The 56242-nt window shown below is 72.4% G+C and carries 52 protein-coding genes and 1 riboswitch (1 of these 53 cut by a window edge); of the genes, 34 read left to right on the forward strand and 18 right to left on the reverse strand.

Annotation, left to right across the window (positions count from 1 at the left end; translation table 11 throughout):
* Nucleotides 1-255: 255 nt before the first annotated feature.
* From ACFP3V_RS23435 to ACFP3V_RS23450, 4 genes are all read left to right on the forward strand, one after another.
* Nucleotides 256-741 carry an SRPBCC family protein gene (locus tag ACFP3V_RS23435; protein ID WP_380586816.1) on the forward strand — a complete coding sequence of 162 codons (486 nt, stop codon included), beginning with the start codon at nt 256-258 and terminating at the stop codon, nt 739-741.
* Nucleotides 738-1091 carry an ArsR/SmtB family transcription factor gene (locus tag ACFP3V_RS23440; protein WP_380586819.1) on the forward strand — a complete coding sequence of 118 codons (354 nt, stop codon included), beginning with the start codon at nt 738-740 and terminating at the stop codon, nt 1089-1091. The genes ACFP3V_RS23435 and ACFP3V_RS23440 overlap by 4 nt, the downstream gene beginning before the upstream one ends.
* 105 nt (nt 1092-1196) lie before the next feature.
* A complete protein-coding gene (locus ACFP3V_RS23445) occupies nt 1197-1637 on the forward strand; it encodes an SRPBCC family protein (RefSeq protein WP_380586822.1) in 441 nt (146 codons plus the stop codon).
* Nucleotides 1638-1687: 50 nt separating this feature from the next.
* Nucleotides 1688-2713, forward strand: a complete 1026-nt coding sequence (locus ACFP3V_RS23450) for an alpha/beta hydrolase fold domain-containing protein (RefSeq protein WP_380586824.1) — start codon at nt 1688-1690, stop codon at nt 2711-2713.
* A 62-nt stretch (nt 2714-2775) separates the two neighbouring features.
* On the opposite strand, the gene ACFP3V_RS23455 is transcribed toward ACFP3V_RS23450, so the two are convergent.
* Nucleotides 2776-3639 (reverse strand): bifunctional 5,10-methylenetetrahydrofolate dehydrogenase/5,10-methenyltetrahydrofolate cyclohydrolase, encoded by an 864-nt coding sequence (locus ACFP3V_RS23455; protein WP_380586827.1) that lies wholly within the window; start codon nt 3637-3639, stop codon nt 2776-2778.
* Nucleotides 3640-3662: 23 nt separating this feature from the next.
* A riboswitch (ZMP/ZTP riboswitch) is annotated at nt 3663-3750 on the reverse strand.
* A 5-nt stretch (nt 3751-3755) separates the two neighbouring features.
* Nucleotides 3756-4622: a hypothetical protein gene (locus ACFP3V_RS23460; RefSeq protein ID WP_380586830.1), complete on the reverse strand. Its 867-nt coding sequence runs from the start codon at nt 4620-4622 to the stop codon at nt 3756-3758.
* A 1013-nt stretch (nt 4623-5635) separates the two neighbouring features.
* Here ACFP3V_RS23460 and ACFP3V_RS23465 point away from each other — a divergent pair.
* The 7 genes from ACFP3V_RS23465 to ACFP3V_RS23495 all read left to right on the forward strand — a co-directional run bounded on the left by ACFP3V_RS23465 (nt 5636) and on the right by ACFP3V_RS23495 (nt 16761).
* Nucleotides 5636-8419, forward strand: coding sequence for an FAD-binding and (Fe-S)-binding domain-containing protein (locus ACFP3V_RS23465; protein ID WP_380586833.1), 2784 nt, complete (start codon nt 5636-5638; stop codon nt 8417-8419).
* A 33-nt stretch (nt 8420-8452) separates the two neighbouring features.
* Nucleotides 8453-9463: a LacI family DNA-binding transcriptional regulator gene (locus ACFP3V_RS23470; RefSeq protein WP_380586836.1), complete on the forward strand. Its 1011-nt coding sequence runs from the start codon at nt 8453-8455 to the stop codon at nt 9461-9463.
* A gap of 280 nt (nt 9464-9743) precedes the next feature.
* Nucleotides 9744-11114 carry an extracellular solute-binding protein gene (locus ACFP3V_RS23475; protein ID WP_380586839.1) on the forward strand — a complete coding sequence of 457 codons (1371 nt, stop codon included), beginning with the start codon at nt 9744-9746 and terminating at the stop codon, nt 11112-11114.
* A 54-nt stretch (nt 11115-11168) separates the two neighbouring features.
* Nucleotides 11169-12110, forward strand: coding sequence for a carbohydrate ABC transporter permease (locus ACFP3V_RS23480; RefSeq protein WP_380586842.1), 942 nt, complete (start codon nt 11169-11171; stop codon nt 12108-12110).
* On the forward strand, nt 12107-12973 hold the full coding sequence (locus ACFP3V_RS23485) for a carbohydrate ABC transporter permease (RefSeq protein ID WP_380586845.1): 867 nt from the start codon (nt 12107-12109) through the stop codon (nt 12971-12973). The genes ACFP3V_RS23480 and ACFP3V_RS23485 overlap by 4 nt, the downstream gene beginning before the upstream one ends.
* A gap of 62 nt (nt 12974-13035) precedes the next feature.
* Nucleotides 13036-14661: a glycoside hydrolase family 13 protein gene (locus ACFP3V_RS23490; protein WP_380586848.1), complete on the forward strand. Its 1626-nt coding sequence runs from the start codon at nt 13036-13038 to the stop codon at nt 14659-14661.
* A 108-nt stretch (nt 14662-14769) separates the two neighbouring features.
* Nucleotides 14770-16761: a glycosyl hydrolase family 28-related protein gene (locus tag ACFP3V_RS23495; protein ID WP_380586851.1), complete on the forward strand. Its 1992-nt coding sequence runs from the start codon at nt 14770-14772 to the stop codon at nt 16759-16761.
* Between the two features lie 21 nt (nt 16762-16782).
* On the opposite strand, the gene fahA is transcribed toward ACFP3V_RS23495, so the two are convergent.
* Both fahA and ACFP3V_RS23505 read right to left on the reverse strand, forming a co-directional pair.
* Complete coding sequence (gene fahA, locus ACFP3V_RS23500; protein WP_380586854.1) at nt 16783-17991, reverse strand: fumarylacetoacetase; 1209 nt, start codon at nt 17989-17991, stop codon at nt 16783-16785.
* Complete coding sequence (locus ACFP3V_RS23505) at nt 17988-19205, reverse strand: homogentisate 1,2-dioxygenase (RefSeq protein WP_380586857.1); 1218 nt, start codon at nt 19203-19205, stop codon at nt 17988-17990. Before ACFP3V_RS23505 ends, fahA begins: the two co-directional genes overlap by 4 nt.
* Nucleotides 19206-19444: 239 nt before the next feature.
* Here ACFP3V_RS23505 and ACFP3V_RS23510 point away from each other — a divergent pair, with 239 nt between their 5' ends.
* The 5 genes from ACFP3V_RS23510 (at nt 19445) to ACFP3V_RS23530 (ending at nt 25480) form a co-directional block, all read left to right on the forward strand.
* The gene (locus ACFP3V_RS23510; RefSeq protein ID WP_380586860.1) at nt 19445-20728 is read left to right on the forward strand and encodes an extracellular solute-binding protein; all 1284 of its coding nucleotides are present in this window, start codon (nt 19445-19447) and stop codon (nt 20726-20728) included.
* Between the two features lie 88 nt (nt 20729-20816).
* Entirely contained in the window at nt 20817-21791 is a 975-nt protein-coding gene (locus ACFP3V_RS23515) for a carbohydrate ABC transporter permease (RefSeq protein WP_380586863.1), read from the forward strand.
* Nucleotides 21788-22702, forward strand: a complete 915-nt coding sequence (locus tag ACFP3V_RS23520) for a sugar ABC transporter permease (RefSeq protein ID WP_380586866.1) — start codon at nt 21788-21790, stop codon at nt 22700-22702. The genes ACFP3V_RS23515 and ACFP3V_RS23520 overlap by 4 nt, the downstream gene beginning before the upstream one ends.
* A 49-nt stretch (nt 22703-22751) precedes the next feature.
* Nucleotides 22752-24446, forward strand: coding sequence for a glycoside hydrolase family 13 protein (locus tag ACFP3V_RS23525; RefSeq protein ID WP_380586869.1), 1695 nt, complete (start codon nt 22752-22754; stop codon nt 24444-24446).
* Nucleotides 24434-25480: a LacI family DNA-binding transcriptional regulator gene (locus ACFP3V_RS23530; RefSeq protein ID WP_380586872.1), complete on the forward strand. Its 1047-nt coding sequence runs from the start codon at nt 24434-24436 to the stop codon at nt 25478-25480. Before ACFP3V_RS23525 ends, ACFP3V_RS23530 begins: the two co-directional genes overlap by 13 nt.
* Before the next feature lie 118 nt (nt 25481-25598).
* On the opposite strand, the gene ACFP3V_RS23535 is transcribed toward ACFP3V_RS23530, so the two are convergent.
* Nucleotides 25599-26537 carry a LysR family transcriptional regulator gene (locus ACFP3V_RS23535; RefSeq protein ID WP_380586875.1) on the reverse strand — a complete coding sequence of 313 codons (939 nt, stop codon included), beginning with the start codon at nt 26535-26537 and terminating at the stop codon, nt 25599-25601.
* 108 nt (nt 26538-26645) lie between these two features.
* On the opposite strand from ACFP3V_RS23535, the gene ACFP3V_RS23540 reads away from it, so the two are divergent.
* Together ACFP3V_RS23540 and ACFP3V_RS23545 are read left to right on the forward strand one after the other, a co-directional pair.
* Nucleotides 26646-27854, forward strand: a complete 1209-nt coding sequence (locus ACFP3V_RS23540) for an MFS transporter (RefSeq protein ID WP_380586878.1) — start codon at nt 26646-26648, stop codon at nt 27852-27854.
* Entirely contained in the window at nt 27851-28870 is a 1020-nt protein-coding gene (locus tag ACFP3V_RS23545; RefSeq protein ID WP_380586881.1) for a LacI family DNA-binding transcriptional regulator, read from the forward strand. The genes ACFP3V_RS23540 and ACFP3V_RS23545 overlap by 4 nt, the downstream gene beginning before the upstream one ends.
* 165 nt (nt 28871-29035) lie before the next feature.
* Here the strand turns inward: ACFP3V_RS23545 and ACFP3V_RS23550 are convergent, their stop codons facing one another.
* Nucleotides 29036-29869 (reverse strand): sirohydrochlorin chelatase, encoded by an 834-nt coding sequence (locus tag ACFP3V_RS23550; protein WP_380586883.1) that lies wholly within the window; start codon nt 29867-29869, stop codon nt 29036-29038.
* A gap of 423 nt (nt 29870-30292) precedes the next feature.
* Here ACFP3V_RS23550 and ACFP3V_RS23555 point away from each other — a divergent pair, with 423 nt between their 5' ends.
* The gene (locus ACFP3V_RS23555) at nt 30293-30529 is read left to right on the forward strand and encodes a DUF397 domain-containing protein (protein ID WP_380586885.1); all 237 of its coding nucleotides are present in this window, start codon (nt 30293-30295) and stop codon (nt 30527-30529) included.
* Nucleotides 30530-30608: 79 nt separating this feature from the next.
* Here the strand turns inward: ACFP3V_RS23555 and ACFP3V_RS23560 are convergent, their stop codons facing one another.
* The gene (locus tag ACFP3V_RS23560) at nt 30609-31106 is read right to left on the reverse strand and encodes an ATP-binding protein (RefSeq protein WP_380586888.1); all 498 of its coding nucleotides are present in this window, start codon (nt 31104-31106) and stop codon (nt 30609-30611) included.
* Nucleotides 31107-31431: 325 nt separating this feature from the next.
* On the opposite strand from ACFP3V_RS23560, the gene ACFP3V_RS23565 reads away from it, so the two are divergent.
* Nucleotides 31432-32298 (forward strand): helix-turn-helix domain-containing protein, encoded by an 867-nt coding sequence (locus ACFP3V_RS23565; RefSeq protein ID WP_380586891.1) that lies wholly within the window; start codon nt 31432-31434, stop codon nt 32296-32298.
* A 23-nt stretch (nt 32299-32321) separates the two neighbouring features.
* Here ACFP3V_RS23565 and ACFP3V_RS23570 read toward each other — a convergent pair whose 3' ends face one another.
* On the reverse strand, nt 32322-32924 hold the full coding sequence (locus ACFP3V_RS23570) for a TetR/AcrR family transcriptional regulator (protein WP_380586894.1): 603 nt from the start codon (nt 32922-32924) through the stop codon (nt 32322-32324).
* 106 nt (nt 32925-33030) lie between these two features.
* On the opposite strand from ACFP3V_RS23570, the gene ACFP3V_RS23575 reads away from it, so the two are divergent.
* The 3 genes from ACFP3V_RS23575 to ACFP3V_RS23585 all read left to right on the forward strand — a co-directional run bounded on the left by ACFP3V_RS23575 (nt 33031) and on the right by ACFP3V_RS23585 (nt 35393).
* A complete protein-coding gene (locus tag ACFP3V_RS23575; RefSeq protein WP_380586897.1) occupies nt 33031-33432 on the forward strand; it encodes a MarR family winged helix-turn-helix transcriptional regulator in 402 nt (133 codons plus the stop codon).
* A gap of 130 nt (nt 33433-33562) precedes the next feature.
* Nucleotides 33563-34168 (forward strand): ArsR/SmtB family transcription factor, encoded by a 606-nt coding sequence (locus ACFP3V_RS23580; protein WP_380586900.1) that lies wholly within the window; start codon nt 33563-33565, stop codon nt 34166-34168.
* 4 nt (nt 34169-34172) lie between these two features.
* Complete coding sequence (locus ACFP3V_RS23585; RefSeq protein WP_380586903.1) at nt 34173-35393, forward strand: MFS transporter; 1221 nt, start codon at nt 34173-34175, stop codon at nt 35391-35393.
* Nucleotides 35394-35400: 7 nt separating this feature from the next.
* Here ACFP3V_RS23585 and ACFP3V_RS23590 read toward each other — a convergent pair whose 3' ends face one another.
* The 3 genes from ACFP3V_RS23590 to ACFP3V_RS23600 form a co-directional block, all read right to left on the reverse strand.
* Nucleotides 35401-36318: a DMT family transporter gene (locus ACFP3V_RS23590; protein ID WP_380586906.1), complete on the reverse strand. Its 918-nt coding sequence runs from the start codon at nt 36316-36318 to the stop codon at nt 35401-35403.
* A gap of 93 nt (nt 36319-36411) precedes the next feature.
* Nucleotides 36412-37353 (reverse strand): M56 family metallopeptidase, encoded by a 942-nt coding sequence (locus ACFP3V_RS23595; protein WP_380586909.1) that lies wholly within the window; start codon nt 37351-37353, stop codon nt 36412-36414.
* Nucleotides 37354-37717: 364 nt separating this feature from the next.
* Entirely contained in the window at nt 37718-38260 is a 543-nt protein-coding gene (locus ACFP3V_RS23600) for a DUF5134 domain-containing protein (RefSeq protein ID WP_380586912.1), read from the reverse strand.
* Between the two features lie 234 nt (nt 38261-38494).
* On the opposite strand from ACFP3V_RS23600, the gene ACFP3V_RS23605 reads away from it, so the two are divergent.
* Nucleotides 38495-39664 (forward strand): MGDG synthase family glycosyltransferase, encoded by a 1170-nt coding sequence (locus tag ACFP3V_RS23605; protein ID WP_380586914.1) that lies wholly within the window; start codon nt 38495-38497, stop codon nt 39662-39664.
* The gene (locus ACFP3V_RS23610; RefSeq protein WP_380586917.1) at nt 39661-40386 is read left to right on the forward strand and encodes a polysaccharide deacetylase family protein; all 726 of its coding nucleotides are present in this window, start codon (nt 39661-39663) and stop codon (nt 40384-40386) included. Before ACFP3V_RS23605 ends, ACFP3V_RS23610 begins: the two co-directional genes overlap by 4 nt.
* Nucleotides 40387-40402: 16 nt before the next feature.
* On the opposite strand, the gene ACFP3V_RS23615 is transcribed toward ACFP3V_RS23610, so the two are convergent.
* From ACFP3V_RS23615 to ACFP3V_RS23625, 3 genes are read right to left on the reverse strand one after another with little or no spacing between them, the layout of a single operon-like run.
* Complete coding sequence (locus ACFP3V_RS23615; RefSeq protein ID WP_380586920.1) at nt 40403-41161, reverse strand: amino acid ABC transporter ATP-binding protein; 759 nt, start codon at nt 41159-41161, stop codon at nt 40403-40405.
* Entirely contained in the window at nt 41158-42015 is an 858-nt protein-coding gene (locus tag ACFP3V_RS23620) for an amino acid ABC transporter permease (RefSeq protein ID WP_380586999.1), read from the reverse strand. The genes ACFP3V_RS23615 and ACFP3V_RS23620 overlap by 4 nt, the downstream gene beginning before the upstream one ends.
* Nucleotides 42016-42029: 14 nt before the next feature.
* Nucleotides 42030-42956, reverse strand: coding sequence for an ABC transporter substrate-binding protein (locus ACFP3V_RS23625; protein WP_380586923.1), 927 nt, complete (start codon nt 42954-42956; stop codon nt 42030-42032).
* Nucleotides 42957-43121: 165 nt separating this feature from the next.
* Between ACFP3V_RS23625 and ACFP3V_RS23630 the strand changes: the two genes are divergently transcribed.
* The 4 genes from ACFP3V_RS23630 (at nt 43122) to ACFP3V_RS23645 (ending at nt 47718) form a co-directional block, all read left to right on the forward strand.
* Nucleotides 43122-44543: a DUF6421 family protein gene (locus ACFP3V_RS23630; protein ID WP_380586926.1), complete on the forward strand. Its 1422-nt coding sequence runs from the start codon at nt 43122-43124 to the stop codon at nt 44541-44543.
* On the forward strand, nt 44540-45280 hold the full coding sequence (locus ACFP3V_RS23635) for an SDR family NAD(P)-dependent oxidoreductase (RefSeq protein WP_380586929.1): 741 nt from the start codon (nt 44540-44542) through the stop codon (nt 45278-45280). The genes ACFP3V_RS23630 and ACFP3V_RS23635 overlap by 4 nt, the downstream gene beginning before the upstream one ends.
* Nucleotides 45277-46335, forward strand: coding sequence for a threonine aldolase family protein (locus tag ACFP3V_RS23640; protein WP_380587002.1), 1059 nt, complete (start codon nt 45277-45279; stop codon nt 46333-46335). The genes ACFP3V_RS23635 and ACFP3V_RS23640 overlap by 4 nt, the downstream gene beginning before the upstream one ends.
* A 324-nt stretch (nt 46336-46659) precedes the next feature.
* Nucleotides 46660-47718: an aminotransferase class V-fold PLP-dependent enzyme gene (locus ACFP3V_RS23645; protein WP_380586932.1), complete on the forward strand. Its 1059-nt coding sequence runs from the start codon at nt 46660-46662 to the stop codon at nt 47716-47718.
* A 37-nt stretch (nt 47719-47755) separates the two neighbouring features.
* On the opposite strand, the gene ACFP3V_RS23650 is transcribed toward ACFP3V_RS23645, so the two are convergent.
* Nucleotides 47756-48373, reverse strand: a complete 618-nt coding sequence (locus tag ACFP3V_RS23650) for an alpha/beta fold hydrolase (protein ID WP_380586935.1) — start codon at nt 48371-48373, stop codon at nt 47756-47758.
* Between the two features lie 98 nt (nt 48374-48471).
* Here ACFP3V_RS23650 and ACFP3V_RS23655 point away from each other — a divergent pair, with 98 nt between their 5' ends.
* Nucleotides 48472-48690, forward strand: a complete 219-nt coding sequence (locus ACFP3V_RS23655; protein ID WP_380586938.1) for a toxin-antitoxin system HicB family antitoxin — start codon at nt 48472-48474, stop codon at nt 48688-48690.
* On the forward strand, nt 48687-49064 hold the full coding sequence (locus tag ACFP3V_RS23660) for a hypothetical protein (RefSeq protein ID WP_380586941.1): 378 nt from the start codon (nt 48687-48689) through the stop codon (nt 49062-49064). The genes ACFP3V_RS23655 and ACFP3V_RS23660 overlap by 4 nt, the downstream gene beginning before the upstream one ends.
* 34 nt (nt 49065-49098) lie before the next feature.
* Here ACFP3V_RS23660 and ACFP3V_RS23665 read toward each other — a convergent pair whose 3' ends face one another.
* A complete protein-coding gene (locus tag ACFP3V_RS23665) occupies nt 49099-49590 on the reverse strand; it encodes a VOC family protein (RefSeq protein ID WP_380586944.1) in 492 nt (163 codons plus the stop codon).
* A gap of 226 nt (nt 49591-49816) precedes the next feature.
* On the opposite strand from ACFP3V_RS23665, the gene ACFP3V_RS23670 reads away from it, so the two are divergent.
* Both ACFP3V_RS23670 and ACFP3V_RS23675 read left to right on the forward strand, forming a co-directional pair.
* Complete coding sequence (locus ACFP3V_RS23670) at nt 49817-51103, forward strand: polysaccharide deacetylase family protein (RefSeq protein ID WP_380586946.1); 1287 nt, start codon at nt 49817-49819, stop codon at nt 51101-51103.
* Nucleotides 51104-51255: 152 nt separating this feature from the next.
* Nucleotides 51256-53034, forward strand: a complete 1779-nt coding sequence (locus ACFP3V_RS23675) for a phosphatidylglycerol lysyltransferase domain-containing protein (protein ID WP_380586949.1) — start codon at nt 51256-51258, stop codon at nt 53032-53034.
* Between the two features lie 787 nt (nt 53035-53821).
* Here ACFP3V_RS23675 and ACFP3V_RS23680 read toward each other — a convergent pair.
* A complete protein-coding gene (locus tag ACFP3V_RS23680; RefSeq protein ID WP_380586952.1) occupies nt 53822-54943 on the reverse strand; it encodes a sensor histidine kinase in 1122 nt (373 codons plus the stop codon).
* A complete protein-coding gene (locus tag ACFP3V_RS23685; protein WP_380587005.1) occupies nt 54940-55608 on the reverse strand; it encodes a response regulator in 669 nt (222 codons plus the stop codon). Before ACFP3V_RS23685 ends, ACFP3V_RS23680 begins: the two co-directional genes overlap by 4 nt.
* Before the next feature lie 163 nt (nt 55609-55771).
* Between ACFP3V_RS23685 and ACFP3V_RS23690 the strand changes: the two genes are divergently transcribed.
* Nucleotides 55772-56242: the 5' end (the start) of a beta-galactosidase gene (locus ACFP3V_RS23690; RefSeq protein ID WP_380586955.1), read on the forward strand. 1521 nt of this gene lie beyond the right edge of the window; the window shows 471 of its 1992 coding nt (coding positions 1-471); the start codon lies at nt 55772-55774; its stop codon lies off the right edge, out of view.

Here is a 56242-nt window from a genome sequence, read left to right on the forward strand (position 1 = left end):
CGGCGCCCAACCCGCCCAACGGCCAATGCCGTTGCAAGCATGGAGCGACAACTGCAGTCAGCAACCCCCCTGTGGATGCCACCGCCAACACCACGGACGGCATCACGGCAACGCCACCGCCAACACCACGGCAACGCCACCGCCAACACCACCGCTAAGCAACCTATGGTTGCGCATCCTCGGGCCGGGGCGTAACGTCATATGCAACCAAACGTTGCACGAACCACATCGTCGACCGAGAAGCGAGTGACGGCCATGCAAGCCAGCAAGTCCGAGTACGGCAGCATCGAGCGGGAGATCCACATCGAGGCCTCGCCCGAGGTGGTGTACGAGGTCATCAGCACGCCCGAGCATCTGCGGGAGTGGTGGCCCGACGAGGCGGAGTTCGAGTCGGTGGTCGGCGGGACCGGGCAGGTGGTCTTCGGGGAGAAGGGCTCCGCCGACGCGCAGGTGTCCCCGCTCACCGTCGTGGAGGCCGATCCGCCCAAGCGGTTCGCCATCCGGTGGGTGTACGACGAGGACGAGGCGGCGTCGCCCACGAACTCGTTGCTCGTCACGTTCGACCTGGTGCCGACGGACACGGGCACCCTGCTGCGGTTCAGCGAGCAGGGGTTCCGGGAGCGGGGCTGGGAGGCCGCGCTGCTGGAGGAGCAGTACCGCGACCACGTCACGGGCTGGGACTACTTCCTGCCGCGCCTGGTCGCCTACGCAGCCGCACGCCAGGGCTCGGTGGCACGGTGAGCGTGGCGACGGACGACGAGCTGTGGTCCGCGGTGGGCGACCCCATCCGCAGGCGCATGCTCGACCTGCTGCTGGCGGGCAGCGGGGGCACGGCGACGTCACTCAGCGAGCAGCTGCCGGTCACCCGGCAGGCGGTCGCGAAGCACCTGGGCGTGCTCGGACGCGTCGGGCTGGTCCACGACACGCCTGTCGGGCGGGAGCGCCGGTACGAGGTGGACGAAGCGCAACTCGCCAGAGCCGTCGCCCAGTTGTCGGCCGTCGGGGCGGCCTGGGATGCCCGGCTGCAGCGCATCAAGCGGATGGCCGAGGCGATCGAGCGCGCCAAGCAGGAGGGCCGGCAGGCCCGATAGCCACGGCGGGATCCCCAAGGCGGCCTGCGGCAGAGGCGCAACAGGCCACGCACGACAACCCAGGTACCACGAGACAGATATAGGGACACGAGAGGTGTGTTCGCAATGGCGGAGATTCTGCACAGGATCGGCGTCCAGGCCCCGCCCGAGGCGGTGTACGACGCGTTGACGACGGTCGACGGGCTGGCCGGGTGGTGGACCGAGGACACGGACGGCGACGCCGGGGTCGGGGGCGTGGTCCGGTTCCGGTTCCTGCCGGGCGGGTTCGACATGAAGGTGCTGGACGCCCGGCCCGGGGAGGCGGTCCTCTGGGAGGTCGTGGACGGCCCCGAGGAGTGGCTCGGGACGCGGGTCGAGTTCACGCTCAAGCAGGAGGACGGCTTCACCATCGTCCTGTTCCGGCACGAGGGTTGGCGGGAGCCCGTGGAGTTCATGTACCACTGCAGCACCAAGTGGGCCTCCTACCTGCTCAGTCTGAAGAAGCTGCTGGAGACCGGCGCGGGCGACCCCTCGCCGAGGGACCTGCAGATCAGCAACTGGCACTAGGGTCGGGCGCGGCGGCGGTCGACGGTACTGCCCCGTGGGGAGGTCCGTGGGTGGCTGCCGGAGCGGCAGGGGACGGGTCGGTGCCGGCGGTGCGTCAGGCGCCCCCGCTCGACGCGGAGTTGGCCGCCGTGCTCGCGAAGGCCGACGCGGCGGCGAGGGAGCCGCTGACGTGGGAGAACCTCGCGTCCCGGCAGTCCCGCGATGCCGTCGCGCGGCCGCGGCCGGGTCTGGAGCGGCTGGCGGACGGCGGCCGCTTCGAGGTGGCCGAGCTGCGGGTGCCCCGGGATCCCGGAGGCCCGGACGCGGGGGAGGTCACCGTCGTCAGCGCCCGGCCCGCAGGGAGCGAGGGGACGCTGCCGTGGCTGTACTACCTGCACGGCGGCGGCATGGTGATGGGCAACGCCTGGTCGGTGCTCCCCCGGCTGCTGCGGGAGTGGGCGCTGCCGCTCGGAGTCGCCGTCCTCTCCGTGGACTACCGGCTGGCGCCGGGGACGCGCTACCCCGGGCCCTTGGCCGACTGCCGGGCCGGGCTGCTCTGGGCGCTCGCGCACGCGGACGGGCTCGGCCTCGATCCGGAGCGGGTCGTCATCGGGGGGAAGAGCGCGGGAGGGGGGCTGGCGGCGGCGTTGGCGCTGCTGCTGCGGGACCGGGGCGAGCCGTGCCCGCTGGGGCTGCTGATGCTGAGTCCGATGCTCGACGACCGCAACGACAGCTTCTCCAGCCACCAGATGGCCGGGCACGATCCGTGGGACCGGGTGTCGAACGCGACGGCGTGGCGGGCGGCGTTGGGGGACCGCTGGGGCGCACCGGACCTGCCGCCCTACGCGGCGCCGGGCCGCGCCGAGGATCTGTCCGGACTGCCCGCCGCCTATGTGGAGGTCGGCTCGGCCGAGACCTTCCGGGACGAGGCGGTCTCCTTCGCCGACCGTGTGTGGCGCGCCGGGGGCGAGGCCGAACTCCACGTCTGGCCGGGCGCGTTCCACGGCTTCGACACGCTCGCGCCGGAGGCCGCGCTCAGCCGCGACGCCCGCGAGGCGCGGCTGCGCTGGCTGCGGAGGGTGCTTCGGGGAGGGTAGGACCGGGCAGCGCCGGGCGAAGGGGCCGCGCTGCCCGGGAGGTTGACTGGGGGGCAGGGCGGTCAGGACACCAGTTGCCGCCAGGCGGCTTCGACGGTCTGCTCGAGGAGCACCGCGATCGTCATCGGGCCCACACCGCCGGGGACGGGGGTGATCAGGCTCGCGCGGGCCGCCGCGCTGTCGAAGTCGACGTCGCCGACGTTGCCCTCGTTGTAGCCCGCGTCCACGACCACCACGCCGGGCTTGAGGTCCTCGCCGCGGATGAAGCGGGGGCGGCCGACGGCGGCCACGACCAGGTCCGCCTCGCGCAGGTGGGCGCGCAGGTCGGCGGTGCGGGAGTGGCAGTAGGTGACGGTCGCGTCCCGGGCGAGCAGCAGCATGCCCGCGGGCTTGCCGAGGATCGGGCTGCGGCCCACCACGACGGCGTGACGGCCGCTCAACTCGACGTCGTAGGCGTCGAGCAGGCGCATGATGCCGCCGGGAGTGCAGGAGACGAAGCCCGGCAGGCCGAAGCTCATCGCGGCGAAGGAGGCCGTGGTCACGCCGTCGACGTCCTTGCCCGGCGCGATGGCCTCGAAGGCGGCGCGCTCGTCGATGTGGGCGCCGACCGGGTGCTGGAGCAGGATGCCGTGGACCGCCGGGTCCTCGGAGAGCGCGGTGACGGCGTCGACGAGCCCCGCCGTGCTGATCTCGGCGGGCAGGGCGACGTGGCGGGACTCGATGCCGGCCTTGGCGCAGCTGTTCTGCTTCATCCGGACGTAGGTCACGGACGCCGGATCCGCGCCGACGAGGACGGTGGCCAGACACGGGGCGGTGCCGGTGCGGCGGCGCAGTTCGGCGGCGGACTCGGCGGTGCGGGCGGTGAGTTCGCGGGCAAGCGCGGTGCCGTCCAGCAGGGCGGCGGTGGGCTGGGGGACGGCGGTCATCGGGGCCTCCTGGGCGGCTCGTGGCGGAGTGCCCAGGCGCGCGGCGGGGACGGGAACCGTCGGGCCGCTCCCCGGTGGTCGTCCACCTCAGCGCCAGTCACGGCCCGGGGCCGAGTCTAGCCTTTGGGGCGGCCTGCGAAGGGGATGTTGGTCAGGGTCATCGGGGCGTCCGAGAGGACGCGGAGGTAGCTGGCGCCGGAGGGGTTGAGCCGGAAGGCGCCGGTACCGGTGTGGCGCAGGCGGTAGTGGGCGGTCGCGTGCGGGGCCAGCACGGCGGGGCCGCTGACGATGCGCCAGTGGAAGTCGGCCCAGGCGTCGCTGCTGGTGCCGAACGCGGGCCGGAGCGCGGTGCCGGTGCGGTTCTGCAGGGTGACCGAGATGGTGGTGACGCCACGGCTGCCGCTGCTCGTGTAGGCGGTGGGCCGCAGCGTCAGCGGGGGCGGGCTGGCGATGGCGGTCAGCAGCAGGGCCGCTGCCGGGAGGCCGAGCACGGCCGGGAGCGCCAGGCGGACCTGACGGCGCCTCAGCAGCGGGGGCCGCCACTGGTACGCGCGGGCCAGGGCGTCCTGGTCGAGACAGGCGAAGCCGACCAGCCAGAGCGGGGCCAGCAGCATGAAGTAGGTCTCGGTGGAGCGGGCGCTGAGGAAGAAGGCCGGCCAGGGAAGGGCGGCCAGGGCCGGCCCGAGGCGGCGGGGGTGCAGACCGAGCAGGGCCAGGGTGGCCAGCAGCAGGGCGAGCGCGGCCGCGGAGTAGTAGCCGAGCGCGCCGGTGCCGTCCGTGAGGTAGTAGCTGATGTCGACCGGGCCCAGGCCCTGCGGGGCGACGTGCTGGGTGAGCACGGTGGAGACGCCGTCGGCCCAGCGGGAGGGGCCGTCGAGCAGCAGGGAGGGGAGGTTGACGAGCAGGAAGGCCGCCGCGGCGACGCCGGTCCAGCGGGCGGTGAGGGCGGCGGCCTGGCGCGGCGAGGTCTCCCCGGCCCGCACCAGCAGGATTCCGAGGACTGTGAACGGGGCCAGGAACCAGGCGAGTTGGTGGGCCGAGCAGGCGAGGCCGAGGCAGGCCGCGGTGCCCAGGTCGGCGCGGGAGAGGCGGGCGCCGNCGGGAGAGGCGGCCGCCGACGCCGACGCGGGTCCACCGGGCGACGACGACGGCGAGCGGGGCGAGGGTGAGGAAGACCGGGTAGCCCTCGCGGGCGTACGGGAACATCCAGCTGACGCCGAAGAGCAGCAGCGTGGCCCCTGGCCGGACCGCTTCGGGCAGCAGCCGGAACATGACGACGGCTGCCAGGACGAGGCCGCCGAGGGAGACCAGCCCGGCGACGGGGACCCAGGAGGGGAGCACGTGCACGAGGGGGGCGGTCAGCAGGACGCTGAGCGGCGGGTAGCCGAAGGTGTCCGCCCAGCCGCCGCCGACGAGCGGCGTCAGGTTGATCCCGAACACGGCCGTGGTCCGAACGAAGTGGACGCCGTAGACGTGTCCGCCGGCGGCCAGCGACCGGGCCGCCATGGTGACCAGCGCGCCCTCGTCGTCGTGGTAGACGTGCTTGCCGGGACCCGTGGAGGAGGCGAGCAGCAGGCCGAGCCGGACCACGGCCAGGGCGAGGACGAGGACGTCCAGCCGGGCCAGGCCGGCGCGGCGGCGGGCCAGCAGGACGGCGACAGCGGTGGCGAGCAGCAGGCCGTAGAGCACGCCGAAGCCGGCGGTGAGGTAGCCGCGGCCGAGCGCGGAGGCGCGCAACGCGGTCGGCAGGCCCTGGAACAGCACCAGCAGGGCGAGCAGGGAGACCGCCCGGCGGGCGACGCCGACGGGGGGTGCGGGCGTGGACACGCGGCTGACCGTAGCCGAGGCCGGTAAGGGACCGGGCGATTCCCACCCCAAAGGGTGAAGGTCCGTCAAAGGGCAGGTCGGAGTGGCATGAAGGAGCGCTGCGACGGTCGTCAGGACGCGCGGCTGCCGGGCGTGTGTGCGAGCGGTCCCAGGGTCCTACGGTGGGGGCATGGGTGACACGGCGGCACTGGAGCGGGAGCTGCGACGGCGGGTGCGCGGCCGGGTGGACTTCGGGGACGGTGCCCGGGGCGTCTACGCCTACGACGCCTCGAACTACCGGCAGGTGCCGCTCGGCGTGGTCGCCCCCGCCGGTGCGGACGACGTGCGGGCCGCGCTCGCACTGGCCCGGGAAGCGGGGGTGCCGGTGCTGGCGCGGGGCGCCGGGACCAGCATCGGCGGCCAGGCGGTGTCCCCGGGCGCGCTCGTGCTGGACTTCCGCCCCGGGATGCGCCGCATCGGCCCGGTGGACGCCGCGGCGCGGACGGTGCGGGTGGAACCGGGCGTCGTCCTCGACGACCTGCAACGGGCCGCTGCCGCACACGGGTTGGGCTTCGGGCCGGATCCGTCCACGCACAGCCGGGCCACGTTGGGCGGGATGATCGGCAACGACTCCTGCGGCGCGCACTCGGTCGCCTGGGGACGGACCGCGGACAACGTCCGGGAGCTGGAGCTGCTGCTGGCCGACGGCGCGGAGTTCGCGGTCGGCGGTCCGTCGACGGCCGAGGAGCGGCGGGTCGCGGGGGAGCGGGGCGGGCGGGAGGGGGAGGTCCGCCGGGAGCTGGAGCGGCTGGCGGCGGAGAACCTCGCGCTGCTGCGCACGGCGTTCCCCCGGCTGCCGCGCCGGGTCTCGGGTTTCGCGCTGGACGCGCTGCTGCCGGAACGCGGCTTCGACCTGGCCCGGGCGCTGACGGGCACGGAGGGCAGCTGCGCGCTGCTGCTCGGGGCGACGGTGGCGCTGCACCCGCTGCCGCGCGCCCGGATGCTGGTGGTCGCCGGGTACGCCGACGAGTCGGCGGCGGCCGAGGCCGTGGCCGAGCTGCTGCCGCTGCGCCCGCTGACGGCCGAGGGCATGGGCGCGGACCTGGTGCGGGACGAGCGGGCACGGGAGGCGCTGCCGGCCGGGCGCGGCTGGCTGTTCCTGGAGGCGGACGGCCGCGAGCACGCCGAGGCGATCGAGCGGGCGGTGCGCGGGCAGGGGGCGAGCGTGCGGCTGCTCACCGATCCCGGCGGGCAGCGCCGGCTCTGGCGGGTGCGGGAGGCCGCCGCCGGGACCGCGACGCGCGCCCCGGACGGCTCCGAGGCATGGCCCGGCTGGGAGGACTCCGCGGTGCCGCCGTGGCGCCTCGGCCCGTACCTGCGAGAGCTACGGCAACTGACGGCCCGTCATGGACTGCGCGGCGTTCCGTACGGCCACTTCGGCGAGGGATGCGTGCACCTGCGGCTGGACTTCCCGCTCGACACCCGCGACGGCCGCGGTGCCTTCCGCCGGTTCCTGGAGGAGGCGGCCGACCTGGTGGTGGCCCACGGCGGTTCGCTGTCCGGCGAGCACGGCGACGGGCAGGCGCGGGGCGAGCTGCTGGGGCGGATGTACCCGCCGGAGGTGCTGGAGCTGTTCGCGCGGTTCAAGCGGGTCTTCGACCCGGAGGGGCTGCTCAACCCGGGCAACGTCGTCGCGCCGCGCGCGCTCGACGCCGACCTGCGCGTGGCCCGGCTGCCCCGGGAGCTGCCGCTGGCGGACGGTGCTCGTCGCTGCGTCGGCGTGGGCGCCTGTGTGGCCGAGCGGCCGGTGGGCGTGATGTGCCCGAGCTACGCCGCGACCGGCGACGAGCGGCACTCGACACGAGGCCGGGCCCGGCTGCTGGGCGAGCTGGTGGACGGACGGCTGCTGACGGGCCGTCACGGTGCGGACGAGGTGCGGGAGGCACTCGACCTGTGCCTGTCCTGCAAGGGCTGCGCCGTGGACTGCCCGGTGCACGTGGACATGGCGACGTACAAGTCGCTGTTCCTGGACCGGTACTACGCGCGGCGGCTGCGGCCGCGGAGCCACTGGGCGCTGGGCGGGCTGCCCAGTCGGCTGCGGTGGCTGCACCGGGTGCCCGGCGCGGCCCGGTTGGTGAACCTGCCCGCCGTATCCGCGCTGGTGCGGAGGGCGGCGGGGACGGAGCGGGAGCGCCCGCTGCCCCGGGTGGCGCCGCGGCCGTTCACGCGCGGGTTCCGGCCGCGCCCGGGGGAGCGGAGGGTGTTGCTGTGGCCGGACACCTTCGGCAACCATCTGGAGCCGGAGGTCCTGGAGGCGGGGGTGGCCGTGCTGCGCTACGCGGGCTTCGAGCCGGTGCTCCCGGTGGGTCCGGTCTGCTGCGGGCTGACCTGGGTGACGACCGGTCAGCTGGCCGCCGCGCGGCGGGTGCTGCGCCGGACGCTGCGGGTGCTGGGGAGCAGCGACCCGGAGCTGCCGGTGGTGGTGCTGGAGCCCAGCTGCGCGGCGGCGCTGCGGGAGGAGCTGCCGCGGTACCTGCCCGATGACCCGGCGGCCCGTCAACTGGCCGACCGGGTGCGGACGCTGGAACAGTTCCTGGCGGAGTCCGTGCCGGCGGGCACGCTGCCGCTGCCGGAGGGGCCGGTGCTGACGCAGGTGCACTGCCATGAGCACGCGGTGCTGCGCGGGCAAGCCGCCGACCCGCGATCGGGTATGGCCGGGACGGAGATCGGGGGCTGCTGCGGCCTGGCGGGGAACTTCGCCTTCGAGCGCGGGCACCACGCGGTGTCGGTGGCGGTGGCCGAGCAGCGGCTGCTGCCCGCGCTGCGGGCGGCGGCTCCGGGGACGGCGGTGCGGGCGGACGGTTACAGCTGCCGGACGCAGATCAGGCAGCTGGGGCCGGCGGGCAGCGCCGCACCACTGCACCTGGCCCAGCTCTTGCAGCAAGGATTGCCTGAGAATTGCAAAGATCGGTAAGCGGCTTTCGTTCCATGCCCTAGACTTGCGGCCATGACACGACGACTTGCCGAGGTGGCCAGGAAGGTCGGGGTCAGCGAGGCGACGGTCAGCCGGGTGCTCAACGGCAAGCCCGGCGTCTCCGAGCAGACCCGCACCGCCGTCCTGACCGCCCTGGACGTGCTCGGCTACGAGCGCCCGACCCAGCTGCGCGGCGAACGCTCGCGGCTGGTCGGCCTGGTCCTGCCGGAGCTGCAGAACCCGATCTTCCCCGCCTTCGCCGAAGTGGTCGGCGGCGCCCTGGCCCAGCAGGGCTTCACCCCGGTGCTGTGCACGCAGACGGCGGGAGGCGTCTCGGAGGCCGACTACGTGGAGCTGCTGCTGCAGCAGCAGGTCTCCGGTGTGGTCTTCTTCGGCGGCCTGTACGCGCAGGCGGAGTCCCCGCACGAGCACTACGAGCGGCTCTCCCAGCGCGGCCTGCCCACCGTGCTGATGAACGCCGCGATCCCGGACCTGGGCTTCCCGCAGGTCAGCTGCGACGACGCGGTGGCGGTGGAGCAGGCCGTGGGCCACCTCGTCTCGCTGGGCCACCGCAGGATCGGGCTGGTGCTCGGTCCGCAGGACCACATGCCCTCACGCCGCAAGCTGACGGCGGCTCACCTGGCCATGACCAAGGCCGGATTGGAGCTGGGGGAGCAGGACGTCGAGCACGCGCTGTTCTCGCTGGAGGGCGGCCAGGCGGCGGCCGGCCGGCTGCTGCAGCGCGGCGTCACGGGCTTCATCTGCGCCTCCGACCCGATCGCCCTCGGGGCCGTGCGGGCCGCGAAGCGGCGCGGGCTGGACGTCCCCGGGGACGTCTCGGTGGTCGGCTACGACGACTCGTCGTTCATGACCTGCACGGATCCGCCGCTGACCACGATCCGCCAGCCCATCGAGGCCATGGGGCGGGCAGCCGTCGACCTGCTGGCCGGTGAGATCGCCGGTGCCAAGGTGACGCACGACGAGCTGCTGTTCGAGCCCGAGCTCGTCGTCCGCGGCTCCACGGGCCCCGTGCCCCGCATCTGACCGCCCGACGGCAACCCCTCCAGGGGCGCGGGGAACCGCGCGAGCAGCCCACCACCCGGGGAGTCCGGCCCGCAAGGGAACCGGACCTCCGCGAGTGGTGAGCGGCCCGCACCGTTCCCCGCGCCCCTTTCGCATGCCCTGGCGAGACATTGTTGAAATCTTGCAAGTTGCCGTCGACATCTTGTGCTCATCTGCTGGCAATGCTTAAGTGATGGCCGCCACAGGTTCCCCGGATCCTGGCGGGCTTTCCCACTCATCGCCCATGAAGGGGTCAACACCCATGCGCAGATCCGCAGCGCTGCTGATCGCCGCCGCTGTCTCACTGACCGCCGCCGCGTGCGGCTCCAGCTCCTCCTCCGGCTCCGGCGACGGCAAGAGCGACGCCGGCGGCAAGGTGACCATCTCGATCGACTGCGCGCCGCCGACCAGCCGGCCGGTGCAGCGCAAGCAGTGGGCCGACGACATCGCCGCCTTCGAGAAGCTGCACCCGAACATCACGGTGAAGAGCATCGACACCTTCCCGTGCGAGACGCCCGAACTGTTCACCGCCGCGCTCAAGGGCGGCACCGAGGCGAACGTCTTCTACACCTACTTCACCGACAAGCAGCAGGTGCTGGACGCGGGTCAGGCGGCCGACATCACGCAGTACGTCACCGCCGCGAACCTGCCGGCCAAGGACGACATCCTCGACTCGGTGTGGGACACCCAGAAGTCAGACGGGAAGATCTACGGGCTCCCGCGCACCAACTACACCATGGGCATGATCATCAACCGGAAGCTGTTCCAGCAGGCCGGGCTCAACCCCGACCAGCCGCCCACCACCTGGGCCGAGGTCGAGGCCGACGCGAAGAAGATCGCCGCGCTGGGCAACGGCATCGCCGGCTACGGCGACTACAGCGCCGGCAACAACGGCGGCTGGCACTTCACCGCCGAGATGTACGCCCAGGGCGGCCAGATGGTCACCCCGGACGGCAAGAAGGCCGCCTTCAACAACGCCCAGGGCCTCGCCGTCCTGCAGAACCTGCACAAGCTCCGCTTCGACGACGGCGTGATGGGCTCCACCCAGCTCTACAAGTGGGGCGACCTGCAGAAGCAGATGGCCGCGGGCAAGTTGGGGATGTACATCGCCGCGCCGGACGACATCACGTACATGGTGCAGAGCCTCGGCGCCAAGTACGAGGACTTCGGCATGGGCCCGATCCCCGGCCAGGACGGCCCCGGCAAGGGCACCCTCGCCGGCGGCGACGACTACATGTTCAACGTCAAGGACACCCCGGAGCAGATCAAGGCGGGCATCCAGCTGGTCAGCTACCTGTGGCTGACCATGGGCCAGGGCCAGCAGTACAACTACGCCCGGGCCAAGGCGTCCGGCCAGGCCGTCGGCCTGCCGGAGCCGCAGCTGTTCCAGGGCCAGACCGCGCAGCAGGACGCGACGCTCAAGGCGGCCAGCGCCACCATGTCGGTCCAGGCCTTCGACCCGTTCGTCAAGGCGGCCGTCCCCGGCGTCACCGAGCCGGCCAACGCCCAGGCCATCTACAAGATCCTCGACACGGCGATGGCCTCCACGCTCACCGACCCCAAGGCGAACCTGCAGAAGCTGCTCGACACCGCCGAGCAGCAGGTCAACCAGGTGCTCGCCAACGCCCAGTAGGCGCCGGCCACCACCCAGTAGGCCAACGGCCAAGCGATCCAAGGAGATTCGACAATGGCGGTCCTGACCGCACCCTCCGGGACCGACTCGCCGCCGGCACAGGCGGCGGGCCGGGCCGGGGCCCTGCGCAGATCGGTGCAGCGGAACCTCGCCGCACACGGCTTCCTGATCGGCGCGGTGCTCTGCTTCGCCCTCTTCTCGTGGTACCCCATGGTCCGCGAAGTGATCATGAGCTTCCAGAAGGCGAAGGCGGGCAGGACCACCTGGGTCGGCCTGCACAACCTGAACCAGATCGTCAACGACCCCAGCTTCTGGCAGGCCTGGCGCAACACGGCGGAGTTCACCGGGCTCGCGCTGGTGCTGGGGTTCGCCGCCCCCTTCGTGCTGGCCGCGGTGATGAACGAACTGCGGCACGCCCGGGGCTACCTGAGGATCCTGGTGTACCTGCCGGTGATGCTCCCGCCGGTGTCATCGCTGGTGCTGTTCAAGTACCTGTACAACCCCGAGTACGGGCTGATCGACCGGGTGCTGCAGCTGCTCCACCTTCCCACCTCGGGGTGGCTGCAGTCCCCTGACATGGCGATGCTCGCCGTGGTGATCGCCTCCACCTGGATGAACATGGGCAGCGCCACCCTGATCTACCTGGCCGCCCTGCAGAACATCCCCGGCGAGCTCTACGAGGCCGCCGAGCTGGACGGGGCCGGACTGCTGCGCCGCGTCTGGCATGTGACGATCCCGCAGACCCGGCTGATCCTCTCGCTGATGCTGATGCTGCAGATCGTCGCCACCATGCAGGTCTTCGTCGAGCCCTTCGTGCTCACCAACGGCGGCCAGGGCGTGGACGGTTCGACCACCACCGTCGTCTACCTGATCTACCAGTACGCCTTCAACTTCTCCAACTACGGCGCGGCCTGCGCACTCGGGCTGCTCCTGCTGCTGGTGCTGGCCGGCTTCTCGGTGGTCTACGTGCGACTGAACCGGAGGCTGGACTCGTGAGCGACACCCGTACCCTGGTCAACCCGGCCCAGCTGAACCGGACGCTGTACCGGACGGTGCTGGTCCTGATCGTGGCCGCGTTCACGATCGCCTTCCTCGGGCCCCTCTACCTGCTGGTGACCAACGGGCTGAAGGGGACGACGGAGTCCATCCAGACGCCGCCGACCTTCTACCCGCACCACGTGATGCTCTCCAACTACGGCGACGCCTGGAACCGGCTCAACATCTCGCACCTGCTGCTCAACACGCTCTGGTACGCCTTCGGCGCGCTCGCCTTCCAGCTGGTGTTCGACATCGCCGCCGCGTACTCGCTGTCCAAGCTGCGGCCGGTGCTCGGCAACGCGATCCTCGGACTGATGCTGGCGACGCTGATGATCCCGGCCATGGTCCTGGTGGTCCCGCAGTACCTGACGGTGCTGGACCTGCCGCTCCTGCACCAGAACCTGCTCAACTCGCCCTGGGCGATCTGGCTGCCCTCGGTGGCCAACGCGTTCAACATCTACCTGCTGAAGCGCTTCTTCGACTCGGTGCCGCAGGAACTGCTGGACTCCGCGTCCATCGACGGCGCCGGGGCGCTGCGCACGCTGCTCTCCATCGTGCTGCCGATGTCGCGGCCGATCATCGGCGTGGTCTCCATCTTCGCCCTGGTCAACGTCTGGAAGGACTTCCTGTGGCCACTGCTGGCCGAGCCCGACCCGACGAAGCAGACCATCAACGCCGGCATCTACTCGCTCTCGCTGGGCGTCCCCGAGAACGTGCTGATCGCCGCCGCCGCCATCTCCGCGGTCCCGACCGTGATCTTCTTCCTGGTCTTCCAGCGCAACATCATGTCCGGGCTCACCGCCGGCAGCCTCAAGGGCTGACCGCGTCCGCCCCGTTCGAGCCGACCCCCTGTGGGCCGATCCCTTCCGAGGAGACTCCTACCGTGCACCAACCCCACGAGTGGTGGCGTGGCGCCGCGATCTACCAGGTCTACGTGCGCAGCTTCGCCGACGCGGACGGCGACGGAGTGGGCGACCTGGCAGGCGTCCGCTCCCGGCTCCCGTACCTGGCCGAACTCGGCGTCGACGCCCTGTGGTTCAACCCCTGGTACGCCTCGCCGATGGCGGACGGCGGCTACGACGTGGCCGACTACCGCGCCATCCACCCCTCCTTCGGCACGCTGGAGGAGGCCGAGCGGCTCATCGCCGAGGCGCTGGACCTCGGCATCCGCACCATCGTCGACATCGTCCCGAACCACGTCTCGGACCAGCACGCCTGGTTCCGGGCGGCGCTGGCGGCCGGCCCCGGCTCGCCCGAGCGCGAGCGGTTCTGGTTCCGCGACGGCCGGGGCGCGCACGGCGAACTCCCGCCCAACAACTGGAAGTCCCAGTTCGGCGGCACCGCGTGGACCCGCGTCGGGACACCGCAGGCCGGGGACGGCCAGTGGTACCTGCACCGCTTCGCCTCCGGTCAGCCGGACCTCAACTGGACCCATCCGGAGGTGCACCGCGAGCACGAGGAGGTGCTGCGGTTCTGGTTCGACCGCGGCGCGGCCGGCGTCCGCATCGACTCCGCCGCCGAGGTGATCAAGGACCCGGCACTCCCGGACCTGGTCGAGGGCGCCGACCCGCACCCCTACTTCGACCGCGACGAGATCCACGACGTCTACCGGGACTGGCGCAAGGTCGCCGAGTCGTACGCCTCGCCGCGGGCGCTGATCGGCGAGGTGTGGCTGCCGGACCCCGAGCGCTTCGCCCGCTACCTGCGCCCCGACGAGCTGCACACCGCCTTCAACTTCGGCTTTCTGACCTGCCCTTGGGACGCCGACCGGCTGCGCGCGACGATCACCACGACCCTCGCCGTGCACGCGCCGGTGGACGCCCCGGCGACGTGGGTGCTGGCCAACCACGACGTCACCCGCACGGTCACCCGCTACGGCCGCGCGGACACCGGCTTCGACTTCGCCGCCAAGGCGCACGGCATCCCGACCGACCCGGCGCTCGGCACCCGGCGCGCCCGCGCCGCCGCGCTGCTCAGCCTGGCCCTGCCCGGGTCGGTGTACCTCTACCAGGGCGAGGAGTTGGGCCTGCCCGAGGTCGAGGACCTGCCGCCCGAGGTCATCGAGGATCCGATGTTCCACCGCACCGGGGGCGCCGACCCCGGACGCGACGGGTGCCGGGTGCCGCTGCCGTGGAGCGGGGAGGCCGCCCCGTTCGGCTTCTCGCCGGACGCGGACGGGCCGGTGACGACCTGGCTGCCGCAGCCGGGCGACTGGGCCGCGCTCACGGTCGAGCGGCAGCAGGGCGACGCCGGTTCCATGCTCTCCCTGTACCGCGCCGCGCTGCGGCTGCGCCGGGCGGAGCGCCTGGGCGACGGACCGATGGCGTGGCTGCCCAGCGCACCGGAGGTGCTCGCCTTCCGCCGCGACGGCTCGGGCTTCGCCTGTGTCGTCAACCTCGGGGCCGAACCTGTCGATCTGCCGGAGCACCGCAAGGTGCTGCTCACCAGCGGGCCGCTGACGGACGGTCAGCTGCCCCCCGACACTGCGGTCTGGCTCCGCCTGCCCTGACCCGGCGGAGCCAGGGCGCTACCGGGGCCGCACCGTTCTTGAGGGTGGGCGGTGCGGCCCCTTCCATCCACAGGCAACCCGCCTGCCACGCACGGGAGGTATCCCACCATGTACGTCCCACGCACCACCGCCGCGGCCCTGGCCACGGCCGTCGTCAGCCTCACCGTCGGCCTCGGCGGAGCCGCGCACGCCGCGGCCGGGCCGGCCGCCGCCGTCGTCACCCGGGCCGGGCTCGACCCGGCGCTGGTCGCCGGGCGCGGCGCGGACCTGGGCTTCCTCGAGCAGGAGGCGGAGCACGCCGTCACCGACGGCACGGTCATCGGCCCGGGCCGGGACGCCTACACGCTGCAGGCCGAGGCGTCCGGCCGCAGCGCCGTCAGACTGGAGCCCGGGCAGTACGTCGAGTTCACTCTGCCGCAGGCCGCCAACGCGATCACGGTGCGCTACAGCATCCCGGACGCGCCCCAGGGCGGGGGCATCACCTCGCCGCTGGACGTCTCCGTGGACGGCAGGCACCACCGCACCATGACGCTGACCTCCCAGTACGCCTGGCTCTACAACGAGTACCCGTTCAGCAACGACCCGACCGCCGACATCCTCCACCCCGACTGGTGGATGACCGAGTGCGGTTGCGTTCCGGACGCCACCACCCCGGCGCCCGTGGTGGCCAAGCCGTTCCGGCCCAACCACTTCTACGACGAGCAGCGGCTGCTGCTCGGCCGCAGCTACCCCGCGGGTGCCAAGATCCGGCTGACCGTCCCGGCCGGCGCCGCGACCACGGTCGTGGACCTGATGGACTCCCAGCAGGTCGCCCCGCCGCACGTCGAGCCGTACGCCGCGAACGTCCTGGCCTTCGGGGCCGACCCGACCGGGCGGCGCGACTCGGCCGACGCCCTCGACCGGGCCATCGCCTTCGCAAGGCGTACGCACCTCAAGGTCTACCTCCCGCCGGGCACGTACCAGGTGAACCGGCACATCGTCGTGGACGACGTGACGATCGTCGGCGCGGGCAGCTGGTACACCGTCATCAAGGGCCACCAGGTGACCCTTCCGGCCCCGGCGCCGGACGGCTCGGTGCACACGGGCGTCGGCTTCTACGGCAAGGAAGCCGCCGCGGGCGGCAGCCACGACGTGCATCTGTCCGGCTTCGCGATCGAGGGCGACGTGCGCGAGCGGATCGACACCGACCAGGTCAACGGGATCGGCGGCGCCTTCAGCGACTCGACCATCGACGGCCTGTACATCCACCACACCAAGGTCGGCATGTGGTTCGACGGGCCCATGCACCACCTGGTGATCACGAACAACCAGATCGCTGACCAGATCGCGGACGGCATCAACTTCCACACCGGCGTGACCGATTCGGTGGTCCGCAACAACTTCGTCCGCAACACCGGCGACGACGGCCTGGCCATGTGGTCGGAGAAGACCGAGGACGCGGACGACGTCTTCGACCACAACACCGTGCAGACGCCGGTGCTCGCCAACGGCATCGCCCTCTACGGCGGCACCGACAACACGGTCTCCGACAACCTGGTCGCCGACCCGATCCGGGAGGGCAGCGCGATCCACCTCGGCTCCCGCTTCGGCGCCGAGGCCTTCACCGGCCACGTGTGGGTCACCGGCAACACCACCGTCCGGGCCGGGACCTACGAGCTGAACTGGAACATCGGCCTGGGCGCGATCTGGTTCTACGCCCTGGAGAAGGATCTGGCTGCGGACGTGGAGGTGGTCGGGGACGACTTCCTCGACAGCACCTACAACGCCGCCATGTTCGTGGCCGACTGGCCGGTCAGGGACCTGTACTCGATCAGCAACGTCCACTTCAAGGACGTCAGGGTGGACGGCGCCGGCACCTCGGTGGTCAGCGCCCGCGCCGCCGGGTCCGCGACCTTCGAGAACGTGCAGGCCCGCAACGTCGGCGCGGTGAGCGTCAACAACTGCGGCTCCTTCCACTTCACCGCCGCCGGTTCGGAGTTCGGGCTCACCGACCTGGGCGGCAACGGCTCCTGGCTGTCCCCGTGGGAGCTGCCGAACACCATCACCTGCGACGACCGGCCGCCGGTGGTGCCGCCGCCGGCGCCGGGCCCGTGGCACTGACGGCGGCTTCGGCAAGCTCTTTCAGATCCTTGCAGGTGTGATCCGGCCCGTGACAGCGCCCAGAGAGATCCGGGTGCCGTCCGGGCCGGGAGCGCTTGCAGAGATTTCCACAAGGTCCCCGTCCTGGAGGAAGGACCGTTCGCCGTCCGGCAGTTGCAGCGGCTGCTGCCCGTTCCAGCTCAGCTCGATCAGCGAGCCGCGCTCGTCGGGGCCCCAGCCGGAGACGGTGCCGGAGGCGTAGAGGTCGCCGGTGCGCAGCGAAGCGCCGTTGACGGTGAGGTGGGCCAGCAGCTGCGCGGGCGACCAGTAGGTGTCGCGGAACCGGGGCCGGGACAGCAGGTGGCCGTTGAGCCGGACCTCCAGGTCCAGGTCCAGCCCCCAGGGCTCCTTCTCCCGCAGGTAGGGCAGCGGCTCGGGGTCCTGTTCCGGCGTCGGGATCCGAGCGTGCTCCAGGGCCGCGAGCGGGACCACCCACGGGGACAGCGAGGTGGCGAAGGACTTGCCGAGGAAGGGGCCGAGCGGCTGGTACTCGAAGGCCTGGATGTCCCGGGCGGACCAGTCGTTGACCAGGACGACGCCGAAGACGTGGTCGGTGAAGGCGGAAGTGGGGACCGGCGTGCCCCGCTCGGAGCCGCTGCCGACGACGAAGCCGACCTCCGCCTCGACGTCCAGCCGGGCGGAGGGTCCGAACTGACCGGCCGTCAACTGGCCGCAGGGCCGCGGAATCTCCGCGCCCGAGGCGACGACGGTGCCGGCGCGGCCGTGGTAGCCGACGGGCAGGTGGCGCCAGTTGGGCAGCAGCGGCTCGGCCTGCTGCGGGCGCAGGATCCGGCCCAGGTTGGTCGCGTGCGCCTCGGAGGCGTAGAAGTCCACGTAGTCGGCGACCTCGAAGGGCAGGTGCAGCCGCACCTGGGCCAGGGGGTGGAGGGCGTGTTCGCAGAACTCGCGGCGCTCCGAGCCGGTCAGCATCCGGCGGACCTCGGTGCGCACGTAGGCCCATTCGCGCGGGCCGCGGCGCAGCAGCCGGTTGAGCGAGCCGGTGGACAGATCGGCCCCCAGCGGGGTGCCGGCCCACATCGCCGCGAGGTCGAGGACGTGCTCGCCGATGGCGACGCCGACCCGGGGCAGCCCGTCGGGCCGGCCGAAGCGGAGCGGGGTGAACACCCCGTAGGGCAGGTTGTCCACGGTGAATCCGCAGCCCTCGGGCACGGGGACCCAGGTGGCGGTCATGTCAGCGGTCCTTCCGGGCCGCGGCCGCTCCAGGTCCAGGCGTAGCGGCCGTCGTCGCTCGCTCGGGCGCCCTCGCCCAGCTCCAGCGGGCGGAAGGTGTCCACCATGACGGCGAGTTCGTCGAAGAACTCGGCGCCGATGCTGCGTTCGTAGGCGCCGGGCTGCGGGCCGTGGGTGTGGCCGCCGGGGTGCAGCGAGACGCTGCCCTGACCGATGCCCGAGCCCCTGCGGGCCTCGTAGTCCCCGCCGCAGTAGAACATGACCTCGTCGCTGTCCACGTTGGAGTGGTAGTAGGGCACCGGGATGGACAGCGGGTGGTAGTCGACCTTGCGCGGGACGAAGTTGCAGACCACGAAGCCGTTGCCCTCGAAGACCTGGTGCGCGGGCGGGGGTTGGTGCACCCGGCCGGTGATCGGCTCGAAGTCGCGGACGTTGAAGGCGTAGGGGTAGAGGCAGCCGTCCCAGCCGACCACGTCGAAGGGGTGCTCGGGGACGGTCATCACGGTGCCGCCGACGGCGCTGCCGTTGACCCGGTGCTTGACGTACACCTCGACGTCGCCGAGCCCGTCCTCGGCGAGCAGCGGGCCGACCGGTCCGCGCAGGTCGCGCTCGCAGTAGGGGGAGTGCTCCAGGAACTGGCCGTACCGGGAGAGGTAGCGACGGGCGGGCGCGACATGGGAGTTGGCCTCGATGGCGTAGAGCCGCAGCGGCTCGTCTCCGGTGGGCAGCCAGCGGTGGGTGGTGGCGCGGGGCAGGATCACGTAGTCGCCCCTGCCGACCTCAAGGCTGCCGAAGACGGTCTCCACCACTCCGCCGCCGGACTCCACGTAGACGCACTCGTCGCCGACCGCGTTGCGGTAGAGCGGGGAGGGGACGCCGGCGGCGACGTAGGAGATGCGCACGTCGGCGTTGCCCAGCAGCAGCCGCCGGTCCCGCACGGGGTCGCACTGCCGCCAGCTCTCGCCGGGGAACAGCTCGTGCAGGCGGAAGTGGTACGGCTTGAGCGGGTGGTTGGCCTCGGTCTTCTGCTCGGGCAGCACCCAGACCCGGCTGTCCGTCAGCGCCGAGGGCAGGTGGCGGTGGTAGAGCAGCGAGGAGTCGGAGGAGAACCCCTCCTCGCCCATCAGCTCCTCGAAGTAGAGGCTGCCGTCGCCGCTTCGGTGCTGGGTGTGCCTCTTGGGTGGGACGGTGCCCACGCTGCGGTAGTGCGCCACCGGTGGTTCGCCTCCTGAGCGTCGCTGGCCAGGTCAGTCCATCCCAGGATGGACCGGTTCGCGGTGTCAAGGCGGGAGTCAAGGCCGGGCAACCGTCAGGACACGCTGTTGTAACGGATCACCGCGGCTTTCAGAAAGTTGCTGCAAGGGGTTTCCATTCGGATTGCACGGCTGTTACGTTCCTCCCCGAAGCCCCGCAGGCAGTGCGGCCGCGGGCATCCACCTTGAAGGAGTGCACAATGCGTCGTGGCATTGCGGCAGCCGTTCTGGCGACGGCGATAGCGGTTTCTGCAAGCGCTTGCGGATCTTCCGGCAGCAGCTCTGACAGCTCCTCCCAGAAGTCCGGCCCGGTCACCATCACCTGGTGGGACACCTCGGACGCCACCAACGAGGCCCCGACCTTCAAGGCCCTGGTCGCCGACTTCGAGAAGGCCAACCCGGACATCACGGTCAAGTACGTGAGCGTCCCCTTCGCCGACGCGCAGACCAAGTTCCAGACCGCCGCCGCGGCCGGCACCGGCGCCCCGGACGTGCTGCGCGCCGACGTCGGCTGGACCGCGGGCTTCGCCAAGGCCGGCTTCCTGCTCCCGCTGGACGGCACCCCCGCCGCCGCGGACCAGGCCAAGTTCGAGCCCCAGCTCATCGAGCAGGCCAAGTACCAGGGCAAGCTCTACGGCATGCCCGAGGTCACCGACACCCTCGCGCTGATGTACAACAAGGCCCTGTTCGCCAAGGCCGGCATCACCGCGGCGCCGAAGACCTGGGACGAGCTGAAGGCCGACATGGCCCTGGTCAAGTCCAAGGCCGGCGTGGACGGCTTCGCCTTCAACCCCGCCTCGTACTACGCCATGCCCTTCCTGTACGGCGAGGGCACCGACATGGTGGACGCGGCCAACAAGAAGATCACGGTCAACTCCGCCGCCGCGGTCAAGGGCATCGACACCCTGAAGGCGCTCATCGCCGCGCCGGGCGCGGCCAAGCTGGACACCACCAGCAACGGCTACTCGAACATCATGGACGCCTTCGAGTCCGGCAAGGTCGCCTCGATCATCCAGGGCCCCTGGGAGACCACCAACGTCTTCAAGGGCGCCGCGTTCAGCGACAAGTCCAACCTGGGCATCGCGGCCGTCCCGGCCGGCTCCGCGGGCAAGGCGGGCGCGCCGATCGGCGGCCACAACCTGGTCGCCTACGCCGGCTCCGACGCCGCCCACCAGGCCGCCGCGGAGAAGTTCATCGCCTTCATGACCTCCGCCCAGTCGCAGGTCACCATCGCGACCAAGAACGCCACCCTGCCGACCCGCACCGACGCCTACACCGCCGCGGTCACCGCCAACCCGGGCATCGCCGGCTTCCAGGCCGCGCTGTCGGCCGGCGTCCCGCGTCCCGCGCTGCCGGAGTACAGCAACCTCTACACCCCGCTGCAGACGGACCTGGTGAAGATCCTCACCGGCCAGGAGGCCACCCAGGCCGGACTGGACAACGTCGCCACCGCCGCCAAGAAGCAGCTGGCCGACTTCCAGTGAGTCCCGGGCCGGTGAGCGGCCCTGACCCAGCGTCAGGGCCGCTCACCGGCCGCCTCCCTGTCCCCATCCGTTCCCCCCGAGGTATCTGATGTCCGTCGCCGTCGACCAGCGGCCGCGTCCCGGCCTGCTCAAGCGGATCAAGTACTCCTACGACCGTTACTGGTACGCCTGGGCCATGTGCCTGCCCGTGGTCGCGGTGCTCGGGCTGATCGTCGGCTATCCGCTGGTGCAGGGCATCTACCTGACCTTCACCGACGCCAACAGCCTCAACGTGGGCCGCACCATCGGCGTCAACCACATCCCGGACACCTACAAGTGGGTCGGGCTCAAGAACTACATCGACATCCTCAGCGGACCGGACAACCAGTTCTGGCCCCACTTCGTGTGGACCATCGTCTGGACCGTGCTCTGCGTGGGCATCAGCTACTGCATCGCGCTGGGCCTCGCGGTGATGCTCAACCGCAAGCTGGTCGGCCGCACCGTCTACCGGATGCTGCTGATCCTGCCCTGGGCGGTGCCGACCTTCGTCACCCTGTTCTCCTGGCGGCTGATCCTGGCCGACGACGGCGCGGTGAACCAGCTGCTGCACCTGCTCGGGCTGGGCCAACCCTCGTGGCTGAGCGACCCGTTCGCGCAGAAGGTGGCCGCGATCGGCGTCAACATCTGGTGCTCCATCCCGTTTCTGATGATCTCCCTGCTGGGCGGCCTGCAGGCCATCCCGAGCGAGCTCTACGAGGCCGCGGAGATGGACGGCGCGTCCAACTGGCAGCGGTTCTGGAACGTCACCCTGCCCGGCCTGCGCCCGGTCTCCAGCACCGTGATCCTGCTCGGCGTGATCTGGACCTTCAACCAGTTCAACGTGATCTACCTGCTGTTCGGCAACGTCAACTCCGACAGCGTGCAGATCCTGGTCACCTACGCCTACCAGCTCTTCTTCGGCCAGCAGCCGCAGGACTACGCCGGCTCCGCCGCGGTCGGCATGCTCTGCCTCTCGCTGCTGGTGGTCTTCACCCAGCTCTACCGCCGCTGGCTCAAGCGCAACGACGAGGGGGTCCTCGCATGAGCACGACCGTCACCGAGACCACCGCGACCCCCGTCGCCCCGGCCAAGTCCCGTGCCGCCGACGGCGGGAAGGCCCTCAAGCGCGGCGAGCGCGGCGTCCTCGCCTCGCTCGGCCTGCACGGCGTGCTCGCCGTCGCCGCCTTCCTGGCCGCCTTCCCCATCGGCTGGATCTGCTACATCTCGCTCGGCCCGGGCGAGTTCGACTACCGCCACCCGGGGACGATCCTCGGCAAGGCGACGCTGTCGAACTACAGCTACGTCATCCAGCACACCCAGTTCGGCACCTGGATGCTCAACTCGGTCATCGTCGGCCTGGGCACCACCGTCGTCGGCGTGCTGATCGCGGCCAGCGCCGCCTACGCCGTCTCCCGGATGAGGTTCCTCGGGCGCGGCTCGCTGATGTACACCTTCCTGCTCACCCAGATGTTCCCGGTCTCGGTGCTGATGGTGCCGCTGTACAAGATCATGGCCGGGCTGCACCTGCTGGACTCCTACGGCGGACTGGTCGTCATCTACTGCTCCACCGCCGTGCCCTACTGCGCCTGGCTGCTGAAGGGCTACTTCGACACCATCCCGGTGGACATCGACGAGGCCGGCCGGATCGACGGGCTCACTCCGTTCGGCACCTTCTGGCGGCTGATCGTCCCGCTGGCCCGCCCGGGCCTGGCCGTGGCCGCGTTCTACACCTTCCTCACCGCCTGGGGCGAGGTCGCCTTCGCGACGCACTTCATGCTCTCGTCCAACAAGTACACGCTTGCGGTCGGCCTTCAGACGTACATCAGCCAGTACAACTCCCAGTGGAACTACATGGCCGCCACGGCCGTCATGATTGCCATTCCGGCTGCAGGAGTGTTCTACCTGGTGCAGAAGCACCTCGTCACCGGCCTCACCGCCGGCGGCACCAAGGGCTGACGGCCCCAACTCGCTTTCGGTTACTGTCCGTACGGATACAAGGGATCCCATGACCCAGCACCTCGCCGAACTCGCCCGGCCCGCCGACGCCACCGCCACCGCGGGCGCGCGCAGAACCGGGGACTGGTGGCGCGACGCGGTGATCTACCAGGTCTACCCCCGCAGCTTCGCCGACGCGAACGGCGACGGCATGGGCGACCTCCCCGGTATCCGCTCCCGCCTGCCCTACCTGCGCGACCTGGGCGTGGACGCCGTCTGGCTGTCCCCCTTCTACGCCTCCCCGCAGGCCGACGCCGGCTACGACGTCTCCGACTACCGGCGCGTGGACCCGATGTTCGGCGAACTCGCCGACGCCACCGGCCTGATCGAGGACGCGCACCGGCTCGGGCTGCGGATCATCGTGGACCTGGTCCCCAACCACTGCTCGGACCAGCACGAGTGGTTCCAGCAGGCGCTGCGCGAGGGCCCCGGCTCGCCGCTGCGCAAGCGGTTCCACTTCCTGCCCGGCAAGGGCGAGAACGGTGAACTGCCGCCCAACGACTGGGAGTCCATCTTCGGCGGCCCGGCCTGGACCCGGGTGGCGGACGGCGAGTGGTACCTGCACCTGTTCGCCCCGGAGCAGCCCGACTTCAACTGGGAGCACCCGGCCGTCCAGGACGAGTTCCGCTCCATCCTGCGGTTCTGGCTGGACCTGGGCGTGGACGGGTTCCGCATCGACGTCGCCCACGGCATGGTCAAGGCCGCCGGACTGCCCGACATCGGCGGCAGCGACCAGCTCAAGCTGCTCGGCAACGACGTGATGCCGTTCTTCGACCAGGACGGCGTGCACGAGATCTACCGCGACTGGCGCCGGGTGCTGGACGAGTACACCGGCGAGCGCATCTTCGTCGCCGAGGCGTGGACCCCGACGGTGCAGCGCACCGCCAACTACGTCCGCCCCGACGAGCTGCACCAGGCGTTCAACTTCCAGTACCTGGGCACCTCCTGGGACGCCGAGGCGCTGCGCGAGGTCGTCGACCTGACCCTGGACTCGATGCGCCCGGTGGGCGCCCCGGCCACCTGGGTGCTGTCCAACCACGACGTCACCCGGCACGCCACCCGCTTCGCCAACCCGGCCGGCCTGGGCACCCAGATCCGCACGCCGGGCGACCGCGAGCTGGGCCTGCGCCGGGCCCGCGCGGCCACGCTGCTCATGCTGGGCCTGCCGGGCTCCGCCTACCTGTACCAGGGCGAGGAGCTGGGCCTGCCGGACGTCACCGACCTGCCCGACGAGGTCCGCCAGGACCCCTCCTTCCACCGGCAGAGCGGCCAGGACGGCTTCCGCGACGGCTGCCGGGTGCCCATCCCGTGGTCCGGCACCGAGGCGCCCTACGGCTTCGGTCCGGTCGCGGGCGGCCCCAGCTGGCTGCCGCAGCCCGCGAGTTGGGCCGAGCTGAGCGTCGAGGCGCAGACCGGGGTGCCCGGCTCGACGCTGGAGCTGTACCGCTCCGCGCTGGCCGTGCGCCGCGAGCAGGCCGCGCTCGGCGCGGGCGACTCGGTCGACTGGATGGACGCCCAGCCCGGCGTCCTGGCCTTCCGCCGTACCGCCGCTGACGGCTCGTCGGTCGTCGTCACCGCCAACACCACCGGCGAACCGGTGCGGATGGCCGCCCCGGGCCGGCTGCTGATCGGCTCCGGCGAGGTGGTCGTCGTGGACGACGAGACCGTGCTGCCGGCGGACACCACCGCCTGGTGGGCCGTCTAGTGACCGTCCCCCAGCAGTCCGGCGCGCGCCTGGCGGACATCGCCGTCCAGGCGGGCGTCAGCGAGGCCACCGTCTCCCGGGTGCTCAACGGGAAGGCGGGGGTCTCCGCGGCGACCCGCCAGACGGTCCTGGCCGCGCTGGACGTGCTCGGCTACGACCGCCCGGTCAAGCTGCGCCAGCGCAGCGCGGGCCTGATCGGCCTGATCACACCGGAGTTGAGCAATCCGATCTTCCCGGCGCTGGCCCAGGTGATCGAGCAGGTGCTCACCCGGTACGGGTACACCCCCGTGCTGTGCACCCAGACACCGGGCGGCTCGACCGAGGACGAGCTGGTGGAGACGCTGGTCGACCGGGGCGTGACCGGGATCGTCTTCGTCTCCGGCCTGCACGCCGACACCACCGCCGACCACGAGCGCTACGCCCGGCTCGCCGGCCGCGGCGTGCCCTACGTCCTCATCGACGGCTACAGCGACCGCATCGACGCGCCGTTCGTCTCGCCGGACGACGGCGCGGCGATGCGGATGGCGGTCCAGCACCTGGTCGAACTCGGCCACGAGCGGATCGGCTTGGCGCTCGGACCGGCCCGCTTCGTGCCGGTGGCCCGGAAGGTGGAGGGCTTCACCGCCGCCCTGGCCGAACGGGGCCTGGACGCGACAGCGGCGGCGGAGTTCGTCCAGCACTCGCTGTTCACCGTGGAGGGCGGCCAGGCGGCGGGGAACGTGCTGCTGGACAAGGGCTGCACGGCGATCGTCTGCGGCAGCGACCTGATGGCCTTCGGCGCGATCCGCGCCGCGCGCGGGCGCGGGCTGACGGTCCCCGGCGACGTGTCGGTGGTCGGCTTCGACGACTCACCGTTGATCGCCTTCGCCGATCCGCCGCTGACCACCATCCGCAAGCCGGTGGAGGCGATGGGTACGGCAGCGGTGGACGCGCTGCTGGAGGAGATCAACCGGAACTCGGTGCACCGGGCCGAGTTCGTGTTCCAGCCGGAACTGGTCGTCCGCGGCTCCACCGGGGCCGCGGCCCGGAGCTGAGGCTCCGTCGGCGGGCGGGGGCCGTGTGAGGGTCGGCCCCCGCCCGCTTCGTGTTCCTCCCCGCTGCCCCAGCCCGGCCGGCCGTTGCCCCCCCCGCTGCCCACGCCCCGTTGGCGGTTCAGGGCAGCCAGCTGTCCGCCGGGCGCTCCAACCAGCCCTCGGCGGAGCCGAGTTCCGCGGCGGCCTGCAGCAGTGCGTCCAGCCCGGGGTGGCGCAGGTCGGGCCGGTGCACCAGGGACACCGGGCTGAGCGGGACCGGGTCCACCAGCGGCCGGGTGACCGTGCCGGGGATGTCGTCCATGCCCGTGGTGGTCAGCGCCGGGTCGCCGTGCCGGAGCAGGTAGCGCCCGAACTCCTCGGGCCCCACGGCCGGGGAGCGGGGCGGGGCGACCGGGACGCCGAAGGCGCGGGCCAGGCGCGAGCCCAGCTCCGTCCACTCCGTCGTCGCCTCGTTCCCCGCGCAGACGTCCAGGCGGTACCGGCGCAGCTCGGCGACCGGCACGGCGTCCCACCCGGCCAGCGGGTGTTCGAGCGGCAGGATCAGCGCCATCGGCTCCAGCCGGATCGGACGGTGCGTCAACTGCCTGCGCAGCGGGGCGGAAAGGCCGGCGAACCAGCCGAAGGCGACGTCGAGGCGGTGCGCCAGCAGCGCGGCCGCGGCGCCGGCCAGGCCGCCGTGGAAGCGGGCGAGCAGCTCCGCCTCCGGCAGCCGCGACCGGGCCGCCTCCAGCAGCCGGTCCGGCGTCAGGTCGGGGCCGGTGACCGCGCTGTTGAGGTCGACCAGCAGCGGGCGCGCGGTACCGTCGGCGAGCAGGTCGTCGTGGAGGGCGAGCAGTCGGCGGGCCCTGGGCAGCAGCCGGGACCCGGCGGGGGTGAGCGCGACCTGGCGGGTGCTGCGCTCGAACAGCGTCTGGCCGAGGACCCGTTCCAGCGTCCGCACGTCCCGGCTGAGCGCCTGCTGGGCGACCCGCAGCCGTTGCGCGGCACGGCCGAAGTGGAGCTCCTCCGCGGTGGCGACGAAGCCGCGCAGCAGGCGGGGATGGATGTCGGCGGGCATGCCCGAAGATTAACAACAGAACTGCGTCAATGCAGCTGAACAGGTGTTGGACGGCCCCCGGCGGCCGACGGCAGGCTCAAGGTCGTTCACCACGACTGGAGTTGACGCATGTTCCGCGGCTACCGAGCCCTGTTCTCCCCTGCCGGGGCGGTCCCCTTCGCCCTGGCCGCGCTGCTGGCGCGCTTCCCCATGGGCATGCTCTCGCTGGCGGCCACCCTCGCCGTCACCAGCCTGCACGGCTCCTACACGCTGGCCGGGCTGGGCGGCGCCACCTCCCTGGCCACCGTCGCCGTGGCCGGTCCGCTCCAGGCCCGGCTGGTGGACCGCCACGGCCAGGCCCGGGTGAGCGTCCCCGCGATGCTGCTCGCCGCGGCCGGGTCCGCGGGCGCCCTGCTGACGATCGTTCAGCATGCGCCCACCTGGCTGTTCGTCGTCGCCTGCGCCGCCGCGGGCCTCGGCCCCAACTCCGGTTCCCTGGCCCGGGCGCGCTGGGCGCACCTGCACAAGGGCGACGACGCGACGCTGCACACGGCCTACGCCTACGAGGGCGTCGTCGACGAACTGTGCTTCGTCCTGGGCCCGTTGGCCGTCATGGGCCTGGCGGCCGCGGCCTCTCCGGTGGCCGCCTACGTCATCGGCGTCGCCGTCGAGGTCGTCGGCATCCTCACGCTCGCGGGGCAGCGCCGCACCGAGCCGCCGGTCGCGGCCGCCGTGGGGCACCTGCCCGGCTCGGCCCTGCGCAGCCCCGGGATGCCCGCCCTGGTCCTGGTGCTCGCGTCGACCGGGCTGGTCTTCGGCGCCCAGGAGATCACCACGATCGGCCTGGCCCAGTCCCTGGGCGAGCGCGGGCAGGCCGGCTGGGTGCTGGCCTGCTACGCCCTCGGCTCCTGCCTCTCCGGGTTGCTCCTCGGCCTGTGGCGGCCGCGCGGCAGCGCGCTCGCGCGGATGCGCTGGTCGCTTGCGGCGATGGCGCTGTCGCTCTCCCCGCTCATGCTCGTGCACAGCCTCGGGGCGGCCGCCGGAGTGCTGTTCCCCGCTGGCTTCACGACGGCCCCGACCATGACGACGGCGATGGGGTTCGTCCGGGAGCTGGTCCCCGAAGGGAAGTTGACGGAGGGCTTCACCTGGACCAGCACCGGTCTGCTCGTCGGCATCAGCACCGGGACCGCCGTCGCGGGCTGGCTCGCCGACCACGCCGCCCCGGGCACGGGCTACCGGATTCCCGCTGCGGCCGCCGCAATCGCGCTGCTCACCACCTTCGCGGGCGGCCGTGCAATACGATTCGGTGCGTCATCCGCGTGGGAGGGAGCCCAGTGAACACAGCCCGCTTGGCCGACATCGCCGCACAGGCGGGCGTCAGCGAGGCCACCGTCTCCCGCGTGCTCAACGGGAAACCGGGCGTCGCCGCCGCCACCCGGCAGGCCGTGCTGGCCGCGCTGGACGTGCTCGGCTACGAGCGCCCGACCCGGCTCAAGCAGCGCAGCGCGGGCCTGATCGGCCTGATCACACCGGAGTTGAGCAACCCGATCTTCCCGGCGCTGGCCCAGGTGATCGAGCAGGTGCTCACCCGCTTCGGCTACACGCCGGTGCTGTGCACCCAGACGCCGGGCGGCTCGACCGAGGACGAGCTGGTGGAGATGCTGGTCGAGCGCGGCGTGACGGGCATCGTCTTCGTCTCCGGCCTGCACGCCGACACCACGGCGGACACCGAGCGCTACGCCAAGCTGCAGGGCCAGGGCGTCCCCTTCGTGATGATCAATGGCTACAGCGAGCGGGTCGCGGCCCCCTTCATCTCCCCGGACGACCGCGCGGCGATGTGGATGGCGGTGCGCCATCTGGTCGGCCTGGGCCACGAACGGATCGGACTGGCGGTCGGCCCCGCCCGCTTCGTCCCGGTGCTGCGCAAGATCGAGGGCTTCACGGCGGCACTGGGGGAGCTGCGGGGCCTGGACGCGACAGCGGCGGCGGAGTTCGTCCAGCACTCGCTGTTCACCGTGGAGGGCGGCCAGGCGGCGGGGAACGTGCTGCTGGACAAGGGCTGTACGGCGATCGTCTGTGGCAGCGACCTGATGGCCTTCGGCGCGATCCGCGCCGCGCGCGGGCGCGGGCTGACGGTCCCCGGCGACGTGTCGGTGGTCGGCTTCGACGACTCCCCGCTGATCGCGTTCGCGGACCCGCCGCTGACGACGATCCGTCAGCCGGTGGAGGCGATGGGCGCGGCCGCGGTGAACGTCCTTCTCGAGGAGATCGGCGGAAACCCGGCCCAGCGGGGCGAGTTCGTCTTCCAGCCCGAGCTCGTCGTCCGCGGCTCGACCGCCGCGGCGCACCCGTAGGCGGCGCAGCCGCCAGGGGCGCGAGGATCCCCCACCCTTCGGGCGGGAGGTGCCCCCAGCGCGACCAGCCCACCACTCGGGGAGGTCCGTCCCCGATCAACGGGTCGAACCTCCCGCGGTGGCGGGCTGGTCACGCAGTTCCTCGCGCCCCCAGCGGGGCCCGCGTCAGTGGTCGAGGCTGACGCCGAGGTGGCCCAGGTACAGGCCGAGGGCGAGGCGGGACAGGCTGGCGTAGGCGCCGATCGGCTCGGCGACCTGTACGTCGAACTCCTCGGCCACGGCCTTGAGGTGGTCCTCCGCCAGTTCCGGGCCCAGCACGTACGGCGCGAGCGCGGGCGCCCCGCTGCCGGTGGCGCGCAGGTGCTCGACCGCCGCGGCGACCGAGCCGGGGATGTCCAGCGCCGCGGGGACCACGGGCACGGCGAGACGCGCGGCCAGCAGGACGCCGGTCACCTCGGCCAGCTCCAGCGCCACCGGGCCGCCGACCGTGGCGAGCACGATGCCGTCCGCGGCGGTGTTGATGGCGAAGAGGCGCGCGCGGTCGGCGCGGGCCAGGCCGGCCTCGGAGAGGCGGACGTGCACGGCCTCCGCGAGCAGCGGGTGCGGGCCGAGCGAGTCGGTGACGGTCACGCCCTCGACGCCCGCGAGCGCCGCCTCCAGCGCCGGGACCGGCGCGGGGCTGAGCGGGACGACCACGGGCAGCGGCAGACCCGCCTTGCGGGCCGCGGCCAGCACGTCGGTGACCACGGGGGAGTCCTCGGCACCGCCGGGCAGGTACGCGGCCTGCACGTCAACTCCGGGCTGCTCCACGCGGATCAGCGAGACGATCTCGTCGGCTATCTGCTGGGCGGCGGGGGTGGCCTCGACCGGAACGGCCAGCAGCAGGGCGGGCGAGCCCGCGGGGATCTCGGGGACCTCTGGACGGCGGTGGCGACCGCGCCCCTTGGCGTTGGGCGTGCGAACCGGCAGCGGGTTGCTGGGAGTCGGGGCAGTGCTCATGGCGCACGATCGTAGGTCATGCGTACGTCGCCCGGCACAGCGGCATCCGGATCGTGACCGCTCTGTCGAATCCCACCCCGAATCTCCACCGCCGGACGGAACCTGACGGGGGGTGAGCAGCGTCACATGGAGGGAGCAGGCAGGTGGTTACTGACTGTGCGTCACGGTGGCGCTCCATGCTGTCGATCATGAATGCCTGCCGCGTCAGCATCCTCACGGACAGTCGCCTCGACGGGGGGCGAACTGTCCGGCTTTGCCCGTAAGGACCGATCAACTCCCTTCTCCTGTAGGGCTTTCGTGCACTTCTCGTGAGCGCACGTGCAACAGCATAAGCAGCTGCACGTGCACCTGGCGGGGGATATCATCACCGGCAGTGAGACCGCTGCATGGTGCACCGCTCGAACTTTCCGGGAGACAGCAAAGATGGGTCGCGTCTACAACGGCATCCCCGCCACGGAGCTCGAAGGCGTGGTCTGGCAGAAGAGTGAGCTGAGCAACTCCCAGGGCGACTGCGTCGAGTTGGCGCGCCTGGCGGACGGCGACATCGCCGTCCGCAACTCCCGTTTCCCGGACGGTCCGGCGCTGGTCTACACCCGGGCCGAGATCGCGGCACTGCTGCACGGGGTGAAGGCCGGCGAGTTCGACCACTTCGTCGCCTAGCGGTGGGGGCCGGCGCCGCCCGGCCCCAAGTATCAAGAACGGCCTGGGACTTCGGTCCCAGGCCGTCGTGCTGTGGGGATCAGAGTCCGTCCCGGAGTTCGAACAGCGCCCAGACCACCTTGCCGACGGCCACCGGGTGCCAGCCCCAGGACTGGCTGAAGGACTCGACCAGGTGCAGGCCGCGGCCGGACTCGGCTATCCAGTCGGCCTCACGGGCCACCGGCCCGCACTCGCTCGGGTCGCTCACCGCGCAGACCACCTGCGGCGACCGGCGTACCAGGCTGAGCCGGATCAGCGGGGCCGGCGCGTCCAGCGCGTCGTCGATCGGGCGGGGCGCGCCGCGGCGGCCGAAGGCGCTGCCGCGGGGCTCGGGGACCACGGGCGGGAGCGCGTGCCGCAGCGCGTTGGTGACCAACTCGCTGGCGACCAGCGCGACATCGTCGAAGAGCCCGCCCAGGTGCCAGCGGTTGAGCGTCAGGCGGGTGAACTCGCGGGCGGTGCGCACGGATTCATGGCGGGGAGCGAGTGCACAGCTGACCACGTCCTGGTCGGCCGCAACGGCGGCGTGCAGGCTCATGAAGAGCTCCTCCCATGCGCCGTCGGCCCCGGGCGACTGTGGTGTGCGGGGCGCGTTCTCGGCGGGTTGCCAGTGGGCGTGCAGGTGCACGGCGACCATCGTCCTCTTCGCATACGTCAGATGCAAGGGTGGATTCACGTGCATTTGCAGCCCCTGCAGATGCACGTGCATTTTCGCGTGCATGGAGTAGTGTCGTGACTGCGCAGAGCGATCCCTGGGGCAAATGGAGATCAAAGTATTGACCAGGGACTTCGTGACCGGGCACCCTTCGCGCTCGGATAGTGGCAGACTGTGCGCTGTTTCCATCGGGTGGAGGTTCAACGGAATGACCACGGTTCAGCCGGGGAGCGGATCGATGGTGCGCCGGATCCTCCTCGGCTCCCAACTGCGCCGGCTGCGCGAGGCCAAGGGCATCTCCCGGGAGGACGCCGGTTACACCATCCGCGCCTCCGAGTCGAAGATCAGCCGCATGGAGCTGGGCCGGGTCAGCTTCAAGGAGCGGGACGTGGTCGACCTGCTCAGCCTGTACGGGGTGGAGGACGAGGCCGAGCGCGCGGCGCTGCTGACCCTGGTCCGCGAGGCGAACCAGTCCGGCTGGTGGCACAGCTTCAGCGACGCGATGCCCAACTGGTTCCAGACCTACGTGGGCCTGGAGGAGGCGGCGGCGCTGATCCGCACCTACCAGGTGCAGTTCATCCCCGGCCTGCTGCAGACCGCTGAATACGCCCGCGCCATCATGCAGTTGAACCGTCCGGGGATGCCGGCGGAGGAGCTGGAGAACCGCATCGCGCTGCGGATGCGGCGCCAGAAGCTGATCACCGACGGCGGCGGCCCGCGACTGTGGGCGGTCATCGACGAGGCGGCGCTGCGCCGGCCGATCGGCGGGCCCGACGTGATGCGCGCGCAGGTGCAGCGGCTGATCGACGCGGCCCAACTCCCCAACGTGGTCCTGCAGGTGATGCCGTTCCGGTTCGGCGGCCACGCGGCGGAGAGCGGGGCGTTCACGATCCTGCGCTTCCCCGAGCAGGACCTGCCGGACGTGGTGTACCTGGAGCAGCTGACGAGCGCGCTGTACCTCGACAAGCGGGACGACGTGGACGCCTACGTCCAGGTGATGGAACGGCTCACGGTTGACAGCCTCACCCCTGAACAGACGACCGAGCTGCTGGGTTCACTGCTCAAGGACGCGTAGCGTTCCTCGCGCCCCTGGGGGGCTCAGCGGGCTGCTCGGGGGCCGAGGGCCGGGTCGAGGCCGTAGCGGGTGAAGAGGTCGTCGCGGATCAGGCGGGCCGGGCTCTCCGCTCCGGGAAGGAGCATGCCGATGCACGCCCCCATCAGCGCGCTCCGCAGCACCGCGTGGTCCGTCGCGGCGTCCGCCGCGCCCCTGCGCCGCAGCACGGCCTGGAGCAGCGCCCCCAGGCGCCGCTGCTCGTCGTCCTGGACGAAGCCGTCGGCGCCCGGGGCGAGGATCAGGGCCAGATGGGTGCGCATCAGCCTCGGCTGGTCAATGGCCAGGCCGGTGATCGTGTCGATGGCGGTGGCGAGCCAGAGGTCCGGCGGGTCCTCGTCGGTGAGGGTGCGCAGGGCCGCGCCCAGGGTGAGGTGCATGTGGCGGTGCATCGCCGTCTGCAGCAGCAGCCGCTTGCCGGGGAAGTAGTAGGAGACCAGTCCCCGGGCCACACCGGCGCGCTCGGCGATGTCGGCGAGCGTGGTCCGCTCGAAGCCGTGCTCGTCGACGAGCTCGACCGTGGCCTGCATGATGCGTTCCCGCGAGCGGGTGCGCATGGCCTCGTTGACCGCTGCGCCTCGAGGTGACATGCCCCTCCCGCCTTCGTTGATCTGGCGTCAATATACGCGCCCCGATGGCTGGTTCTGACCGGTCCGCCAGGAATATGCACTTGCATGGAGGTGCTACTCTGTGCCTATGGCCGAACTGCAGTCCTCCGACGAGAAGGCGCTGGTCGAGGCGTGGCGGGAACTGCTCGCCCGCCAGGCCGCCACGGCCTGCGCGCTGGACCGCGAGCTGAACGAGCGCCACGGACTCGGCATGAGCGAGTTCGAGGTGCTCGAGCGCCTGGTCGAGGGTGCGGACGGGTCCTGCAAGGTGTCCTTCCGGGTGCAGGAGCTGGCCGATTCGGTGCACCTGAGCCAGAGCGCGCTGTCCCGGCTGATCGGCCGACTGGAGAAGGACGGTCTGGTCGAGCGCTCGATGTGCCCGGAGGACCGGCGCGGCATCCAGGTCTGCGTGACGAACGACGGCTACTCGCGCTACGTCGCCGCGAAGCCGACCCATCGTGCGGTGCTGGCCGAGAAGCTGGGCGACTGACCTGGGCGACTGGGCCGGGCGACTGATTTGCACGACTGATTCCGGATGAAGACGAGCCGGTCCCGGTAGGGGGCCGGCTTCTTTTTCGGGGCTTGTCGAAAGAACTCTTTCGAGCGTAGTGTTTCGAAACGTGTCTTCCGAAGAGCGCCCAGAGCGTCCCCACCGCAAGCTCACCGACCCCAAGGCCATGCGCGCCATCGCCCATCCCACCCGGCTGGCGATCCTGGAGGCGCTCGCCCGCCGCGAGCCGCTGACGGCGACCGAGGTGTCCGAGATGGTGGGGGAGTCGCCCACCAACTGCGCCTTCCACCTGCGCACGCTGGCGAAGTACGGCTTCGTCGAGGAGGCCGAGGGCGGCGCCGGGCGGCGCCGGCCCTGGCGCCGGGCGCACATCGGCTTCGGCTACGACGAGAACGCCCTGGAGGAGCCGGAGAGCCGGATCGCCGCCGGAGTGCTGACCTCCGTGCTCTGGGAGCAGTGGCTGGCCAAGATCGCCAGAGTCAACGCCCTGCGCGGCAGCTTCCCCGAGGAGTGGCGGAAGGTCACCGGCGGCTCCCAGTCGGTCTTCTGGCTCACGCCGGACGAGGCCGCCGCCTTCGAGGAGGAGCTGACGGCCATGCTCTTCCGCTACCGCGAGCGGCTGGAGGACCCCTCCCTGCGTCCGGCCGGGAGCTTCCCCATCGAGCTGGTCCAGTTCACCTTCCCCTTCGACGCCACCCGCACGGAAGGCGACTGACGCCATGAAGGCTCTGCTCGGTCAACGCGACATACGCCTGCTGGTGCTGGCCCGATTCGTCGACATGCTCGGCGACAACGTCATGTGGATCGCCCTCGGCATCTGGATCAAGGAGCTGACCGGCAGCGACTCCGCCGCCGGCATGTCCTTCTTCGTCTTCGTCCTGGGCTCGCTGTTCGCCCCCTTCGGCGGCGTGGTGGTGGACCGGGTCCGGCGCGGGCCGCTGATCGTCGTGCTGAACCTGGTCGCCGTGCTGGTGGTGCTGCCGCTGCTGCTGGTCCACGGCCGCGGCGAGGTCTGGCTGATCTACGCCGTGATGCTCGGCTACGGCATGGTCAGCGGCGTCACCGGGTCCGCGATGACGGCCTACACCCAGGCGCTCATCCCCGCCGAGCAGCTCGGCGAGGCCAACGGGCTGATCCAGACCGCGCTCCAGGGCCTGCGGCTGGTCGCCCCACTGATCGGCGCGGCCGTCCTGTCCGCCTACGGCATCGCGCCGCTGGTGCTGGGCGACGCGGCCACCTTCGTCCTGGCCGCCCTGCTGATCCGCGCGATCCGCGGCCGCGAGAGCGCCCCCGCGCCGCGGCACGGGCGCGAGCGGGGCGAGCTGCTGCGCGGAGTCCGGCACATCATGGGCACGGTGACGCTGCGTCAGGCCGTGCTGGCCGTGGTCTTCGGGCTGCTCGCGTTCGGCTTCTCCGAGTCCGTGGTCTTCGCCGTCATCGACCAGGGCCTGCACCGGCCGCCCGCGTTCCTCGGCGTGATCAGCTCGCTGGAGGGCGTCGGGGCGATCGCGGCGGGCGCGGTGGCCGGGCGGCTGATGCGGCGGATCGGGGAGAGCCGGCTGATCGCCTCCGGCCTGACCGCCGCCGGGCTCGGCTTCGCGGCCGGCTGCGTCGGCTCCGTCTGGGTGGTCGGCGTGGGCGTCACCCTGATCGGGGCCAGCCTGCCGTGGATCATCGCGGGGCTGATGACGCTGTTCCAGCGCAGCACCCCGCCCGAGCTGATGGGCCGCACCGACGCCGCCCTCGGCGTCATGCTCTCGGTGCCGCAGACCACCGCCATCGCGCTCGGCGCGGGGCTGGTCGCGGTGGTGGACTTCCGGCTGCTGCTGACGGCCATGGCGGCGCTGATGGCGCTCGGCGCGCTCTACCTGTTCACCCGTCGCCCCGCTGCGGAGGCCGTCACGGTCGAGGCCCCCGCGGAGGCGGCGCAGGCGGCCTGAGGGAGCGTCAGTGACGCAGGGCGGTGCTGCCGTGGACGGCGGCCTCCTCCTGCGCGGCCCGGACCGTCTCCTCTATGCAGGTGTCCGGCAGCGCCGGGTGGCGGCCGATCACGACGACGCCGACCACGATGCAGACCAGCCCCACGCTCTCCCAGGCCAACGCGCCCGCGTTGACGTTGAGCCGGTCGCCGAGGAAGCCGACGCCGCAGACGATCCCGGCCAGCGGCTGCGCGGCGGTCAGCGCGGGCAGCGACATCTTCAGCGGCGCGGACTCGAAGGCGCTCTGCACCAGCACCAGCCCGATGATGCCGATGGCCACGATGGCGTACGTCTGCCAGGACGTCAGCACCGAGCCCAGGCCGCCGGCGTCGAAGCGCAGGCCGGTGGTCCGGGTCAGCCCGTCCTGCAGGCCGTAGAGCAGACCGGCGGCGGTGGCCAGCAGGGTCGCCTCGCGCACCAGCGGCATCCGCCGGGCGCCGGACACGAGCAGCAGCGCGAGACCCGCGACGATGCCGACGACGAGCCAGTGCTGGAGCTCCCCGGCGGGCCGCCCGCCGCCGGTCGGCTGCCCCGCCAGGATGAAGGTGGACACCCCGGCCGCGAGCAGCAGGACCCCGCCCCAACCCGAGCGGCCGAGCTTCTCGCCCGAGGTCCAGCGGGCCAGCAGCATGGCGAAGACCAGATTGGTCGTCAGAAGCGGTTCCACCAGGGAGAGTCGGCCCGCCGAGAGGGCGGCCGCGCTCAACAGCTGCCCGACGACCATGAAGGTCAGGCCGAACAGCCACTCCCGTTGCCGCATCAGGTCGAGCAGCAGCCGGAAGGAGAGCAGGTCCGCCTTCGGGGCCCGCTGGGCCGCGTGCTGCTGCAGCACGAAGCCCAGGCCGAGCAGACAGGCGGCGCCCACGCCCAGGAAGAAGACCGTCACGGGGGGACCCCCTGAAGTCGCCAGTCGTTCCATCGCAGCGTAGCGCGGGCCCGTGATAAAGGTGCCGGACCTGGGTGAGAGAAGGACCCCTGTTCAGCCCAGTGCGGTGAGCCCCGGGGCGAGTGCCAGCAGCACCGGGGCGGCGCACAGCGCGAGGGCCGCCGCACCCACGGCCAGCCTGCGTGCCAGCGGCAGCCGGGGCCGTCCGGCGAGCAGGCGGTCCACCCGGGCGGGGATCTCGGCGTGCGGGCCGAGCACCCGCTCGTCCGGGTTCAGCTCGACGAGGGCGATCGCGGTCGCCAGGCGCCCATGCCGCCGGGCGGCTGAATCGTCGGCCGCGAGCTCGACCAGCCGGCCCACCTGGTCGCGGAAGAGCGCGAAGACGCGGGCGGAGGGGAAGCCGGCGCTCAGCGCCTCGGCCGTCTGCAGCAGCCAGTGGTGCCGGGCCCGCTGATGGCCGCGCTCGTGGGCGAGCAGCGCGTCCAGCTCGCGGTCGCTGAGCCGTTGCAGCGCCCCGGTGCTGACGACCAGTCGGGAGTCGGGCCTCGGCAGGGACCAGGCCTGCGGCTCGTGGCTCTCGATGACGACGAGCCGGGAACGGCTGCCTCCGCCCCCGGCCGGCACCAGCTCGGGGTGCAGGTCCGGTGCGCGCGCGGCGAGTTCGTCCGCACGGCGGCGGCGCAGCGTGCGCGCGGTCCACACCTCGATGGCGAGGGCCATCAGGGTGCGCAGGCCGCCGATGGCGAAGAGGAACGCGGCGGCCATCGCCCAGGAGCGGGAGAGCGGGAAGTCGTAGGCGGCGGCGACGCCGACGGGGGCGCCGGAGAAGAGCAGGGCCCGCACCTCGGGCCAGGCGGCGGAGCCGGTCAGGACGAGTGCCAGCAGGCAGCAGAGGATGACGGCGAGGACGAGGCACTGCCAGGCCCACAGGGCGAGCACGGGTTCCCGCTCCGTCCAGGGGGCGCGGGCCAGGCGCGGGGGCACGAGGATGCCCAGCAGCAGGCCGAGCCCGAGGAGGGCGGGCAGCGCAGTCACGGCAGACAACCTCCGCGCGGGACACGGAACGGCGGGCGACGGTGCACGCCGCCCCCAACCTATGCGCTGGCGCGCGGCCCCGTCAGCGGGTCCGCGGAAAGGTGACGGACACCACCCACGGCCCCGCCAGGGGCGCGGGGATGCCCCACCCTCCCCCAGCCTTCGGCCGGGGGTGCCCCCAGGCGGGAGGTGCCCCACCGCGACCAGCCCACCACTCACGGAGGTTCGACCCGGATCGCCAGTCGAACCTCCGCGGGTGGTGTGTTGCTCGCGGTGGGGGCACTTCCCGCCGTGGGGGCACGCACCCCCGGCCTTCGGCCGGGGGATCCTCGCGCCCCTGGAGGGGCGTGCAACTGAGGGTCCGTCACAGGGTGACCAGCATGGCGGACATGCCGAGGGCCATGATGACGCGGCAGGCGTGGGGGAGGAGGGCCGTGGGGGACGTGTCCGGGCCCGCCGCAGGCGACAGGCGGAGGCCGAAGCGCAGTGCCGCCGCGCAGAAGAAGAGGAGCAGCGGGCCGGTGACGGCCGGGGCCCCGGCCGTCATGCCGGGCATCCCGTCGTGGGGGGAGGCGGCCATGGCGACCGCCATGTAGAGCATCGCCGCGTGCCCCGCCGCGTGGTAGCCGTGGTGTCCGCGCGCTCCCCTGTGGCGCACGGCGCACCACAGCGACCAGGCCGCCGCCGCGCCGAAGACGGTCAGCCACAGGGGGGCGGGCAGTCGCATCCCCCAGCCGTGGGGCAGCGCCATCACGGCCATGCCCAGGCCCATCACCGCCTCGGAGGCGTCCGCCTGACGCTCCGTCACCGGAGCCCCCCGGCGCAGGCAGACGCGGGCGAGGCAGTAGGACCCGGCGGAGCCGACCAGCAGCACCAGCAGCCACGCGACGACGGCGGAACCCCGCATCCGCACTCCCTCCCACCGGTGGCCCCAGCGTCCCGCCCGCCGCGCCGTCCGCACAGGGCGCAGCGGGGGCGCACGGGCGTACTCCTGCAGGAGTACGCCGGGGGTTTCGTCACTCTGGCGGACTACGGATGGCCGGGGACCGAATCGTCCCGTGGTCTGCCGCTTCAACGAGGGCCCGTCCATAGCTTGGTGAGGCACGTTCAGACCGACACCACGCAGGGACGATTCACCGCCATGGGCCGACTGATCCGCCTCCCCCTCGCCCGCCGCCACGCGCCGCCGCGCACCGCCCCCGCGCGGGCGGTGGTGGTCTCCGCCGCGGTCGGCGCCGGGCACGACGCGGTGGCCCGGGAGCTGACCGCCCGGCTCACCGAGGCCGGGATCGAGGTCGACCGCTACGACTTCCTCGACCTGCTGCCCGCCGGCGCGGGCCGGCTGCTGGTGGGGACCTACCACCGGATGCTGGAGCTGGCCCCCTGGACCTGGCGGCTGCTCTACGGGGGGCTGGACAGCCCGCGGATGATGCGGGCTCAGGCCCGGCTGTTCACCGCCCTGGCCGGGCGGCGGATGCGCCGGCTGCTGTCCGCCGACACCCGGATCGTCGTCTCCACCTACCCGCTGGCCAGCCAGGTGCTCGGCAGGCTGCGCGCGCAGGGGCGGGTGCACCAGCCCGTGCACACCTACCTGACGGACTTCTCGGTCCACCGGCTGTGGGCCTCGCCCGACGTGGACGCGCATCTGGCGGTGCATCAGGTGCCCGCCGCCCAGGCCGCTTCGGCGGGGTGCCGCAAGGTGCAGGTGGTCCGGCCGCTGGTGGACCGGCGGTTCACCCCGACCACCGAGCGCAGCCGCGAGGCGGCGCGGATCCGCTGGGGCCTGCCCCTGGACGCGCGGATCGCCCTGCTCGTCGGCGGCTCGTGGGGCGCGGGCGAGTTGGAGCGGACGCTGGCGGACATCCAGGCGGCCGATCCGGACCTGGTGTGCGTCGTCGCCTGCGGGCGCAACGAGCCGCTGCGGGAGCGGCTGCTGGCCGCCGGGGTGCGGCACGCCGTCGGCTGGACGCAGGACATGCCCGGCCTGATGCACGCGGCGGACGTGCTGGTCCAGAACGCGGGCGGGATCAGCGTCCTGGAGGCCGTGGCCTGCGGTCTGCCGGTGCTCACCTACCGCTCGATACCGGGCCACGGGCTGACCAACTCGGCGGCGCTGGACGAGGCAGGAGTGGCCCGGTGGGTGCGCAGCCAGGGCGAGTTGGCGTCCGCACTGGACGAGGCAGTACGCTCGGGGGCCCGGGCGTCCGCCTGGGGCGCCGACGCCGTCGAGGTACTGCTGCGCTCGGCCGGTCTGGCCCGCCCCGCCGTCGCCGACCACCTTCCCGCACGCGAACTGGAGGCCGCACCGTGAGCCACCGCCTGCTGAAGGCCGCCGCCGGGGTCGCCGGCGGACTCGTCCTGGCCCAGGCCGCACCCGCGCTGACGGGCGTTCAGCCGCTGGAGCCGCTGCGCCGCCGGCTGCTGCCCCGCTACGGCGGCGTGGGCCGGCCCGGGCACGTGGCGCTCACCTTCGACGACGGCCCGGACCCGTTGTCCACCCCGCGCTTCCTCTCGCTGCTGGAGCGGCGCGGGGTGCGGGCCACGTTCTTCCTGCTGGGCTTCATGCTGGAGCGCGAGCCGGGGCTGGCCAAGGAGATCGTCGCCGCCGGTCACGAGGTGGCCGTCCACGGCTACCTGCACCGGCCGATGGTCGCACGCGGCCCGCGGGCGACCTACGACGACCTGCGCCGCGCCCGGGACCTGGTCACCGACGCGACCGGCGAGCAGCCGCGGTTCTACCGCCCCCCGTACGGCGTCGCCACCACGGCCGCGCTGCGCTCGGCGCGGCAGCTGGGCATGGAGCCGGTGCTGTGGACCAGCTGGGGCGCGGACTGGCGCGCGGGCGCGACTGGCACGTCGGTCTACCGCACGGTCACCCGCAATCTGGAATCGGGCGGGACGATCCTGCTGCACGACTCCGACTGCACGTCCGCGCCCGCGAGTTGGACCGCCACCCTGGCCGCGCTGCCGCGCCTGCTGGACCACTGCGAGCGCCACGGCTGGCACGTCGGCCCGATGGGCGAGCACCGGTAGGACGCCGGAGTGGGCCTCAGAGTCGGCCGGCCGCGTCCAGGCGGGAGAGGAAGCGGCGGGTGCGCTCGTGCTGCGGGGCGCCGAAGACCTGTGCGGGAGGGCCCTGTTCGAGGATGACGCCGTCGGCGAGGAAGCAGACCTGGTCCGCGACGTCGCGGGCGAAGGCCATCTCGTGGGTGGCGATCACCATCGTCATGCCCTGCTGCTTCAGGTCCCAGACCACCTCCAGGACCTCGCCGACCAGTTCCGGGTCGAGGGCGGCCGTGATCTCGTCCAGCAGCAGCACCCGCGGCTCGTTGGCGATGGCGCGCACCAGCGCGACACGCTGCTGCTGGCCGCCGGAGAGCTGGTCGGGGTAGGAGCGCGCCTTCGCGGCCAGACCCAGGCGGTCGAGGAGTCCGAGGGCGTGCGCCTCCGCCGCCTGCTTGCTCTGCCGCAGCACCCGGCGCGGGGCCAGGGTGATGTTCTGCAGCACCGTCAGATGCGGGAAGAGGTTGTACGCCTGGAAGACCACCCCGATCTTCCGCCGGACCTCGTCCTCCTTGACCGCCGGGTCGGTGATCTCCTCGCCGTCCAGGAAGATCGCGCCGTCGTCGATCCGCTCCAGCAGGTTCGCGCAGCGCAGCAGCGTGGACTTGCCCGAACCCGAGGCGCCGATCAGGGCGGTGACGGTGTGTTCGGGCACGTCGAGGTCGACGTCGTGGAGGATGACGTGCTCGCCGAAGGTCTTGCGGACGGACTCCAGGCGGAGCACCGGAGTGGCGACTGCGGTCATACCAGGGCTCCCTGTGCGCGCTGGCGGTCGGTGCGGCGGCCGAGCCAGTCCGCGAAGCGGGTCATCGGGATGGTGAGCACGACGAACGCGAGGCCGGCGACGACGTACGGGGTGTAGTTGAACGAGCTCGCCGCCTGGATGTGCGCGGCCGCGACCGCGTCCACCGCTCCGCCGATGTAGACGAGGCCGGTGTCCTTCTGCAGCGAGACCAGGTCGTTGACGAGGGCCGGCAGCACCCGCCGCACCGCCTGGGGCAGCACCACGTGGCGCAGCGTCTGACGGTAGCTCAGGCCGAGCGACCGGGCGGCGGCCCGCTGGCTGGGGTGGACGGACTCGATGCCGGCCCGGAACACCTCGGCCATGTAGGCGGAGTAGTTGACGACCAGGGCGGTGCCGCCCAGCGCCACCGGATCGGTGGTGACGCCGGTCAGCTGCAGCGCGGGGACGCCGAAGACCACGATCAGCAGCAGCACGATCAGCGGCAGCCCGCGGAAGAAGTCCACGTACACGGTGGCCAGCAGGCGCAGCGGCAGGAAGACCGGCCCCCGCAGGGTCCGCACCAGGGCGATGGCCAGGCCCAGCAGCAGAGCGGAGGCGCCGCAGACGGCCAGCAACTGCAGGTTGAGCACCAGGCCGTGCAGCACCGGCGAGACCGCCTCGCGGGCGTAGTGGCCGTCGAAGAAGGTCTGCCGGGTCCGCGGCCAGCCGGGGGAGCCGGTGATCACGAAGTAGAGCACGGCGGCGACGGCGACCGTGCTGAGCGCGGCGATCAGGGCGGAGCGCCGGGCGCGGGAGCGCCGGTAGGCCTCGCGGGCCAGCCGGCGCTCCGAGGGGACGTAGGCGTCCCGCCGCATGTCCTCCTCGAGTGTCACTTCAGGACCGCGGCGGTGTCCGAGGCCGGCAGCCACTGCTTGGCCAGCCTGGCCAGGGTGCCGTCGGCGCGCAGCGCGTCCACGGCCTGGGAGACGCAGGTCGTCAGCGGCGAGCCCTTGGTGAGGACCAGGCCGAACTGCTCGGCGGAGCCGGTGGCGGCGTCGGCGGGGAACTGGCCGACGACCTTGGCGTCGGGTACCTGGACCGAGGTGATGTAGAAGGCGGTGGGCAGGTCGACCACGATGGCGTCGATCTGCTTGTTCTTCAGCGCGGCGCTGGCCAGGTCGGTGGTGTCGAAGACGCTGGGCTGCTGCGTGGGCTTGACGGTCTTCTGAACGACCGTCAGACCGGTGGTGCCGACCTGGGCGCCGATCTTCGCGCCCTTGAGCGCGGCCACCGTGGTCGCCCCGGCGTACTTGGAGTCCTTCAGGGTGACCACGGCCTGGCGGACGTCGTAGTAGCCCGAGGAGAAGTCGACGGCCTGCCTGCGCTCGTCCGAGATCGAGACCTGGTTGATGTCGAAGTCGAACTTCTTCACGCCCGGCGTGATCGCGTTGTTGAAGGGGACCGTGGTCCAGGCGACCTTGTCGGTCGGGTAGCCCAGCTGCTTGGCGACCGCGTAGGCGACGGCAGACTCGAAGCCCTTGCCGCTGGACGGCTTGTTGTCCTGGAACCACGGGTCGTAGGCCGGGTTGTCGGTGCCGATGGTCAATGTGCCCGCGGTCTGCGTCCTGAGCGCGCCGGGCGCGCAGGAGGCGGCCGCGGCGGAGCCGGACGCGGTGGGGGACGAGGACGAGGCGGAACCGGCGCCGTTGTCCTGCGGCGCGCAGGCCGCGAGGCCGAGCAGGGCGGCGGCAGCGGCGGCGATCGCGGACAGGCGGGCGGTACCGGGCAAGCGGGTCACTCGGGCTCCAAGGTTCATGACGGCGCAGGTGGACGGCAGCGTACCGGCGTGATGTGACGGGCTGGTCAGCAGGGTCTTGCGTGCTGTGACGCCCGGTGAACGTGACCACTCCCACTTGAGACGAAAGACCTTTCGTATATACGGTGGGAACACCACAGTTCCTTCGGTCAAGGCAGGGTAGACATGGAAAATCTCTCGCCCACCCTCGTCGCAGCAGGCAAATCCTCTGCCACTACTTCGGCGCGCATCGCCCAACTCCCCGCCTGGGAGCGGCTCAAGGCCGCGGTGGAGGCCCTGCGCCCGCTGCAGGCCAAGGACGGCTCCATCGACCTGGGCGAACACGCCCGCGAGCAGGTCGACGCCCACCTCGACACCGTCCTCGCGGCGGTCGCCGAGCTGGCCCCCCACTTCCCGCACGATGCCGCCTACCTCGATGCGGTGCTCGCGGACCTGCGCCGTTGGGCGGACTCCGGCTACGCCGTGCCGGACTTCCTGGACTCGCTGCTGGCCTTCCAGCCCGCCTCCCAGCGCGAGGACGGCCTCAGCCACCTGGTCGTCTTCCCGATGTACACGCAGAACGGCAACCCGAACCGCAACCTCGAGGCCGTGCTGCTCGACGTGGTCTGGCCGGACTGGCTGGCGGAGCTGGAGCGCACCCGCTTCGACAACCCGCTGTTCGTGCCGATCACCTTCACCGACTTCACCGCCGGCTACGACACCAACTCGGCCGTGCTCTTCCCGGAGACCGTCGCCGTCCGCGAGGTGCCGGAACGTTTCACCTGGGGCGGCATCTTCTGCGACCGCGAGGCCGCGCGCTTCCGCGCCGTCTCCACCGCGGCCGTGCAGACCCTCGGCCTGGAGATCCCCGAGGACGCGGCCGAGCTGCTGACGGACCAGCAGCTCGCCCAGCAGACCTTCGTGTTGTGGGACCTGATCCACGACCGCACCCACAGCCACGGCGACCTGCCGTTCGACCCCTTCATGATCAAGCAGCGCAGCCCCTTCTGGATGTACGGGCTCGAGGAGCTCCGCTGCGACCTGACCGCCTTCAAGGAGGCCGTCCGGCTCGAGAAGGAGGGCTACGAGCAGGGCCGCAAGGTCCAGTACGCGATCCTCTTCGACCGGATGTTCCGCTTCCCGGTCAGCGGCGGCCGGGTCCGCAACTACGACGGCCTCGGCGGCCAGCTGCTCTTCTCCTACCTGCACAAGCACGACGCGCTGCGCTGGACGGACAACAGGCTGCGCATCGACTGGGACCGCGTCGCCGAGGTGACCACCGACCTCTGCGCCGAGATCGAGACCCTCTACCGCGACGGCATCGACCGGCCGAAGACCGCCCACTGGCTCGCCGCCTACGAGCTGGTCTCCCGCTACCTCACCCCGCACCCGGCGTCCGTCTGGGCGAAGGGCGCGGACGCCCTCCCGTTCGCCGAGCACTCCTCGCCGAGCGATGCGAAGGCGCTCAACAAGGCCCTGTGCGATGCTGTGCTGCCGGACGAGTTCCCGCTCAGCATGTTCTTCGAGGCGCTGGCGAAGAAGCTCGCCGGTGTGATCGACTCGACCAAGGGCATCACCGGAACCAGCGAGCTCAGGAGTGCCGCGTGAACCAGTCGCTCAAGGGGCGTGTGATCGCCGTCGCCGGTGCCACCGGCGCGGCCGGGCACGCCGTGGTGCACCGCCTCGCCCGGGCGGGCGCGACGGTCGCCTGCGCCGACATCGACGCGCGCCGCCTGGACTCCCTGGCCGACTCGGTGCGCCGGGCGGTGCCCGGGGCCACCGTCGTCGGCCAGGTCGTCGACCTGCTCGACCCGCAGGCCGCGCACGACTGGGCCGACCACATCGAGGCCGAGCACGGCCGGGTGGACGGCCTGCTGCACCTGGTCGGCGGCTGGCGCGGCGGCAAGAAGTTCATGGACACGGACCTGTCCGACTGGGACTTCCTGCAGGACATGCTGGTGCGCACGCTCCAGCACACCAGCCTGGGCTTCCACGACGCGCTGCGGCGCAGCGACGCGGGGCGCTTCGCGATCGTCTCGCAGTCCGGCGCGCACAAGCCGACGGCCGGCAACGCGGCGTACGCCGCCGCGAAGGCCGCCTCGGAGTCGTGGACCCTGGCGATGGCCGACTCCTTCGCCAAGCTGGCGGGGGAGGAGGAGCTGCAGGCGGCCGCCACGATCTTCGTCATCAAGGCCCTGCTGACGGACGAGATGCGCCAGGCCAAGCCCGAGGCGAAGTTCCCCGGGTTCACCCACGTCGACGAACTCGCCGACGCCATGGCCGAGTTGTGGACCAAGCCCGCGAACGAACTGAACGGAACCCATCTGTGGCTGACGCCCCGATGACCGACGCTGTACGACACCACGACCCCGCCGTGCGCGGGTTCGCCAGCGACAACTACGCCGGAGTGCACCCCGAGGTGCTGGCGGCGATCGCCCTGGCCAACGGCGGCCACCAGATCGCCTACGGCGGCGACGACTACACCGCCCACCTCCAGGAGGTCTTCCGCCGCCACTTCGGCCCGCGGGCCGAGGCCTTCCCGGTGTTCAACGGCACCGGCGCCAACGTCGTGTCGCTGCAGGCGCTGCTGCCCCGCTGGGGCGCGGTCGTCTGTGCCGAGACCGCGCACATCAACGTGGACGAGGGCGGCGCGCCGGAGAAGATGGGCGGCATCAAGCTGCTCACCGTGCCGACGCCGGACGGCAAGCTCACCCCGGAGCTGATCGACCGTCAGGCCTGGGGCTGGGGCGACGAGCACCGCGCCCAGCCGCTGGCCGTCTCGATCACCCAGAGCACCGAACTGGGCACCCTCTACACGCCCGAGGAGATCCGCGCGATCTGCGAGCACGCGCACGAGCGCGGCATGCTCGTCCACGTCGACGGCTCCCGCCTGGCCAACGCCGCCGCCTCGCTGGGCGTTCCGTTCCGGGAGTTCACCACCGACGCGGGCGTGGACGTGCTCTCCTTCGGCGGCACCAAGAACGGCCTCCTGCTCGGCGAGGCCGTGGTGGTGCTCAACCCGGACGCGGTCAGGAACATCACCTTCCTGCGCAAGACGTCCATGCAGCTCGCCTCCAAGATGCGCTTCGTCTCCGCGCAGTTCGAGGCGCTGCTGGCCGGCGACCTGTGGCTGCGCAGCGCGAGCCACGCCAACGCCATGGCCAAGCGGCTGGAGGCGGCGGTCAAGGACATCGACGGCGTCACCGTCGTCCGGCCGGTCCAGGCCAACGCGGTCTTCGCGATCCTGCCGCGCGAGGTGAGCGAGCGCCTGCAGAAGCGCTACCGCTTCTACTTCTGGAACGAGCACACCGGCGAGGTCCGCTGGATGTGCGCCTTCGACACCACCGAGGCCGACATCGACGGCTTCGCCGCGGCCATCGCCGAGGAGATGGCCCGGTAGGAGTCCGTACCGGCACGGAACGCCCGGAGCGCTCACCCGCGCCCCGGGCGTTCTGCGTCCAGGGCCGGTCCGGCGGATCTTGCCGGATCAGCCCGCGTCGTTCCCCCACCCTTCGGGCGGGCGGTGCCCCCAGGCGCGGCCGGCTCCAAGGCGGCGGAGCGCCCTCGTACTGGACGTACGTGGGCGTTTCGGCAACGCAGGGTGGCGGCAGCTTCCGGCCGGAGGCTCGGGGGAGGCCGTGTCAGGCGGCGCGGGCCCGGGAAGATCCGCCGGACAGGACCCAAGCCGTGACAGCGCCGGCGTGGTTGGCGCAGGATGGCGGACATGGATCTTGAGCCGCTGTGTCCGCAGGAGTTCGCCGCCGAGACCGTCTACCTGAACAGTGCCGTGATGGGGCTGCCGCCGCGCCGGGCCGTGGCGGCCATGGCCGCGGTGACGGCCGAGTGGGCGGCCGGGAGGCTGCACGCACCCGACTTCGACGGCCAGGTGAACCGGACCCGGGCCGCCTTCGCCCGGCTGGTCGGCCTCCGCGAGGGCGACGTCGCGATCGGGGCGACCGCCGCGCCGCTGGTCGGGGCGGTCGCCACCGCTCTGCCCGAGGGCGCCGAGGTGCTCCTCGCGGAGGGCGAGTTCACCTCCGTCACCGGTCCGTTCCAGCACCGGCCCGGGCTGAGGGTGCGTCAGGCGCCGCTGGAGCGGCTGGCCGAGGCCGTCTCGGAGCGGACGGCGCTGGTCGCCGTCTCCGCGGTGCAGTCCGCGGACGGGCGGGTGGCCGACCTGGCCGCGATCCGCGAGGCCACCCGGGCGCACGGCGCCCGGCTGCTCGTGGACGCGACACAGGCCCTGGGCTGGGCCGACCTGCGGGACACCGGGGCGGACTACGTCGTCGCCGCGGCGTACAAGTGGCTGCTCGCGCCGCGCGGCGTCGCCTTCCTCGGCATCGCCCCCCGGGCGGCGGAGGGGCTGCGCCCGGTGGCGCCGGGCTGGTACGCGGGCGAGGACCCCTGGGCCAACTGCTACGACCGGATCGAACTCGCCGCCTCCGCACGGCGTTTCGACTCCTCCCCGGTCTGGCTCTGCTTCGCCGGCGCGGTCGAGTCGCTGGCCCTGATCGAGGAGACCGGCACGGAGCGGATCGGGGCGCACAATCTCGCGCTCGCGGCGTACTTCCGCGAGGGCCTGCGCGCGATCGGCCTGCGCCCGCTGGACCAGCCGCGGTCCGCGATCGTCAGCGTGCCCGGCCTGGGCGACGCGGCGAAGGCGCTGGAGACGGCCGGCGTCCGTGCCAGCGTCCGGGCCGGGAACCTGCGCACGGGCTTCCATCTCTACAACGGCCAGGGCGATGCGGACGCCGCCCTGGCGGTGCTGCGGAAACTGACCTGACCTGCCGCCTTCCCGTGGCGCGGCCGGGCCGCAGGACTCAGGACGCTGCGGTCCGGCTGCGCAGGAAGCCGGCCAGCGCCTCGCTGAACTCCCCGGCGCGACCGGCGAATCCGGGGTGCGGGGTCTCCGGGAAGACGGGCAGCTCGACGGCGTCCGGGACCAGCTTGAGCAGGGCGTCGGCGGTGTGGCGCTGGTGCCACGGGCTCTCCGGCGGGGCCGGGACGACGGCGACGGGAAGGCGCAGCCGCGCCAACTCGTCGTCACGGACGCCGCGCAGCGTCTCCCCGGCGAGCAGGGGCTCGACCCCTGGCCCGTGGGCCACCCGGGTCGCCTGGTCGAGCTGCGGATCGCCCGCGGTCGCGGGCCAGGCGAGCACCAGGGCGGAGACGCGCGCCGGGTGGGCCAGGGCCAGCCGGACGCCGACGCTCGCCCCGTTGGAGGCGGCGATCACCGGGACGGGGCCGTCGGGCAGCAGCCGGGCCAGGTGCGCGGCCTCCGCCTCCCAGGAGGCGGGGCGGGGCAGCCGGTTCGGCGTCTGCGGTACCCAACCGTCCTCCCGCAGCCGGGAGATGACGCCGGGTCGGTGCCAGAAGCGGTCGGCGGTCATGTCGTCCTCCCACAGACCGCCGTGGATCAGGAACAGGGGGCGTGCCATGGGCGGAGGATAGGCGAGCAAGGACGTGCGCGGGAGCCGTTCGGGTGGGTTTCGTGGAGGCCTGCCGCTGTACAGCAGCCCCGCTGTACAGTGAGGTCATGTCGAAGCACATCACCATCCGGGTGGACGAGGAGTTCCACGCCCGGTTGGCCGCGCGGGCAGCCGCTGAGGGCACCACGATCACCGCTCTGGTGACCGAGGCCGCCAAGCGGGAACTGGACATGGACCGGCAGCGCTTCCTGGACGCCGCCGCTGAGTTCAACACCCCTGAGAACTGGGCGTACTTCCAGGAGCGCTTCGGAAGGAAGAGCGCGTGAAGGCTGATGAGGCCTGGGCCTGGAACGTCCTCGCACATCATCTGCCCTCCGACCCCACGGTGTGGGACCCCTCGGGCATCAGCGCGGCCATAGCCCGGCACGCCAGCGACGTCGTGCTGGTCGCCGACGAGCCGCCGCGGGACGTGCCCTGGCGGGCGGCCGCGCTGCTGCACACGCTCTCGGTGTGCCCGCCGCTGGACAGCCCGATGAACGAGTTCTACGCGGCCACGCTCACCCGCTCCTATCTGGCCATGGCCGGAGTGGAGCCGCTGCCGAACAGCTTCGCGCTGGCCGACCTGGTCGAGCACGCGAAGGAAGGCCGCAACGACGTCTTCGCCACCGCTGAGGCGCTGCGGAAGTTGACGACCCCTTAGATCCTCGTCGACTCCTTGTCGACAGGGCCAGGGCTCAGCCGGCGTCGGCCGCCGCGCGCAGGGCGGCGACGTCGAGCTTGCGCATCTGCAGCATGGCCTGCATGGCCCGCTGCGCCCGCGCCGGGTCCGGATCGCCGAGGAGTTCGGGCAGCTGCCGGGGCACGATCTGCCAGGACAGCCCGTACTTGTCCTTGAGCCAGCCGCACTGCGACTCCTGGCCGCCGCCGGAGGTCAACGCCTCCCAGTAGCGGTCCACCTCGGCCTGGTCCGCGCAGTCGACGGACAGGGAGATCGCCTCGGTGAAGGGGAACATCGGGCCGCCGTTGAGCGCGACGAACTGCTGGCCGGCCAGCTCGAAGGCCACCGTCATCACCGAGCCGGCCTTGCCCGGGCCCGCCTCTCCGTAGCGCTGCACATCCGTGATCCGCGACTCGCCGCCGAAGACGGAGACGTAGAACTCGGCGGCCTCCTGCGCCTGGTCGTCGAACCAGAGGAAGGTCGTGATCTTCTGCTTGTGGCTGCTCATGTCCCCAGCCTTCTCCGGGACACCGCCACTGTCATCCGATTCTTCCGACTTTCACTCGAATCAGGGAAAGGCGGTCCTTGACGGCGCGTCAGTTCACCACCCGTTCGCCTCGCTCAGCGATGCTTGACATCTCGCTTACTTGGGGTCGTTCGGGGCGAACCGTATTCTCGGCCCAGGCGTCTCCCCCTTCGCACGCCAGTACCGTCACGGAAGGCAAGGTGTCCGCATGGGCGCGATCTCGCGCAGGAACGTCATCGCCGGGAGCGCGGCCGCCACCGCGGCGTTCGGTCTCGCCGCCTGCGGAAGCAGCTCGGCCGGCCAACAGCAGGGCGACGCGGGCGACGCCCATCCCCGTGGTCGCGGCGGCTCCGCGTCGGCGAGCCCGACGGTGCCGCAGGCCAAGCTGATCGGCGACGGCTCCACCTCGGACTCCGGACCGCAGCCGCACCAGCCGGTGCCGCGCAGGCTGGAGCCGGGCGAGCGTCCGCCGCAGTTCGTGGTCTTCTCCTGGGACGGCGCCGGCGAGGACAGCAAGAAGCTGTTCTCGCACTTCCGCCAGGTGGCCCAGGAGGTCAAGGCCACCATGACCTTCTTCCTGTCCGGCATCTACCTGCTGCCCGAGTCCAAGAAGCACCTCTACCTGCCGCCCGGCCACAAGCCGGGTGCCTCGGACATCGGGTACCTGACGGATGAACACATCCGTGCCACGCTGCAGCAGGTGGGCCCGGCGTGGCTTGAGGGCCACGAGATCGGCACCCACTTCAACGGCCACTTCTGCAGCCCCGGCACCGGCGTGGGCGTGTGGACCCCGGCGCAGTGGCGCAGCGAGATCGAGCAGGCCATCGGCTTCGTGCAGAACTGGCGCACCAACACCGGCTTCACCGACCTGCCGCCGCTGCCCTTCGACTACCGCAAGGAGCTGATCGGCGCGCGCACCCCCTGCCTGCTCGGCCAGGACCGGCTGCTGCCCACCGCCCGCGCGCTGGGCTGGAAGTACGACGCCAGCTCCCCCGGCGGCCTGCAGATGTGGCCCGGCAAGCGGCAGGGGCTGTGGGACTTCCCGCTGCAGTCGATCCCGTTCCCCGGGCACAGCTTCCAGGTGTTGTCGATGGACTACAACATGCTGGCCAACCAGTCCGGCGGCAGCGTCAAGGGCGACCCGGCCAAGCGGCCGATGTGGCAGGAGCAGGCGTACCAGGCCTACATGGCCGGCTTCCGGCGTGCCTACACCACCAACCGCGCGCCCTTCTTCATCGGCAACCACTTCGAGAGCTGGAACGGCGGCATCTACATGGTGGCGGTGGAGCGGGCGCTGCGGGACATCGCGGCCCAGCCCGATGTCCGCCTGGTGTCCTTCCGGCAGCTGGTGGAGTGGCTGGAGGTCCAGGACCCGGCCGTGCTGGCCAAGCTGCGCACGCTGAACCCCGGCCAGAAGCCGACCAGTTGGGCCGAGTACACCGGTGGCACGCGGACCCCGGCGGGCACCGCGAGCGGGACGCCGGCGCACAGCTGACGGTTGCGCCGTCCGGCGGGTCGGGCCGGAAACCCGCCGAACGGCGGGGGTGCGGGCCAGACCCTGGAGTGACGAACCGGGCTCCGGGCGGGGCCAAGCTGGTCCTAGTACCAGACCTGCACATTCCCCTCCCACGGAGCAGTGACCCAGCTGTGAACGAGTCCGGCACCCGCCTGAGCCGCATCAGCGCCCGTACCGCCATCTGGTACCTGCGCGTCGTCTGCTGCCTCGACCTCCTCGGTGGCGTCTCGCTCTCCTTCCGGGACCAGATCCGCCATCACAACCAGGGGGACTTCTACACCCCCTACCTGCTGACGGCGGGCTTCAGTTCGGCGGTCTTCGCCCTGTTCCTCGCGGTGATGATGAACCGGCGCAAGCGCGCCGCCTGGATCGCCAACGGGGTGCTGGCCGGCCTGACCGTGCTGGGCATGCTGCTGGCGCTGGCCGCGGAGCCGTCGGTGCGCAGCCACTGGTTCAACTGGGTGTCCACCGGCCTCACCGCGCTGTTCACCACGGCCCTGCTGACGGGACGTCAGCACTTCCAGGTGCGCGGCGACCGGGCCAACCCGCGGCTGGCCACCGGCGTCCTGCTCGGCGGCGGCGCGCTGACGCTGCTGCTCGGCACGCTGCTGGTCTCGGTCACCGGCGGCGCCCCCGAGGCGAGCATCGCGGACCGGGTCCACTACGTCTTCGTCCGCGCGCTGACCATGGGCTTCGAGCCCGCCGGGGTGGCCGACGTGGACGTGCCGCGCTGGGTGGACGTCGGCATCAACGTGATGAGCGTGGGCGTGCTGCTGGTCGTGCTGTACGCGCTGTTCCGCGCGCCCAAGGGCACCGAGTACCTGAGCCGGGAGGACGAGCAGCGGCTGCGCGCGCTGCTGGAACGGCACGGCGCCCGGGACTCGCTGGGGTACTTCGCCCTGCGGCGCGACAAGAGCGTCATCTTCTCGCCCAGCGGCAAGGCCGCGGTGACCTACCGGGTGCTCGGCGGCGTCTCGCTGGCCTCGGGCGACCCCATCGGCGACGTCGAGGCGTGGCCCGGTGCCATCGAGGCCTGGCTGCGCGACGCCCGCGACCACGCCTGGGTCCCGGCGGTGACCGGCGCCAGCGAGGAGGGCGGCACGGTCTACGCCCGGCACGGTCTGGACGCGCTGGAGCTGGGCGACGAGGCGATCGTCGAGGTCGCCGACTTCTCCCTGGAGGGACGCGCGATGCGCGTGGTCCGCCAGGCCCACAAGCGGGTCCAGCGCGCCGGGTACTCGGTGCGGATCCGCCGTCACGAGGACATCGCCGACGAGGAGATGGAGACCCTGGTCCGCCGCGCGGACCAGTGGCGCGACGGCGCGACGGAGCGGGGCTTCAGCATGGCGCTCGGCCGCTTGGGCGACCCCGACGACGGGTGCTGCGTGATGCTCGAATGCCGGGACGGCGAGGGCGAGTTGCGCGCCCTGCTGAGCTTCGTGCCCTGGGGCGAGCGGGGTCTTTCGCTGGACCTGATGCGGCGGGACCGGCAGTCCGAGAACGGCCTGATGGAGTTCATGATCATTGAACTGCTGGGCCAGGCGCGGGACTTGGGCGTGGAGCGGGTGTCGCTGAACTTCGCGGTCTTCCGGGCGGTGTTCGAGCGCGGGTCGCGGCTGGGCGCGGGTCCGTTCCTGCGGGCGTGGCGTTCGGTGCTGGTGTTCTTCTCGCGGTGGTGGCAGATCGAGTCGCTGTACCGGGCCAACGCGAAGTACCACCCCCAGTGGGAGCCGCGGTACGTGCTCTTCGAGCGGAGCAGGGACCTGCCCCGCATCGCCCTCGCGAACGCCTGCGCGGAAGGGTTCCTCCCCGCGCCGCGGCTTCCCGCCCTCTTCGGCGCGCGCCGCCGCGCAACGACGGCGAAGCCGTCGACACGGGAGCAGGAACGGGAACTGGAGCGCGCGGCGTAAGTCGCACCTTCCTCAGGGGGGCGCAGCCCCGTCAGGGGCGCGAGGAACTGCGCGAACGGCCCCCCACTCGGGGAGGTCCGACCCCGTCTGCGGGACGAACCTCCCTGGGTGGTGTGTTGCTCGCGCAGTTCCTCGCGCCCCTGACGGGGCTGCGCCCCCTGACGGGGCTGCGCCCCCTGACGGGGCTGCGCCCCCTGACGGGGCTGCGCCCCCTGACGGGGCTGCGCCCCCTGACGGGGCTGCGCCCCCTGACGGGGCTGCGCCCCCTGACGGGGCTGCGCCCCCTGACGGGGCTGCGCCCCCTGACGGGGCTGCGCCCCCTGACGGGGCTGCGCCCCCTGACGGGGCTGCGCCCCCTGACGGGGCTGCGCCCCCTGACGGGGCTGCGCCCCCTGACGGGGCTGCGCCCCCTGACGGGGCTGCGCCCCCTGACGGGGCTGCGCCCCCTGACGGGGCTGCGCCCCCTGACGGGGCTGCGCCCCCTGACGGGGCTGCGCCCCCTGACGGGGCTGCGCCCCCTGACGGGGCTGCGCCCCCTGACGGGGCTGCGCCCCCTGACGGGGCTGCGCCCCCTGACGGGGCTGCGCCCCCTGACGGGGCTGCGCCCCCTGACGGGGCTGCGCCCCCTGACGGGGCTGCGCCCCCTGACGGGGCTGCGCCCCCTGACGGGGCTGCGCCCCCTGACGGGGCTGCGCCCCCTGACGGGGCTGCGCCCCCTGACGGGGCTGCGCCCCCTGACGGGGCTGCGCCCCCTGACGGGGCTGCGCCCCCTGACGGTTGACGGGGGTCAGGTGCGTTGGGAGGGGAGGCGGGCGGTGAGGACGAAGCCGCCTGCGGGGGTGGGGCGGGCGGAGAGGGAGCCGCCCAGCTGTTGGGCGCGTTCCCGGAGGCCGATCAGGCCGTGGCCGCCCGAAGGGAGGAGGAGGGGTTCCGCGTCCGGGGACGGCGGGCCGTTCTCGACGGTGACGTGGAGCACCGTGGCCTCGCCACGCAGCCGGACCACCACGTCGGCACCGGGGGCGTACTTGCGCACATTGGTCAGACCCTCCTGCACCGTCCGGTACGCCGCCCGCTGCACCGGTTCCGGGAAGCCCGCCAGACCCTCGGGCAGCTCCAGCGCGGCGTCCAGCCCGCACGCCGCGACCAGCCGGGGCAGGTCGTCCAGCCGCGGCTGCGGGGTCAGCCGGGACACGTCACCGCCCGCCGCCGCGCGCAGCACGCCGACCATCTGGCGCAGCTCCTCCAGTGTCTTGACCGACAACTGACGGATCGTCCGGGCCGACTCCGCCACCGCCTGCGGGTCCTCCGCACGCAGCTGCAGTGCGCCGGCCTGGATCGAGATGAGGCTGACCTGGTGCGAGACCACGTCGTGCATCTCCCGGGCCAGCCGGGCCCGCTCCTTGGCCAGGACGCTCTGCTCCAGCAGCCGCCGTTCCCGTTCCTGGCCCCGCGTCAGTTCGTCCAGCCGGACGGCCAGTTCCCGGCGCGTGTGCACGAGAAGTCCGAAGGCGACCGGCGCGCCCGCCGTCAGCAGGGCGTACATGACGGCCAGCGCCGTGGTCCGGTCCCAGCCCAGGGTGACCTCGTTCCAGGGCCAGGGCCAGAAGTCCGCCAGCCCCACCAGGACCGCGCAGCACGCGGTCTCCACCCGGCGCCGCCGTTCCGCCGCCACCGAGTACAGGGCGGTCATCGGGGCCAGCCAGATGTAGCCCAGCTGCAGCCCGGGCAGGGTCAGCAGCAGTGCGAGCAGGGGCAGCCGCCGACGCAGCAGCAGGGCGAAGGCGGCGAGCAGCGCCGTGCCGAGCTGGACCCGGGAGTCGAGGTCGTCCGCGAGCAGCGCGTCCGCGCAGGCGAGGAGGAAGGGGACGGCGAGGGTCAGCCAGGGCGCGGTGTACCAGGCGCGCCTCACGCGTCCTCGTCCCGCGGTCGGGCGCGGCCCTCAGCCGCGATCAGGCCGGCCTGGTGGGCGAAGACCGCGGCCTGGACCCGGTTGGCGGTGCCGAGCTTGGCGAGGATCGCGCTGATGTGGTCCTTGACCGTGCCGGTGCTGAGGTAGAGCCGGGCGGCGATGTCGGCGTTGGAGAGGCCCTCGCCCAGCAGGGCCAGCACGTCCAGTTCACGGGTGGTCATGGTGGCGAGCCGGGCGGCGGTCTGCTTGTCGGGGCCGGCGTCGAGGTAGCCGGCGATGACGGTGTCGGTGACGGTGGGGGAGAGGATCCGCCCGCCGGAGGCCAGGACCCGGACCGCGTGCATGAGTTGCTCCGGGTCCGTGTCCTTGAGCAGGAAGCCCATCGCGCCGCCGCGCAGCGCCGTGCCGATGTACTCGTCGGTGTCGAAGGTCGTCAGCATCGCGACCACCGGCCGTTCGGGACGCTCCTGCAGCGCGCGCAGCACGGTGATGCCGTCGACGTCGGGCATCCGGATGTCGAGCAGGACGACGTCGGGCCGGTGTCGGTCGATGACGGACAGGGCCTCGCCGCCGGAGCAGGTGGCCACCACCTCGATGTCGGGGGCCGAGCCGACGATCAGGCTGAGTCCGGAGCGGACGAGCGTCTCGTCGTCGACGATGACCACGTTGATCAAGGTGCGGGCCTTTCTGTGCTGCCGTGCGTCCCTCACAAGAGGGTACGAGGGCGGTGGGTCAGCCGGGCGGGGGCTTGCCGAAGCCCGTTCGAACGGGAGAGGCTTCCGGCGTCCGGGACGGTTCCCGGCGGTGTGCGGGCAGAGGGAGTGATCCATGGCACAGCGCGGCGGCGGCCTCCGGCTGGACGGCCTCGCCTACGGCGGGGACTACAACCCGGAGCAGTGGCCCGAGCACGTCTGGCCGGAGGACGTGGCGCTGATGCGCGAGGCCGGGGTGAACCTGGTGAGCCTCGGCGTCTTCAGCTGGTCCCGGTTGGAGCCGCGCCCGGGAGAGTTCGACTTCGGCTGGCTGGACCGGGTGATCGGGCTCCTGCACGAGGGCGGCATCGCGGTGGACCTGGCCACGCCGACCGCCGCCGTGCCCGCCTGGTTCCTCAGGGCGCACCCCGAGGCACGCCCGGTGCGCCGGGACGGCACGGTGCTGGGCGGCGGCTCGCGGCAGACCTATTGCCCCAGCTCGCCCGCGTACGCGGCGGCGGCCGACGCGATCACGACCGAACTGGCCCGCCGCTACGGCGGGCACCCGGCGGTGGTGCTCTGGCACGTGCACAACGAGTTCGGCTGC

This window comes from Streptacidiphilus monticola (assembly GCF_042658505.1).
GTDB lineage: Bacteria > Actinomycetota > Actinomycetes > Streptomycetales > Streptomycetaceae > Streptacidiphilus > Streptacidiphilus monticola.

Bases quoted from the DNA above. Each gene is read 5' to 3' on its own strand.
- ACFP3V_RS23520 (WP_380586866.1), top strand. From the start codon at position 21,788: ATGAGCACGACCGTCACCGAGACCACCGCGACCCCCGTCGCCCCGGCC.
- ACFP3V_RS23510 (WP_380586860.1), top strand. From the start codon at position 19,445: ATGCGTCGTGGCATTGCGGCAGCCGTTCTGGCGACGGCGATAGCGGTT.
- ACFP3V_RS23480 (WP_380586842.1), top strand. From the start codon at position 11,169: ATGGCGGTCCTGACCGCACCCTCCGGGACCGACTCGCCGCCGGCACAG.
- ACFP3V_RS23515 (WP_380586863.1), top strand. From the start codon at position 20,817: ATGTCCGTCGCCGTCGACCAGCGGCCGCGTCCCGGCCTGCTCAAGCGG.
- ACFP3V_RS23550 (WP_380586883.1), bottom strand. From the start codon at position 29,869: ATGAGCACTGCCCCGACTCCCAGCAACCCGCTGCCGGTTCGCACGCCC.
- ACFP3V_RS23575 (WP_380586897.1), top strand. From the start codon at position 33,031: ATGGCCGAACTGCAGTCCTCCGACGAGAAGGCGCTGGTCGAGGCGTGG.
- ACFP3V_RS23435 (WP_380586816.1), top strand. From the start codon at position 256: ATGCAAGCCAGCAAGTCCGAGTACGGCAGCATCGAGCGGGAGATCCAC.
- ACFP3V_RS23605 (WP_380586914.1), top strand. From the start codon at position 38,495: ATGGGCCGACTGATCCGCCTCCCCCTCGCCCGCCGCCACGCGCCGCCG.
- ACFP3V_RS23630 (WP_380586926.1), top strand. From the start codon at position 43,122: ATGGAAAATCTCTCGCCCACCCTCGTCGCAGCAGGCAAATCCTCTGCC.
- ACFP3V_RS23535 (WP_380586875.1), bottom strand. From the start codon at position 26,537: ATGCCCGCCGACATCCATCCCCGCCTGCTGCGCGGCTTCGTCGCCACC.
- ACFP3V_RS23565 (WP_380586891.1), top strand. From the start codon at position 31,432: ATGACCACGGTTCAGCCGGGGAGCGGATCGATGGTGCGCCGGATCCTC.
- ACFP3V_RS23670 (WP_380586946.1), top strand. From the start codon at position 49,817: ATGGGCGCGATCTCGCGCAGGAACGTCATCGCCGGGAGCGCGGCCGCC.
- ACFP3V_RS23650 (WP_380586935.1), bottom strand. From the start codon at position 48,373: ATGGCACGCCCCCTGTTCCTGATCCACGGCGGTCTGTGGGAGGACGAC.
- ACFP3V_RS23495 (WP_380586851.1), top strand. From the start codon at position 14,770: ATGTACGTCCCACGCACCACCGCCGCGGCCCTGGCCACGGCCGTCGTC.
- fahA (WP_380586854.1), bottom strand. From the start codon at position 17,991: ATGACCGCCACCTGGGTCCCCGTGCCCGAGGGCTGCGGATTCACCGTG.
- ACFP3V_RS23560 (WP_380586888.1), bottom strand. From the start codon at position 31,106: ATGAGCCTGCACGCCGCCGTTGCGGCCGACCAGGACGTGGTCAGCTGT.
- ACFP3V_RS23570 (WP_380586894.1), bottom strand. From the start codon at position 32,924: ATGTCACCTCGAGGCGCAGCGGTCAACGAGGCCATGCGCACCCGCTCG.
- ACFP3V_RS23525 (WP_380586869.1), top strand. From the start codon at position 22,752: ATGACCCAGCACCTCGCCGAACTCGCCCGGCCCGCCGACGCCACCGCC.
- ACFP3V_RS23475 (WP_380586839.1), top strand. From the start codon at position 9,744: ATGCGCAGATCCGCAGCGCTGCTGATCGCCGCCGCTGTCTCACTGACC.
- ACFP3V_RS23625 (WP_380586923.1), bottom strand. From the start codon at position 42,956: ATGAACCTTGGAGCCCGAGTGACCCGCTTGCCCGGTACCGCCCGCCTG.
- ACFP3V_RS23470 (WP_380586836.1), top strand. From the start codon at position 8,453: ATGACACGACGACTTGCCGAGGTGGCCAGGAAGGTCGGGGTCAGCGAG.
- ACFP3V_RS23665 (WP_380586944.1), bottom strand. From the start codon at position 49,590: ATGAGCAGCCACAAGCAGAAGATCACGACCTTCCTCTGGTTCGACGAC.
- ACFP3V_RS23615 (WP_380586920.1), bottom strand. From the start codon at position 41,161: ATGACCGCAGTCGCCACTCCGGTGCTCCGCCTGGAGTCCGTCCGCAAG.
- ACFP3V_RS23640 (WP_380587002.1), top strand. From the start codon at position 45,277: ATGACCGACGCTGTACGACACCACGACCCCGCCGTGCGCGGGTTCGCC.
- ACFP3V_RS23445 (WP_380586822.1), top strand. From the start codon at position 1,197: ATGGCGGAGATTCTGCACAGGATCGGCGTCCAGGCCCCGCCCGAGGCG.
- ACFP3V_RS23620 (WP_380586999.1), bottom strand. From the start codon at position 42,015: ATGCGGCGGGACGCCTACGTCCCCTCGGAGCGCCGGCTGGCCCGCGAG.
- ACFP3V_RS23555 (WP_380586885.1), top strand. From the start codon at position 30,293: ATGGGTCGCGTCTACAACGGCATCCCCGCCACGGAGCTCGAAGGCGTG.
- ACFP3V_RS23455 (WP_380586827.1), bottom strand. From the start codon at position 3,639: ATGACCGCCGTCCCCCAGCCCACCGCCGCCCTGCTGGACGGCACCGCG.
- ACFP3V_RS23585 (WP_380586903.1), top strand. From the start codon at position 34,173: ATGAAGGCTCTGCTCGGTCAACGCGACATACGCCTGCTGGTGCTGGCC.
- ACFP3V_RS23645 (WP_380586932.1), top strand. From the start codon at position 46,660: ATGGATCTTGAGCCGCTGTGTCCGCAGGAGTTCGCCGCCGAGACCGTC.
- ACFP3V_RS23465 (WP_380586833.1), top strand. From the start codon at position 5,636: ATGGGTGACACGGCGGCACTGGAGCGGGAGCTGCGACGGCGGGTGCGC.
- ACFP3V_RS23600 (WP_380586912.1), bottom strand. From the start codon at position 38,260: ATGCGGGGTTCCGCCGTCGTCGCGTGGCTGCTGGTGCTGCTGGTCGGC.
- ACFP3V_RS23540 (WP_380586878.1), top strand. From the start codon at position 26,646: ATGTTCCGCGGCTACCGAGCCCTGTTCTCCCCTGCCGGGGCGGTCCCC.
- ACFP3V_RS23655 (WP_380586938.1), top strand. From the start codon at position 48,472: ATGTCGAAGCACATCACCATCCGGGTGGACGAGGAGTTCCACGCCCGG.